Raw genomic sequence first — 56,212 nt, forward strand, 5'->3', positions numbered from 1 at the left:
CGCGCGCCCTTCCTGATGCTCTCCGACGAGACGAACGGCTCGATCTCGTCGCTGAAGTAACGCAGCCAGGAGGCGAGCCGTTCGGCGCAGGTCCGTGACGGCACTCCGGACCAGCTCAGAAAGATCTTCATATGACGCCCCCCGCATCACACCCCGCCCGTGAACACGCCCTGACACCGGTCGACTTGCCCCGTTGCGGGGCGAATGGTTCAGGAGGTCACCCCCAGAAACCATACTGGCACTGTCGGCTACATCAACAGGGATGAGCGGATCCCGGCGGGTGCGGGCGGCCGGGTGTGGGTGCCGTGAAACGGGATAGTCCGCAGCTGTGGACGCCTCTGTGCTGACCTTCGGGCACAGCACCGCCGGCCGGGAGCGGATCGGTGGGCTGTTGCGGGATGCCGGTGTGGCGGGTGTCGTGGACGTGCGGACCGCGCCCGGCAGCCGCCGGGACCCCGATCTGCTGCGGGAGCGGCTCGCCGAGTGGCTGCCGGACGCCGGCATCTCCTACCGGTGGGAGCCGGCCCTCGGCGGGTTCCGCCCCGTGCCCGCGGACAGCCCGGACGTCGTGTGGCGCAACGCGTCCTTCCGCGGGTACGCCGCCCACGCCCGCTCCCCCGAGTTCGTCCGCGCGATGGACCGCCTGCTGCGCGAGGCGGCGAACGCCCGCACGGCCGTGATGTGCAGCGAAGCGGTCTGGTGGCGCTGTCATCGCCGTCTGATCGCCGACTTCGCGGTCCTCGCCCGTGGTGCGACCGCCCTGCATCTCATGCACGACGGCCGTCTGAGCACCCACACGCCGACGCCGGGAGCCCGTCTGCGGGACGACGGGCTCCTCGTGTACGACGCCCCCACCGAGCGGCCCGGGGGCTGAGCCGTCAGTACAGCTTGTTCACCGCCGTGACGGTCGTGGCCTTGAAGTCGGCCACCTGGGCGTGCTGGAAGGTGCCCATCTGGCCCCACCGGACGATCGTGACGGTCGCGCCGTCGCGGCCGACCGAGAAGAGGTTGATGTCGGAGGAGCCCCAGGCGGAGGCGGTGTGGACGCCGTAGACGTCGGCGCCCTCCTCGACGTTCAGCTTGCCGTAGTACTTCTGCGTCGCGGTGACGTCGGGGTCTTGCTGCATCAGCTTCTTCGCGCAGCCGGCCAGGTCCTTGCGCAGCAGCGCGGCGAACTCCTTGGCCCACTGCTCGCTGCGCCCCTCGACGGTGAGCTGCTGGGCGCTGGTGTCGAACTCCGTCCAGTACTCCCGGTGCGTGGTGATGGACGGCAGCGCGTCGCCCACGCACATCGGCAGCGGGTCGGGCTGGCCGGCCGTGACGGCTCCGGCGTACCAGGGCGAGGACGGGTGCGGCGGCAGGTCGGCCGGCTCCAGGAACCGGGGTGTGTCGGAGGCCGGCGTGGCAGCGGCGGCGGCCGGGACGGCGGCTGCGGCGACACCGGCGACGGCGGCCAGCGCGGCCACGGTGGTACGGATGCCTCGGGCACGGATCTGCATGGTCTCCCCCATCGTTTTCCCGGGGCCCCCGGTTCGTGGTCGGGTGCCCCGGGCCGAATGCGCGGGCGTTTGCCCTTGCCCCCTGTACGACTCGCCGCCGGCCGCATCCGTTGCCCTGCGGGCCTGCTACGGGTCCGTCCCGAATGTCACCGCGCCGTCACCGCGGGTCGAGGCCCTCGCCGAGGGCGGCGACGGCGGCCGGGCCGTGGCCGGCGGCCAGGAGCGGGGCGCGGATGTCGTGCTCCAGGTCGGGCACGTAGCCGATCAGGACGTCGGCGGGGCCCTGGACGTGGACCTCGCCGAGGGCGGCGGGCAGGAGGAGGGTGCGGGCACGGTCCAGGCGGCCGGTCCAGGATCCGGAGGTCACGGTGACGGGGGCGCCCGCGTTGGTGAGGATCCGCACGGTGGAGAAGCGGTACGACAGGGGCGTCGTCGTGCCGGCGGACCAGCGTTCGAGCGCGAAGTGCGGGCCGGCGCAGAGCACGGTGCGTACGACGCCGTCGCCGGAGGCGATGCTCAGGCCGGGGTGGAACTCGGGCCGGTGCCCGGGGCGCCACTCGTCCAGCAGACGCCGGAGGTTGGCGTGCCACTCGTCGTCGGGGACGGGCGAGCCGTCCTCCATGCGGTGCCGCATGGCGTGCTGCTGGATGTCGGACGTCTGCTCGATCTCGTACACGAGGGTGTCCGGGCCGAAGCTGTGCAGGGTCCCGCCGGGGACGTGGACGGTCTGGCCCGCGCGGACCGGCAGGCGGCGCATGACCGCGTCGAAGTCCTGGGCGAGCAGCGCCCGGTGCAGGGTGTCGCGGTCCACGCCGGGGCGTACGCCGACCAGGGCGGTCGCGCCCGGAGCGGCGTCCAGGACGTGCCAGGCCTCCGTCTTGCCGTGGGGTTCGCCCTCCAGGCGCCGGGCGGTGGCGTCGTCGGCGTGCAGGTGCACGGGGAGCGCGCCACGGCCGTCGATGAACTTGGTGAGCAGCGGGAAACGCGGGCCGGGCGGGAGCCGGGGGCCGAGCAGTTCCTCGGGGTGTCCGGCCGTGATCTGCCGCAGGGTGCGCCCGGCGAGGGGGCCGTCCAGGACGGTCGAGGCGTCGCCCTCTACGTCGCTGACCTCCCATGTCTCGGCGACCGGCCCGTCGGGCAGGCCGGTGCGTCCCAGCCGCTCGGCGATGGCCCGGCCGCCGAAGACGTGCTGCTTGACGGGGGTGGTGAGCCGCAGCGGATGCCAGTCCACGTCCCTCCTCGGGCGGGTCGGTGCCGGTCTCCGGCCGGGGTACCCCGGGGCGCCGGGCGCATACGTGCGGCACGGGGCGGGTGGGCGACGGGCCGCGGGCCCCGGATGCCGCCGCCTCGCGCCCCGGCGCGCGCCCCGGCCCGGCCCGTGATCCGCTGCACCCCGCCGCACGGGGTCCTGTCACTAGGAGCGCCCGGGCCGGGCGCTCATGATGAAAGGACCCGGAAGGCCCGGGCCCGGGCCTTACCGGGCGTAAAGCGACCGAAGAATGGATAGGGGTCATACGGCGAAACGCGGGGAGTGTCCGACGTGCCCGGTTGCCGGGCGCTGCGGCTTCAGGAGGGGGAGCGCGCATGGACGGCCGGCCCTTGTACCTCGAACCGCGGCTGGAGCCGCGGCTGAGGTCGCTCATGGCGGCCCACGCCACGCTGCACGGCCTCGTCGACGCGCTCGGCTCACCTCTGCACGTCGTGGTGCCGGACCAGATCGCCGAGAACCTGGAGCGGTTCCGGTCGGTGTACCGGGCGCACCGGCTGCCGGGCCAGGTCTTCTACGCCCACAAGGCCAACCGGTCCAGTGCCCTGCTGAGACGGCTCGCCGCGACGGACGCGGGCGTGGACGTCGCGTCGCTGGGCGAGTTGCAGCACGCGCTGGGGGCCGGTTTCGACGCCGGCCGGATCATGGCCACGGGCCCGAAGAACCCCGAGTTCCTGTGGCTGGCGGCCCGGGCGGGGGTCACGGTCGGCGTGGACGCCGTCGCCGAGCTGGACCAGCTCGCGGCCCTGGTGCGCAAGCACGCGCTCGCGCCCGTGCGGGTGCTGCTGCGGCTGTCGGGCTTCGAGGCGTCGGGCGTGAAGGTGCTGAGCCGGCGCAGCCGGTTCGGCACGCCCGTCGGGGAGTCGGGGCCGCTGCTGGAGGCGGTCGAGCGGCACGCCGACGCGGTCGACGCGGTGGGGGTGGCGTTCCATCTGGACACGACGAGCGTCACGGAGAAGGCCACCGCGGTCGAAGGGTGCCTGGGCGTGCTGGAGTCGTGCCGGGCCCGGGGGTTACGGCCGCGGGCCGTGGACATCGGCGGCGGGTTCGGCGTCAGCTATCTGGCCGAGCGGGAGCAGTGGGAGGCGTACACGAGCGGGCTCACGGAGGCCGTTCTCGGCCGGCGCCCGCCGCTGACGTGGGGCGGGCACGGCTACGGGCTGCGCAACGAGTCCGGCACCGTGCGCGGCGCGCTGGGTGTGTACCCCGCCCACCGGCCCGTCGCCGGCGCCGCCTACCTGGACGAGCTGCTGGCCCGGCCCGCCGCCTCGATGGGCGGGCGCCCGCTGGCCGCGCTGCTGCTGGAGCACCTGTACGACCTGTACAGCGAACCCGGACGGGCACTGCTGGACCAGTGCGGGCTGTCGCTGGCGCGGGTCCTGGAGGTCCGTGACCCGCTGTCCGGCGGGCCGCTTCAGGTACGGCTGGCGGCGAAGTCGGACGACATCGCCCTGGAGGACCACGGGGTGCTGATGGACCCGGTCGTGGTCCCCGGCGGCCGGGCCGGGCCGGGCGGCGGGCCCGTCGCCGTGCACCTCTTCGGCAGCCTCTGCCTGGAGAGCGACCTGATCACCCGGCGCGCGGTGTTCCTGCCCCGCCGCCCGGAAGCCGGCGACCTGCTGGCCTTCGCCAACACCGCGGGCTACGCCATGGACTTCCACGCCACGCGCGCCCAGCACCAGCCCGCCGCCCGCAAGGTGGCCGCCTGGCAGGACGGCGACGCCTGGCGCTGGTGCCTCGACGACCAGTTCTGGCCGATCACGCCCTCGAGGGGAGCCCCGTGAGGTACGACAGCATCACCGAGGCGATAGGCAACACCCCGCTGGTGCGGATCGACCCGGCCGTGCACGGCCTGCGCACCATCGACCTGTACGCCAAGCTGGAGATGCTCAACCCCTTCGGTTCGGTCAAGGACCGGGCCGCCTGGAACATGGCGGGACCGCTGCTGCCGGAGGCGGTGGAACACGGCAGCCAGGTGGTCGAGTTGTCCAGCGGCAACACGGCCAAGGCCCTGGCGGTCATCGCGGGCATGCACGGCCTGGGTTTCCGGAGCGTCACCAACCGGATGCGGGTGCCGGAGATCAAGGACCTCCTGCTGCTGCTCGGCGCGGAGATCGAGGAGCTGCCGGGGCAGAGCGAGTGTCTCGACCCGACCGCCACGGACGATCCGCTGACCCTGTTCCACCGGACGCTGGCCGCGTCCGGCAGCGCCTTTGTGCACACCGACCAGTACTTCAACCCGCGCAACACGGAGGCCCATCTCACCGGTACCGGGCCGGAGATCGTCAAGGATCTGGACGGCCGGGTCCCGGACTGGTTCGTCGCGTGTGTGGGCACCGCCGGTTCCTCCACGGGCGTGGCCCGCGCCCTGCGCGAGGAGGATCCGTCGGTGCGGGTGGTCGGGCTGGTCTCGGCCAAGTCCGACTTCATCCCGGGGATCCGCACCATCGACGAGGTGCAGGAGGTCGGCCTGTTCGACCCGGAGACGTACGACACGATGGAGTCGGTCAGCTCCGACGAGGCGATCGAGGGGATGCTGACCCTGAACCGCCGCTGCGGCATCCTCGGCGGGCCCACCGGCGGGGCCGCCTACTTCGGCGCGGTCCGGCACTTGCGCACCGTCGACGAGGAGTCGGCCGAGCGGCGGACGGCGGTGTTCATCGTCTGCGACCGGGTGGAGAGCTATCTGAGTTACGTCCGGCAGCGGCGCCCCGATCTGCTGGGCCGGCCGCCCCGGGCGAACTCACCGGCCGACCTGTCCGACGCCGAGGTCCGCGGGGCGCCGTCGGTCACCGTGGCCGAGGCCCGGCGCTGGATCGACGCCGACGGGCCGCTCGTGGTGGATCTGCGCAGCCCGTACGCCTACGCGGCGCTGCACATCGACGGATCGGTGAACATCGTCGACGAGCTGTTCGCCGAACTCCTGCGAGGCGGGCTGCCGTTCAGCCGGCGCCGGCCGGTGCTGCTGGCGTGCCCGGTCGGCGAGCAGTCCGCGCGGTACGCGGCGCTGCTGACCCGGATGGGACACCCGGACGTGCGCAGCCTGGCCGGCGGCATCATCGCCTGGCGGGACGCGGGCGCGCCCCTGGTGCGGGACTGACCGGCATGACCGCGCCGAACTCCCCCACGGCCGGCCCCGCGTGGCAGCGGGCCCTGCGCGCCCAGTTCCCCATCGTCACCGGGCACCCCGAGCTGGCGTACCTCGACAGCGCGGCCACGGCGCAGAAGCCGCAGGCCGTGCTGGACGCCGTGCAGACGTACCTGACCACGTCCAACGCCAACTCCGCGCGCGGCACCTACACCTGGGCCAACCGGACCACGGAGCTGGTCGAGCGGACCCGTGAGCGTGTCGCGCGGTTCCTCGGCGACCCCCGGCCGGAGAGTTCCGCCGTCCACTTCACGGGCGGTACCACCGAGGGGCTGCGGACCGTCGCCCGTGACTGGCTGCCGGGCTTCCTGCGCGACGGGGACGAGATCGTCGTCCCGGACGCCGACCACCAGGCCAACATCGCGCCGTGGCGGGAGGCGCAGCGGCTGCTGGCCCGCGAGGGCGTGCGCATCCGGGTGCTGCCGATGCCGTACCAGAGCGGCTCGGGAGACTACGACCACCGGGTGCTGGCCGCACGGGCGAGCGCGCGCACCCGGTTCGTCGCCACCACCCATGTGCACCACGTGTACGGCGGTGACATGAACGTGCGGCGCATCCGGGAGGCCGTCGGACCGGAGGCGGTGATCTGCCTGGACGCGGCACAGAGCGTCGGCCATCTGCCCTTCTCGGTGGCGGAGTTGGACGTGGACTTCGTCGTGTTCTCCGGGCACAAGGCGCTGGCCCTGCCCGGTTCCGGGGCGGTGTGGGCCCGGCAGGCGCGGGGGCCCGCGTTCGTGCCCGGGGGGTGGAGCGGCACCCCGAACACAGTGGGCATCGCCTCGCTGGAGGCGGCGCTGGACTGGCTGGAGGCGGCGGGCCTCGACCGGATCGAGGGCTGGACGGCCGACCTCGCGACCCGGCTCACGGAGGGGCTGCGCCGGCTGGACGCCTACGAGATTCTCGGCTGCCCGCTCAGTCTGGCCGCCGGCACGGCCGTGCAGCGCCGCCTGGGCATCGTGACCCTGCGGCACCGCGCCATCGACTCGGGCGATCTGGGGTTCATCCTGTTCAGCCACGGGTTCATGGTCCGCTCCGACCATCACTGTCAGGGGGACGCGGGCGAGAAGACCGGTTCGGTGCGGGTGAGCCTGCATGTGTACAACACCGTTGAGGAGATCGACCGGCTGTTGTCGGTTCTCGCCTCACTTCCGTGACACCGCCCGCTACGCGTAATGGGAACCGTTTCCACCTGTAGGCTCGGTCCCGGCAGGAGTCAGGTGCGATACGGCGAGGTGACGCGACCGGATGGGGCTGAGTCTGGCGACGGCGGAGCGATGGGTGGAGCGCTGGGAGCTCCAGCAGCAGCGGTACGCCGTCGATCGCGAGGAGCGGTTCACGGTGATCGCCGATGTCGTCGAGCACGCCACGGCGGGGAGAGCCGCCCGCCCGCTCGTCGTGGACCTCGGTTGCGGGCCCGGCTCCCTCGCGGCCCGGCTGGTGCGGCGGCTGCCGGACGCGGAGATCGTGGCCGTGGACCGGGACCCCCTCCTGCTGGAGCTGGGCCGCACCCACCACCCGGACGCGGCCCGCTACGTCGACGCCGAGATCGGCGCGCCCGGCTGGACGTGGGCCCTGGGCCTGGACCGGCCCCTGGACGCGGCGGTCTCCACCACGGCCCTGCACTACCTCGACCGCGACACCCTGCTCGCCACCTACCGGCAGCTCGCCGTGCTGCTGCGCCCCGGGGGCGTGCTCGTCAACGGCGACCACCTCCCGCCGGGCGAGGCGGGCCCGGCCCGGATCACCGCCCACGTCGGGCGGTGCCGGGCCGGCCGCCAGCGCGTGTTCGCCCAGGAGGACTGGGGCTCCTGGTGGGCCGGGGTCGGCGAGGACCCGGAGCTGACCGACCTGCTCGCGGAGCGCCGCCGCCGCGCGGCACCCGACACCGGCCGCCCCGCCGACCTTCCCCTTCCGACCCACGTGGAGCTGCTCCGGCAGGCCGGGTTCGCCGAGGCAGGCCCGGTGTGGCAGTACGGCGACAGCTGCGTGGTCGTGGCGGTGCGCTAGCCGCGCGCGTCACTCGCACGCCCCCGCCCGGGGTGCGGCCAGGAGCGGGTGCCTCGACACTGCAGGTGAAGACCGCTCCACGTCGGCACAGAGCCCCGCCGGTCCCGGCGCGAGCCCCGCGAGCGGTCCCGCGCAGACGCGAGGAGCCCCCATGACCACCGCCGAGCACGCCACCCACGACAACCACGGGCACACCCACGGCGACGACTGCGGTCATCTCGCCTTCGCCCACGGCGACCACACCGACTACGCCCACGACGGCCACATCCACCGGATGCACGAGGGGCACGCCGACGAGTGCGCGCACGCCGGCCACACGGTGCACCGGAACCACGACCACGAGCACGGCGACACCTGTGGCCACCTGGCCGTGCGGCACGGCGACCACACGGACTACGTGCACGACGGCCACCGCCACGCGGCCCACGACGGCCACTGGGACGACCACTGACCCGCACGGCCACTGATGCGCACGGCCACTGACCGGCGAAGGTCCCGGACGGCCGTGGGGGTCCGCTGACGGACCCGCGCCCGGCCGGGCGGGCCGGTCTCAGGTCAGGGCGTCCCAGTGGACGGTGCGGTCGCACCAGCGCTCCAGCAGGGTGCGGTCATGACCCACGGCCAGCAGGGCGGCGCCGGTCGAGGCGCGGTAGTCCTCGACGGCCGCGACCAGGGCGGCGGCGGTGGAGGCGTCGAGCATCGCGGTCATCTCGTCGCACACCAGCAGGCGGGGACGCAGCACCAGGGCCCGGGCCAGGCAGGCGCGTTGCAGCTGACCGTCACTGACCTCGTGCGGCCGCCGGGTGAGCAGGTCGGGGGTGAGGCCGACGGCCGGGGCCAACTCGGCCACCCGGGCCGGGACTTCCTCCGCCCGGCCGGTGGCGCGCAGCGGCTCGGCGATCAGGTCGGTGAGCGGCAGCCGGGGATCCGCGGAGAGCCTGGCCTGCTGGAAGACGACCCCGAAGGCCGTGCGCAGGGCGCGTGGGGCGCGGTGGCGCCAGCGCCGTACGGGCGCGCCGTCGAGGAGCAGGGTGCCGGAGTCGGGGCGGTGCAGCAGGGCCGCGACCCGGGCGAGGGTGGACTTGCCGCAGCCGCTCGGGCCGAGCAGGCCGACGGACTCGCCCGGGGCGACGGTGAGGGAGACGTCCCGGACGACCGGGGTGTGCCGGGCGTACCCGGCCGTGACGGAGCGCAGTTCAAGCACGGACGTCCTCCGGCACGTGCGGGTGGTGGCAGGCGACCGGGCCGGGGGGCGGCGGGGCGGCGCAGGTGTCGGTGGCCCGGTCGCAGCGGGCGGCGAAGGCGCAGCCGGCCGGGAGGTCGCCCAGTTCGGGCGGCATGCCCGGAATGGGGACGAAGGCACGGTCGGGCAGGGCCCGCAGCAGGCCGCGACTGTAGGGGTGGCGGGGCCCGGGCGTGCCGAAGAAGGCGGGGGCGTCGGCGAGTTCGACGATCCGTCCCGCGTACATGACCGCGACCCGGTCGGCGATGCGCTCGGCGGCCGCCAGGTCGTGGGTGATCATCAGCAGGGCACGGCCGCCGCCGTGCTCGCCCGGCTCGTCGACGTGTCGCCGCAGTTCGTCGACCGTGCGGTCCACCAGGTCGCGGTCGAGTCCGGTGGTCGGTTCGTCGGCGAGCAGCAGGGGCGCGTCCCCGACCAGGGCGAGGGCGGTGGCGGCGCGCTGGGCGAGGCCGCCGGAGAGCTGGTGGGGGTGGCGGTCGAGGTGGTCGGCGGGGAACGCGGCCCGTTCGGCGGCGGCCTCGGCGGCGGCCCGCAGGGCGGCGCGGCCCCGGGTCGCGGTCAACGCGGCGACGGTCTCCTCCAGGTGGGAGCGGACGGTGCGCACCGGGGTGAGGTGGGCGGCCGGGCTCTGAGGTACGAGGCCGATGAGCCGTCCGCGCACGGTGCGGGCGAGGGTCCGTTCGCCGGCGCTGAGGAGGTCCAGGTCGCCGAGCCGGGCCGAGCCGGCGGTCTGCGCGTTGCCGGGGAGCAGCCCGAGCAGGGCGGAGGCCAGCACGGACTTGCCGCAGCCGCTCTCGCCGATCAGGGCCAGGCACTCGCCGGGGGCGACGTCGAACCGGGCGTCGGTGACGGCGGCGACGCGGCGCCCCCCGGGCAGGAGGAACCGCACGGACAGGCCCCGGACGGACAGCGCGGGGCGCGTGGACTCCGTACCGGCGCTCACAGCATCAGCTCCGATCGGTGACGGGGGTTGATCCGCTCCCGCCAGGCTCCGGCGAGTCCGGCGAGCGCGAGGGTCGGGACGACGAGGAAGAGACCGGGGAAGAGGGTCGGCCACCACTGCCCGGCGAGGAGGGAGCCGCGGGCGCTCTGGATCAGGGTGCCGAGGCTCGCCGTGTGGCTGGGCAGCCCGAGGCCGAGGAAGGACAGGGCCGACTCGTGCCACATGGCGTGCGGCACCATCAGCACGGCGGCGAGCGCGGCCTGGGGAAGGACGGCGGGCAGGAGGTGCCGTACGGCCACCCGCCACCGGGACGCCCCGCCGGAGACGGCCGCGTCGACGTACGGCCGCGACCGCAGCGACAGCACCTCGGCGCGCACGATGCGGGCCGTGGACAGCCAGTGGGTCAGCGCGACCGAGATCACCACCGGCCACACCCCGGGCCGGAACAGGGCGACGATGAAGATGCCGAGCAGCAGGTGCGGCACGGACGAGAAGGTGTCGACCAGCCGCATCAGGGCCCGGTCGGTCCAGCCGCCCAGCGCTCCGGCCGCGGCGCCCACGGCCGTGCCGACCACGGTCGCGGTCAGCGCCGCCGCCACTCCGACCAGCAGCGAGACGCGCAGGCCGTAGACGCAGCGCAGCAGCAGGTCGCGGCCGACGTCGTCGGTGCCGAACGGGTGCGTCCAGGAGGGTGGTTGGAGCTTGGCGGCGAGGTCGACGGCCTGCTGGTCGAGCTGGACCAGCGGCGGCACCAGCAGCACGGCGAGGACGGTGGCGGCCACCAGCGCGGCGGAGGTGCGCACGCGCAGGGCGCGGGTGGAGCGGCGCTTCGGTCCGTGCGCGCGCCACTCGGGCTCGGCGGGGGCGCCGGCGGGCGCCGGTGCGTCACATGTCACTGAGCTTCACCCTCGGGTCGGACAGTCCGTAGAGCAGGTCGGCGAGCAGGTTCCCGGCGAGCACGGCGGCGGTGGCCAGGGTCGTCAGGGCGGCGAGCAGCGGGAAGTCGACGGCGGTGGCCGCCTCGACGGTGGCGGCGGCGATCCCCGGCCAGCTGAAGACGCTCTCCACCAGCAGGGCCCCGGTGATGAGTTCGGGCACGCGGGAGCCGATGAGCGTGAGCACCGGCAGCAGCCCGGAGCGCAGGGCGTGCCCGAGCAGGACGGTGCGTTCGCTCAGGCCACGGGCCCGGGCGCCGCGCACGGGGTCCTCGGCCAGCGCGTCGCCGACGCCCTGCCGGACGTACAGGGTGAACCAGGGCAGTTGGGAGACGGCGAGGACCCCGGCGGGCAGGACGAGATGGCTCGTGACCTGGCCGGGGGTGACCTGTTCGCTGCCGGTGTCGGTCAGTCCGCCCGCCGGCAGGACGTCCCACTGGAGGGCGAACAGCCAGATGGCGAGCAGTGCGATCCAGAAGACCGGGGCCGCCTCCAGGGTGTAGGCGAGGGAGGTGACGGTCCGGTCGACGAGCGAGCCGGGCCGGCGGGCGGCGAGCACGCCGAGGGCCGTGCCCAGCAGCACGGCGGCGGCGAAGGCGACCGCGCAGAGCAGCGCGGACCAGACGAGCCGTTCGCCGATGACCTGGGTGACGGGCTGCCGCATGATGCTGGAGTGGCCGAGGTCGCCGGTGAGCGCGGAGGTCAGCCAGTGCCACCAGCGGGCGGCGAAGGGCTGGTCCACGCCGAGGTTCTCGCCCAGCCGGTCCAGGGTCTGCCGGTCGGCGCCGAGCGCGGCGGTGCCGGCGTAGGCCTTGACGGGGTCGAAGGGGGAGGCGGCGGCGACGGCGAAGACGCCGAACGTGACGACGAGCAGGACGGGGACGGCGGACAGGGCCCGCCGTCCCGTCAGTCGTGCCATCGCTCCCCAGGGCAGGCGGGTCACTTCTTGGGCTGCCAGTCCTCGATGTTCCACCAGGGGCCGCTGGCGAATCCGTGCTCGTGCGGCTCCAGTTGGGTGCTCAGGCCGGTCCAGCGGTCGGCCAGCACGTAGAGGTGGTCGATGTGGGTGAGGAAGGTGTAGCCGGGGTCCCGTACCAGGGCCCGCTGGAGCGTGTCGTAGGCGGCCGTGCGCTCGGCCGGGTCCTGGCTGCGGCGGCCCTTGTCCAGGGCCCGGTCGACGGCCGGGTTGTCGTAGCGCGCCATGTTGTTGAAGCCGTCGCCGGCGAGGGAGGAGTGCAGCAGGGTGTAGAGACCGAAGTCGGGGTCGCCGGTGCTGCCGAAGCCCGCGAGGACGGCGGTGTCCTTCATGCGCGGTTCGATGACCTCCCAGGTGGCGCTCTCCACCTTCACCTCGATGCCGGCCTTCTTGGCGTCGGAGGCGTACGCGAGGGCGTGGTCCTGGCGGACCTTGTCGCCGGAGGGGTAGAGCAGGATGAAGGACGCCCGCTGTCCGTCCTTTGCGCGGATGCCGTCCGCGCCGGGCTTCCAGCCGGCGTCGTCGAGGATCCTCCCGGCCTTGCCGAGGTCGCGGGGGCGCTCGATGCGCCTGCTGAAGGCGGGGTCGTCGACGGGCAGCGGGCCGTAGGCCGGGCGGCCTGCGCCGTCGAGGATCTTGTCGACCATGGCCTCGCGGTCCACGGCGGCGTCCAGGGCCCGGCGGATCGCCCGGTCGCCGGTGACCTTGTTCGCGGTGGGGAGGGTGACGGCCCGGAAGTCGTAGGAGCGGGCCTCGTAGGTGCGCCTGGCGTCGTCACCCTTGAACGTGGCGGCGAGGTTGGGCGGGAGGACCGCGCCGTCGAGGTCGCCGGAGCGCAGGCGGGTGGCGCGTACGTCGTCGTCGGCGATGACCGCCATGGTGAAGGTCTTCACCTTCGGCGCGCCGCCCCAGTAGCGGGGGTTGGCCTTGAAGGTGAGCTTCTCGCCCTTGCTCCAGCGGCTGAGGACGTACGGCCCGGTGCCGACCGGCTCGGTGTTGAAGGAGCCGGTGTTGGGGTCCTGCTTGCCCGCGATGTGCTCGGGGACGATGGGCAGCACCGTGCGGGCGGCGAACGGCGCGTAGGGGTACTTGAGGGTGAAGACGACCCGGTCGTCGCCGCTCGCCTTGACCTCCTTCACCGCGTCCAGCTCGCTCTTGAAGGTGTTGTTGGTCTTGGGGTCGAGGGCGGTCCGGTACGTGTAGACGACGTCGTCGGGTGTCAGCGGTTCGCCGTCGCTGAACTCGACGCCGTCGCGCAGGGTGTAGGTGTAGGTGCGGCCGCCGTCGGTGATCTTCGGCAGTGCGGACGCCAGCGCGGGCTTCAGTTTCAGGTCGGCGTCGCGGGCGAGGAGCCCGTCGAAGATCTTGGAGTTGCCGTCCTTGCCGTAGCCCAGCAGCGGGCTGAGGGTGTCGGGTTCGGAGGCCACCCCGAGTACGACCGACCCCGCGGACGTGCCGTCGTCCGGGCCGCCGCCACCGGGGGCCGAACATGCGGTGACCGCCGCGGCCAGCGCCGCCGTGACGGCGGCCCCTCGTATCCGACGGGTCGACATGTGACCTCACACCCCTTGTTGCCGCACTCCTGCTGTTGCAAAGACTTCGCAATTAAACAGGATCGGCGGGCGTCCCGGCACCGGGGCGCCCGCCGAGGGGGCACGTCGGCGCGCTCAGGCCTGGGTGAGGGTGATGTCCTGGCCCTGGACCGCGTGGAAGGTGGGCAGCGGCAGCCCGCTGAAGGTGCGCAGTTCCATCACGCCGGCCTCGACGTGGGCCGCCCCGGCCACCAGCGCGCCGGGCGTGGTCCGGCCCGTGTTCACCCAGCGGTGCTCGGCGCCGTCGCACACCGCGCGGGTGCCGCCGATGCCGTGACGGGCCGTGGACACGCCCTGGCGCACGGAGGAACTGACGAAGACCGGGCCGCTGGAGCCGCTGCAGCGGTAGGTGCCGGACAGGGTGACGGTGCCGTCGGCGGTGATCCGGCCCACGGCGTCGACCGTGACGGAGCCGGTGGGGGCGAGGACGGACGCGGTGGCGGGCGCCGCACCGGCGCCTGTGAGCAGGAGCAGCGCGGCCCCGGCCGCCGCGCCGAGAAGAGGTCGTACACGCATGAGGGAAACCTCCCGAAAGGGGTGGAATTGCGGCTTCCACTCGTACCGGCCCGGTGGGCCGGCACCCGTCATCCTCACCCCTTCGGTGGCGAGTCCGCACCGGCCGTCGTGGAACCGTCCCGGGAAGGTCCGGGGCGTGTCACGCTTCCCTCCGGGCCGTTCCGATCAGCGAGGGACGGCGGGATGGTCGGTCCGTACGCGTCATACGAATCCTTCGGATGGCCCTACCGACGTGGAGGTGCGCCATGTGTGCCCACCAGCCCCAGTGCCCCGCGACCGACTCCCCCGCCGCACACGTCGTCGCGGCCCACCCCGAGCAGGGCTGGAACCTGCTGTGCGACGGGACGGTCCTGTTCGACGACACCGGCGAACTGCTGCCGGACGGACGCGTGGTGCAGCCCCGCCGGGTGACGGCGGGACTGGCCGTCGCGGCCTGAACTCAGCGGCGCCCCGAGCGGTGGCACGGGCATCGCGCTACGGCAGGACCGCGAAGCCGTCCAGTTCCACCATCGCCTCGGTGTCCCACAGCCGGACGACCTGGACGACCGCCATGGCGGGGTAGTCCCGGCCGGCCAACTCCCGCCAGATACGGCCCAGTTCACGCGCATGCGTGCGGTATGCCTCGACATCCGTGGCGTAGACGGTGACGCGGGCCAGGTCGGACGGGGTGCCGCCGGCCGCCGCGAGGGCGGTCAGCAGGTTGGAGAGGGCCTTCCCGAACTGTTCGGGCAGGGTGCCGCCGGCCACCTTGCCGTCGGCGTCGAGGGCGGCCTGGCCGGCCAGGAACACCACGCGCGCCCCGGAGGCCACCACGGCGTGGGAGAAGCCGGCCGGCGGGGACAGCTCGGGCGGGTTGACGCGCTCGGTGCTCAACGGGCCTCCTGACGGGCGTACAACTCCTTGGCGATGATGCCGCGTTGCACCTCGCTGGCCCCTTCGTAGATACGCGGGGCGCGCACCTCCCGGTAGAGGTGTTCGAGCAGATGGCCGCGCTGCAGGGCCCGGGCGCCGTGCAGCTGGACCGCCGAGTCCACGACGTACTGGGCGGTTTCGGTGGCGAGGAGTTTCGCCATGGCGGAGCGCCGGGGCACGTCCGGGTCGCCCGCGTCGTACGCCGACGCCGCCGCGTGGACCATCAGCCGGGCCGCCTCCGTGCGCAGGGCCATCTCGGCGACCTGGTGCGCGACGGCCTGCAGGTCCTTGAGCTTGCCCCCGAAGGCGTCCCGTCCGGCGGTGTGGGCGAGGGTGGCGTCCAGGGCCGCCTGTGCCATGCCGACCGCGAACGCGCCGACGCTGGGCCGGAACAGGTTGAGCGTGCCCATGGCGACCCGGAAGCCCCGGTCGGTCTCACCGAGCACGTCGTCGGCCGTCACCGGTACGGCGTCGAAGTCCAGGGCTCCGATCGGGTGCGGCGAGAGCATGTCGAGAGCGCGGCCCGTCAGGCCCGGACGGTCGGCGGGCACGAGGAAGGCGGTGACGCCCCGGGCTCCGGCGCCCGGGGTGGTACGGGCGAAGACGGTGTAGAAGTCGGCCTCGGGGGCGTTGGAGATCCAGCACTTCTCCCCGCTGAGCCGCCAGCGCGCGGTGCCGTCGGGGGCGGCGGTGAGGGCCGGATCCGCGGTGGGTGGCGGGACTGCGGCGGTGAGGGCCGCTTCGGCCGTGGGCGGGGCGGGTGACGCCCGGTCCTCCCGTGCGGCGGTGAGGGCAGGATCGGCGGTGGGTGGAGGGGCGGGCGATGGCCGGTCCTCCCGTACGGCGGTGTCCGCCGCCGCGCGAAGCTCCAGTGCCGCCGCGTCCGAGCCCGCGCCCGGCTCGCTCAGGGCGAAGGCCGCGATCGCCGTACCCGCGACCACCCGGGGGAGCCACCGCTCGCGCTGGGCCCGGGTGCCGTGGGCGTGGACCGGGTGCGCGCCGAGGCCCTGGAGGGCCAGGGCCGTCTCGGCCTCCGTGCAGGCGTGGGCCAGGGACTCACGCATCAGGCACAGGTCGAGCGCGCCCGAGGTGAACAGGCGTCCGAGCAGTCCGAGGCGGCCGAGTTCGGCGACGAGCGCGCGGTTCACCCGCCCGGGTTCACCCTTGTCGGCCAGCGGGCGGAGCCGTTCCGCGGCCAGGGCGCGCAGTTCCGCACACCAGGCGAGTTGTGCCGGTTCGAGCGAGAATGCGGTCATCGCCGGTCCCTTCTCCGCCACCCTGCGTTCCGGCTGGGCCACTCCGAGGCTATCGCGGACCGTTGACTGTCGTCACCAACACGATACGCTCCAGGGGCGAGCCCACCACGCCACAGGGGGCGAACCGTATGAATCCACGGGGCACGGCCCACGTCGACACCTTCGCCCGGGACCATCTCCCACCCCCGGACCAATGGCCCGAGCTCCGCTTCGACTTGCCGGAGCTGCACTACCCCGAACGGCTCAACTGCGCCGCCGAACTGCTGAACGGGCCGCCCGACGAACGCCCGGCGTTCCTCACCGGCACCGGCGAGACGTGGACGTACGGCGACCTGCGTGCCCGGGTGGACCGCGTCGCCCATCTGCTCACCGGCGAACTCGGCGTCGTGCCCGGCAACCGGGTGCTGCTGCGCGGCCCCACCACCCCCTGGCTCGCGGCCTGCTGGCTGGCGGTGCTGAAGGCGGGGGCCGTGGCGGTCACGGTGCTCGCCCAGCAGCGCCCGCACGAGCTGAGCACGATGTGCGAGATCGCCCGGGTGCGGCACGCCCTGTGCGACATCCGGGCCGTCGACGACCTGGCCAAGGCCGAGGTCCCCGGCCTGCTGATCACCACCTACGGCGGAGACGCCCCGGACGACCTGCTCAACCGCCCGGCGCCCACGACCCCGTACGAGCCGGTCGCGACGGCGGCCGACGACGTGGCGCTGATCGCCTTCACCTCGGGCACCACCGGCCGTCCCAAGGGCTGCATGCACGTCCACCGGGACGTCCTGGCGATCGCCGACACCTTCTCGCGGCACATCCTGAAGCCCGTCCCCGACGACGTGTTCACGGGCAGTCCCCCACTGGGCTTCACCTTCGGCCTCGGCGGGCTGGTGGTCTTCCCGCTGCGGGCCGGGGCGAGCGCCCTGCTCCTCGAACAGGCAGGCCCCCGGCAGCTGCTGCCCGCCATCGCCCGGCACCGGGTGTCCGTGCTGTTCACCGCCCCGACGGCGTACCGCGCGATGCTCGACGAGCTCGACGGGCACGACCTCTCCTCCCTGCGCCGCTGCGTCTCGGCCGGTGAGAACCTGCCCGCGGCGACCTGGCAGGCCTGGCAGGAGCGCACGGGCCTGCGCGTCATCAACGGCATCGGCGCCACCGAACTGCTGCACATCTTCATCTCCGCGGCCGACGAGCGGATCCGGCCCGGGACCACGGGCGTTCCGGTGCCGGGCTGGCACGCGCGCGTGCAGGACGAGGACGGCGAACCCGTACCCGACGGTCAGCCGGGGCTGCTCGCCGTGCGCGGACCGGTCGGCTGCCGGTACCTCGCCGACCCGCGGCAGCGGGACTACGTGCGCGGCGGCTGGAACGTCACCGGCGACACCTACGTCCGCGACCCCGACGGCTACTTCCGCTACGTCGCCCGCGCCGACGACATGATCATCTCGGCCGGGTACAACATCGCCGGCCCCGAGGTGGAGGACGCGCTGCTGCGGCACCCCGACGTGGTGGAGGCGGCGGTCGTGGGCCGGCCCGACGAGGCCCGCGGCCAGGTCGTGCTGGCCTTCGCCGTCCTCAAGGAGGGCGCGCCGCGCGACGCCGAGGCGCTGCGGGCCTTCGTGAAGAGCGAGCTGGCGCCGTACAAGTGCCCGCGGGAGATCGTCTTCCTGGACGCGCTGCCGCGCACGGCCACCGGCAAGCTCCAGCGGTTCAGACTGCGTGCACCGGAGGTACCGGAACGCGACCGCGAATGATCCGTACGACCTAAGATGATCAACGTGTCCGACCAGCATGCACCACGGTCTCTCATCGTCACGCTCTACGGCGCGTACGGCCGCTTCGTGCCGGGCCCCGTGCCAGTGGCCGAACTGATCCGGCTCCTGGCCGCGGCCGGCGTGGACGCCCCGTCCGTACGCTCCTCGGTGTCGCGGCTGAAGAGACGCGGACTGCTCGTACCGGCCCGCACCGCACAGGGCGCGGCCGGTTACGAACTGTCCCCGGACGCGCGCCAGTTGCTCGACGACGGTGACCGCCGTATCTACGCCGCCGCTCCGCCCGAGGACGAGGGCTGGGTGCTCGCGGTGTTCTCGGTGCCGGAGTCGGAGCGGCAGAAGCGGCACGTACTGCGCTCCCGGCTGGCCGGGCTCGGTTTCGGCACGGCCGCTCCGGGGGTGTGGATCGCGCCCGCGCGGCTGTACGAGGAGACCCGGCACACCTTGCAGCGGCTGCGGCTGGACGGGTACGTCGACTTCTTCCGCGGTGACCACCTGGGCTTCGCCCCGACCGCGGAGGCGGTCGCCCGGTGGTGGGACCTGGCGGCCATCGCCAAGGAGCACGAGGCGTTCCTCGACCGCCACGCGCGCGTCCTGCACGCCTGGGAGAAGCGCGAGGACACCCCGGCCGAGGAGGCCTACCGGGACTACCTGCTGGCCCTGGACTCCTGGCGCCACCTCCCCTACACCGACCCGGGCCTGCCGTCCGAGCTGCTTCCCGCGGACTGGCCGGGGGTCCGCTCGTCGGCGGTGTTCCGGGGGCTGCACGAGCGGCTGCGGGACGCGGGGGCGGAGTTCGTGGGGCTCTGACCCGGCGGGCGCCGCTCTCGCCGCACGGCGGGCGCCGCCCGGTTTGCCGCGTTTGCCCCGCCGCCGAACGGTCAACGATGTCCGCGAGCGGACCGAGCACGGAGCGGGAGGCGGGCCGAGTCATGACCGTCACCACACCACCGACGGCGGCGGGCACCCGCGCGGGCCGGCTGCCGTGAGGCGGCTGGGGCGTTCGGTGCACGGCGGATGGGAGCGGGCCGGGGCGCACACCCTCGTCCGGCGGGGCCGTGAGGTGGAGTTGATGCACCGGGCCACCGGGTTCGCCACGCTCGCGCTGGTCACACTGGCGCCGCTGCTGATCGTGGTCGCCGCGGCCGACCCCCTGGCACGGGGCGGTTTCGCCTCGTGGCTGGCCGACGGCATGGGGCTGTCGGGGCGGTCCGCGCGGGTGCTCACGGACATCATCAGCCCGCCGCGCAAGGTCATCGGCACCACGAGCGTGCTCGGCGGGGTGGCGCTGGCCGTCTTCGGCATCGCCTTCGGCGGCAGTGTGCAGAACGGGTACGAGCGCATCTGGGGCCTGCCCTCGGGGCCGTGGCACCGCGTCTGGCGGCAGGCGGTGTGGATGATCGCGATGACGGCGTACCTGTACCAGGAGGTGCAGACGCGCAGCCTCGTCTCGGGGCCGCAGCGGATCGCGCTGAGCTCGGCGTCCGGTGTGCTGTTCTTCTGGTGGGGTCAGCGCTTCCTGCTGGGCGGGCAGGTCCGCTGGCGTGATCTGCTCCCGGGCGCGGCGGCCACCATGCTCGGGCTGGGCGGGCTGCGCATGTTCTCCTACTTCGTCTTCACCCCCCTCATCGTCACCAACGCGATCAGCTACGGGGCGATGGGCGTCGTCCTGGTGGTGGAGTCCTGGCTCATCGGCGTGGGCTACGTCGTCTACGGCGGGGCGCTTCTCGGCCGCTGGGTTCTCGAACACCACGGACGGCGCGACCGCACCGAGTAGGCGTCCCGATGGGCCCCTCCAGCACCGCCCGGCGCGTCCCCCCCGTACGAACGCACATGCCACCTCTGGAGATCTTAACCCCGGCTCATGCGAACCCACAGGGTACTTTCCCCTCGCATCTGCGGCATTATCATCGGCACATGCCCAGCCGAGGGAGAAGATCCGTGCCGACCTCCACCGCGCGCCCGACCCGCCGCCCCCTCCAGGTGGCCGCGGTGGGAGCCGCCGCCCTGCTGACCCTGAGTGCCTGCTCGTCGTCCGACTCGGGTTCCTCGGCGAAGCCGGGCTCCTCGGGGTCGGGCAAGCTGTCCGGCGAGGTGACCGTGTTCGCCGCGGCCTCGCTGAAGGAGAGCTTCACGACGCTGGGCCGGCAGTTCGAGAAGGAGCACCCCGGTACCAAGGTCACCTTCAGCTTCGGAGGCAGCGACGCCCTCGCGGCGAGCATCACCGGCGGCGCCCCGGCCGACGTCTTCGCCGCGGCCAGCCCCAAGACGATGAAGATCGTCACCAGTGCCGGTGACGCCTCGGGGACGCCCGCGACCTTCGTCCGCAACAAGCTGGAGATCGCCACCCTGCCGGGCAACCCGCACAAGGTCGGCAGCCTCGAGGACCTCACCGGCCCGGACCTGAAGGTCGTGGTCTGCGACGAGGAGGTGCCGTGCGGAGCCGCCGCCCGGAAGGCGCTGGACGCGAGCGGACTGAAGCTCACGCCCGTCTCCTACGAGCAGGACGTCAAGGCCGCGCTGACGAAGGTCGAACTGAAGGAGGCCGACGCCGCCGTCGTCTACCGGACGGACGTGCGCGCGGCGGGTGACAAGGTGGAGGGCGTGGAGTTCCCCGAGTCGGCCGGCGCCGTCAACGACTACCCGATCGCCCTGCTCAAGGACGCGCACAACGCCGAGGCCGCCAAGGCGTTCATCGCGCTGGTGCGGTCCGCGGAGGGCCAGAAGGTCCTGAGCCGAGCGGGATTCCTCACGCCGTGACGTCCCCGCTCGACAAGCCCCCCGCCGCGGCCGACACCCTCCGGGGCGGTCCGCGGCGCCGGGGTGTCCGGACGGGCGTCCCGCTTCCCCTGCTGGTCCCCGCACTGCTCGGCCTGGCCTTCCTGATCGTGCCGCCGGCCGCCCTGCTCGCCCGGGCCCCGTGGCAGAGCCTGCCCGAGCAGCTGACCAGTCCGGAGGTGTGGCAGGCCCTCAGGCTGTCCCTGCTGTGCGCCACGGCGGCGACCGCGGTGAGCCTGGTCCTCGGCGTGCCGCTGGCGTGGCTGCTGGCCCGTGTGGACTTCCCCGGCCGCGGTCTGGTGCGCGCCCTGGTCACCCTGCCGCTCGTCCTGCCGCCGGTCGTCGGCGGTGTCGCGCTGCTGATGGCGCTCGGCCGCAACGGCATCGCCGGGCGGTGGCTGGACGCGTGGTTCGGGATCACCCTGCCCTTCACCACGACCGGCGTCGTGATCGCGGAGGCGTTCGTGGCGATGCCGTTCCTCGTCATCAGTGTCGAGGGCACCCTGCGGGCCGCCGACCCGCGCTACGAGGAGGCGGCCACCACGCTGGGCGCGTCCCGCTTCACGGCGTTCCGCCGGGTCACACTGCCGCTGATCGCTCCGGGCATCGCGGCGGGCGCGGTCCTCGCCTGGGCGCGGGCGCTCGGCGAGTTCGGCGCGACGATCACCTTCGCCGGCAACTTCCCGGGCCGTACCCAGACGATGCCCCTGGCCGTCTACCTGGCCCTGCAGAGCGACCCGGAGGCCGCGATCGCCCTCAGCCTGGTGCTGCTGGCCGTGTCGATCGCGGTGCTGGCGGGATTGCGCGACCGCTGGATGCGTGCCGGATGACCGAGACCCACGAGCAGGACGCGCACACCGGTGGCACCGGGGCCGGACTCGACGCCCGCCTCGTCGTGGACCGCGGTGGCTTCCGCCTGGAGGTGGCGCTGCGCGTCGCACCCGGCGAGGTCGTCGCCCTGCTCGGGCCGAACGGCGCCGGCAAGACCACGGCGTTGCGGGCGCTGGCCGGTCTGACCCCGCTCACCGACGGACATCTGCGGCTGGACGGCGCGGCGCTGGAGCGGACGCCGCCGGAGGCCCGGCCCGTCGGGGTCGTCTTCCAGGACTACCTGCTCTTCCCTCACCTCACGGCCCTCGACAACGTCGCCTTCGGCCCCCGCTGCCAGGGCGCCACCAAGGCGGAGGCCCGGGCGCGGGCCGCGCAGTGGCTCGACCGGCTGGGCCTCGCGGAGCACGCCGGCGCCAAGCCGCGCAGGCTCTCCGGCGGTCAGGCCCAGCGCGTCGCCCTCGCCCGCGCGCTGGCGACCCGGCCCCGGCTGCTGCTGCTCGACGAGCCGCTGGCGGCCCTGGACGCGCGTACCCGGCTGGAGGTGCGCGCCCGGCTCCGGCGGCATCTGGCCGACTTCGAGGCGGTGGCCGTGCTCGTCACCCACGATCCGCTCGACGCCATGGTGCTGGCCGACCGGCTGGTGGTCGTGGAGCACGGCCGGGTCGTCCAGGAGGGCACCCCGGCCGACATCGCCCGCCACCCCCGCACGGACTACATCGCCCGGCTGGTCGGTCTGAACCTCTACCGGGGCGAGGCCGACGGCCACACCGTGCGGCTCGCCGACGGCCCGGCCCTCACCACCACCGAAGTCCTGTCGGGTCCGGTCTTCGTGGCGTTCCCGCCCAGCGCGGTCACCCTGCACCGCGAGCGGCCCACCGGCTCCAGCGCCCGCAACCTGTGGCGTTGCGAGGTGGCCGGTCTGGAGACCCACGGCGACCAGATCCGGGCCGACCTCACCGGTGAACTGCCCGTCGCCGCCGACCTCACGACGGTCGCCGCGGCCGAACTCGGCCTGCACCCGGGCGCGGAGGTCTGGGCCACCGTGAAGGCGGCGCAGACCCACGCCTACCCGGTCTGAGACGGCCGGTGCCCCCACGGGTCAGGCCGCCGTCCTGACCGGCGCGCCCTCCGTGACGAGGGCGGGCTCCCGCACGACGCGGCGGCGCCGCACCGGCAGGATCGTCGGGTGGGCGACGCCCCAGGCCGCGCCCTTGCAGATGATCTCCTTGTAGAACGCGGCGAGCCGGCCGGTGAGGGCCGCGGGCTTCGCGCGGTCGTCGGCGGTGACGTACTGGATCAGGCCGTCCTTGCGGCCCAGCGAGATGCACTGGTTGAAGTAGCGCACCGGCACGGTCGGGACCTTCGCGCCGGTCAGCCGGGCCGCGATGGCGTCGGCGGCCTGCCAGGCGGTGGGGACGCCCGAGGCGCACGACATCCGCAGCGGCTTGTCCCCGGGGCCCATCGCCAGGGCCGCGTCGCCGATGGCGTACACGTCCGGGTGGGACACCGAGCGCATGGTCCGGTCGACCACGATCTGGCCGGTGCCGGCGACCTCCAGGGTGGTGGCCCGTGCGATCGGGTGGACGGCGAAGCCCGTGGTCCACACGGTGACCGCGGCGGGGAGCACCGTGCCGTCGGCGGTGGTGACGCGGTCGGCGTCGACGGCGGTGACGTCGGTGTGCTCGTGGACGGTGATGCCGAGCCGGTCGAAGGTCTTGCGCAGGTGCGCGCCGCCCTTGGGCGAGAGCCAGTCGCCGAATCCGCCGCGGACGGCGAGGGCGACGTCCAGCTCCGGCCGGGCCTCGGCGATCTCGGTCGCCGCCTCCACTCCGGTGAGGCCGCCGCCGACCACGACCACGGCTTCCCCCGCGGTCAGGCCGGCCAGGCGCTCGCGCAGCCGGAGCGCTCCGGGGCGGCCGGAGATGTCGTGGGCGTGCTCGGCGGTACCGGGCACGCCCTGGTCGTTCCAGCCGCTGCCGAGGGCGTACACGAGCGTGTCGTACGGCAGGACCTCGTCCTCGCGCTGCCCGGCGCCTTCCGGGGCGGCGACGGTGACGGTCCTGCCGTCCACGTCGACGGCGGTGACCGTGCCCTGCTTGAGCGCGACACCGGTGCCCTCGAACATCGCGTCGAAGGGCCGGGGTGCGAGGTCCTGGCCGACGGCGAGCTGGTGCATCCGGACACGCTCGACGAGGTCGGCCTCGGCGTTGACCAGGGTGATGGCGACGTCTTCTCGGTGCAGGCGCCGGGCGAGGCGTCCGGCGGCGGTGGCTCCGGTGTAGCCGGCTCCGAGGACGACGATGCGGTGCTGCATGGCGTGGCTCCTGTCATGACGGCTGTCTTCAGCGGTTCGCCACTTGAACCGGGCAGCCCGCCGTTCCCTGACAGGAAGGCGATGTGATCCATGTCACACCGCCGGAGGGCGGGTCAGAAGAGCCTGAGCAGGGGCTCTCCATGGTCGCCGGCGGCCCACAGCCGGGTCGCGCGTTCGAGCTTGTCGGGGTTGACCTGGTTGCGGAACGCGGCGATGCCGTCCGCGGCGACCTCCAGGCACATGACGCCGATGACCCGGCCGTCGACGAGCACCACGAGGGCGGGGTCGCCGTTGGCGGTCCAGGCGTAGACCTCGGGCGAGCCGCCGACCAGGGCGCGCTTGGCCGCGCTGGGCTTGAACAGGCCCCGCATGAACGTGGCGACCGCGAGGGCGCCCTCGAACGCCCTGGCGCGGGCCGGGACCTTCCCGCCGCCGTCGCCGACCGCGACGGCGTCCCCGGTGAGCAGCTGCACGAGCGGCTCGGTCCTGCCGCTGGCGGCGGCCGCGAGGAACTCGTCGATGATCCGCCGGGCGGCGGCCTCGTCGATCTCGGTGCGGCTACGGGCCCTGCCGTCGGTGACGTGCTTCTTCGCCCGGTGGAAGATCTGCTGGCTGGAGGCCTCGGTGATGTCGAGGATCTCCGCGATCTCCCGGTGCGGATAGTCGAAGGCCTCGCGCAGGACGTAGACGGCCCGCTCGTTCGGGGAGAGGCGCTCCAGCAGGACGAGCACCGCGTACGAGACCGACTCGCGCTGCTCGGCGGTGTCGGCCGGACCCAGCATCGGATCCCCGGCGAGCAGCGGCTCGGGCAGCCACTGCCCCACGTAGGTCTCCCGCCGGGCCCGGGCCGAGGTGAGCTGGTTGAGGCACAGGTTGGTGAGCACCTTCGTCAGCCAGGCCTCGGGGACCTCGATACGGCCGGTGTCGGCGGCCTGCCAGCGCAGGAACGTCTCCTGGACGGCGTCCTCGGCCTCACTCGCCGACCCGAGCATCCGGTAGGCCACGGCCTCCAGTCGCGGTCGGGAGGCTTCGAACCGGTCCACGTCGTCCAGCGTCAGGGGCATGCCAGGGATCCTAACGTCCGCGGGCGTCACCGCATCCGAGATCCAGTCGCGGTTTCGGGGCGTCCAGGCGGCCCGTCTGGGGGCGCCGGCTCCCCGCGCGGTAGGGGGCCGGCCAGGGCGCGCCCGGGCCCGTGTAGCCCTGTTCGGCCGCCGCGTGCAGGGTCCAGTGGGGGTCGTAGAGGTGGGGCCGGGCCAGGGCGCAGAGGTCGGTGCGGCCCGCCAGGATCAGGGAGTTGACGTCGTCCCAGGAGGAGATCGCGCCGACCGCGATCACCGGGACGCCGGTGCTGTGGCGGATCCGGTCGGCGAGCGGCGTCTGGTACGACCGCCCGTACTCGGGCCGCTCGTCGCCCACGACCTGGCCCGTCGACACGTCGATCGCGTCCGCCCCGTGCGCGGCGAACGCCCGGGCGATCTCGACGGCCTCCTCGGCGGTCGTCCCGCCCTCGGCCCAGTCGGTGGCGGAGATACGGACGGTCATGGGCCGCTCCCCCGGCCACACCTTGCGTACGGCGTCGAAGACCTCCAGCGGGAAGCGCAGCCGCTTCTCCAGGGAGCCGCCGTAGGCGTCGGTGCGCCGGTTCGTCAGCGGGGAGAGGAACCCGGACAGCAGGTAGCCGTGGGCGCAGTGCAGTTCGAGCAGGTCGAAGCCGGCCCGGGCGGCGCGGACCGCGGACGCCGTGAACTGCTCGCGGATGTCGGTGAGCTGGGCGCGGGACAGCTCACGCGGCGTCTGGCTGAACTCCTTGTACGGCAGCGCCGAGGGGGCCACGAGCGGCCAGTTGCCCTCCTCCAGCGGCTCGTCCATGCCCTCCCACATCAGTTTCGTGGAACCCTTGCGGCCGCTGTGGCCGAGCTGCACGCCGACGGCGGTGCCGGGTGCCCGGTCGTGCACGAAGTTCGTGATCCGCTTCCAGGCCTCGGCCTGCCGGCCGGTGTAGAGACCGGCGCAGCCGGGCGTGATCCGGCCCTGCTCGCTGACGCACACCATCTCGGTCATCACGAGCCCGGCTCCGCCCAGCGCCCGGGCGCCCAGGTGGACGAGGTGGAAGTCGCCCGGGACGCCGTCGACGGCCGAGTACATGTCCATGGGCGAGACGACGACCCGGTTGCGCAGGGTCAGTCCGCGCAGCCGGAACGGCGTGAACATCGGCGGCGTGCCGGGCGGGCAGCCGAACTCGCGCTCCACCCGCTGTGTGAAGTGGGCGTCGCGCAGCCGCAGATTGTCGTGCGTGACGCGGCGGCTGCGGGTGAGCAGGTTGAAGGCGAACTGGCGGGGCGGCTGGTCCACGTACAGGGGGAGGTTCTCGAACCACTCCAGGCTGGCCCGGGCCGCGCGCTGCGTGGAGGCGACGACGGGGCGCCGCTCCGCCTCGTAGGCGGCCAGGGCGTCGGGCAGCGAGCCCTGCTCCTCCAGGCAGGCGGCCAGGGCGAGCGCGTCCTCCACGGCGAGCTTGGTGCCGGAGCCGATGGAGAAGTGGGCGGTGTGGGCGGCGTCCCCGAGGAGGACGACATTGCCGTGCGACCAGCGGTCGTTGACCACCGTGCGGAACGTCGTCCACGTGGAGTTGTTCGACTGCAGGGGGCGGCCGTGGAGCGCCTCGGCGAAGATCTTGGCGCAGCGCTCGATCGACTCCGCCGTGCCGAGTTCGTCGAGACCGGCGGCGTGCCAGACCTCTTCGCGCATCTCGATGATGACCGTCGAGGCGTCCGGGGCGTAGGGGTAGCCGTGGAGCTGCATGACGCCGTGTTCGGTCTCGGCGATCTCGAAGCGGAAGGAGCCGAACGGGAAGTCGGCGGCGAGCCAGATGTAGCGGCAGCGGTGGGACGTCACGCGGGGGCGGAAGACGTCCGCGTGACGCTCGCGGGTGGTGCTGTGGACGCCGTCGGCGGCGACGACCAGGTCATGGGTGCGCGGGAGGTCGTCCGGGGCCTCGGTGCGGAAGCGGAGGTCGACGCCGAGGTCGCGGCAGCGGGCGTGGAGGATCTCGAGCAGCCGCTTGCGGCCCAGGGCCGCGAAACCGTGTCCTGAGGAGGTGTGCCGGTGGCCGCGGTGGACGATGTCGATGTCGTCCCAGCGGGTGAAGTGCCGCTGGAGGGCCTGGTAGACCTCCGGGTCGGCGTGTTCGATGCCGCCGAGCGTCTCGTCGGAGAGGACGACGCCGAAACCGAAGGTGTCGTCGGGGGCGTTGCGTTCCCAGACGGTGATCTGCCGTTCCGGGTCGAGGCGTTTGAGGAGGGCGGCGGCGTAGAGGCCTCCGGGGCCGCCGCCGATCACCGCGACGCGCAGGGGGCGGTTCTCGCCGTCGCGCGAGTGCGGGCGCGTCGGGGCCGGTCGCGCAGTTCCCCGCACCCCTTCAGGTGCGTCCACTATCGTCCGCTCCACTTCGGGGGGCGCTTCTCCGTGAACGCCGCGTGGAACTCCGCGTAGTCCTCCCCCGTCATCAGAAGGGCCTGGGTCGAGGCGTCGAGTTCGATCGAGGCCGCCAGGGGCATGTCGAGTTCCGCCGTGAGCAGGGCCTTGGTCTGGGCGTACGCCAGGGCCGGGCCCTCGGCCAGGCGGTGGGCCAGTCGCTGTGCGGCCTCGTCGGCGGCGCCCTCCTCCGTCAGTTCGCTGATCAGGCCGATGCGCTCGGCCTCCAGGGCGCGGACGGGGTCGCCCAGCATCAGCAGACGGGTCGCGTGGCCCAGGCCGACGACCCGGGGCAGGAGGTAGGCCGCGCCCATGTCGCCGCCGGAGAGGCCGACACGGGTGAAGAGGAAGGCGAAGCGGGCGGTCGGGTCGGCGACACGGAAGTCCGCGGCCAGGGCGAGGACCGCTCCGGCGCCCGCCGCCACACCGTGCAGCGCCGCGATCACCGGGAACGGGCACTCGCGGACGGCGCGGACCACCTGGCCGGTCATCCGGTTGAAGTCGAGGAGCTGGGCGGTGTCCATGCCGAGGGTGGCGCCGATGATCTCGTCGACGTCGCCGCCGGAGCAGAAGCCACGGCCCTCGCCGGCCAGCACCAGGGCCCGTACGGACCGCTCCCGGGACAGCTCCGCGAGCAGATCGCGCAGGTCGGCGTAGGCGCCGAAGGTGAGCGCGTTGAGCTTCTCGGGGCGGGCGAGGGTGACGGTCGCGACGCCGTCGGCGATCTCGACGCGCAGATGCTCCCAGCCTGGGGTGCGGGCGGCGGAGCCGGTGAAGGGACTCATGACGTGCGGCCTCCTCGGGCGGGCACTGCCTCACTGAGCTCTACCCCTCGAAGCTATCACTCATCCGTGACTGTCGTCATGAGTGCGCGATAGACCGTCCGGGTAGGACTTCGGTGAGGGCCCGGCGCGACCCGGCCCGGTCACATCCGTCACAGATCGTCCACACCGGCGTAACGGTGGGAGCAGCGGTGCGCGGCGACGCGTCCACCTGGGTAAGCCGTCCGGCATGGAGGCAAGGGCGCCTCCGACGGTGCCCCTCGGACGTCTGCGAAGAGCGGCGCCGTACCATTCATCAGGTTGACAGCAGGATCTCCTGCGCCATGAACGGACCCGCCTTGTACGAACTCCCCTCAGCCCCCGCCTCCTGGCGCATCGCGCTGCCGCACACCACGGCGGCGGTGCCCGTGGCCCGCGCCCTGGTCCGTACGGCGCTGACCGAGCTGGACCACGGGGCGGACTGCGACACCGCGGAGCTGCTGACGGCCGAGCTGGTGGCGAACGCCGTGGAGCACACCACGGGCGAGACGCCCATAGAGCTGGTCGTGGAGCTGATGCCGTCGGGCTGCCAGGTGGAGGTGCACGACACCGACCCCTCCCCGCCCGGTGACCTCACCTGTCCGCTCGGCGGCCCGCCCGACCCCTGGCAGGAGCACGGGCGGGGGCTGCTGCTGATCCGCACCCTGAGCTCCTCGTGCGGCCACCGGCCGACCGAGTCCGGCAAGGCGGTCTGGTTCCGGCTGCACGCGGTACCGGCACAGCGGCGCCGGACGGCGTGAGCGCCGGCCCGGGAGCCGTTCGGGCCCGGCACCGGCCGGGGTGACCGCGGGTGCGGGGTCCGTTCGGGCCCGGCACCGGCCGGGGTGACCGCGGGCGTGGGGTCCGTTCAGGCCCGGCGCCGGCCGGGGTGACCGCGGGTGCGGGGTCCGTTCAGGCCAGGGTCGCCACCATGACCGCCTTGATGGTGTGCATCCGGTTCTCCGCCTCGTCGAAGACGACCGAGTGGGCCGACTCGAAGACCTCGTCGGAGACCTCCAGGTACTCCAGGCCGTAGGCCGCGTGGATCTCCTGGCCGACCCGGGTGCCGAGGTCGTGGAAGGCCGGGAGGCAGTGCAGGAACTTCACGTCCGGGTTGCCGGTGGCGCGCAGGACGTCCATGGTCACCGCGTACGGCGTGAGGGCCGTGATGCGCTCGGCCCAGACCTCCTTCGGCTCACCCATGGAGACCCAGACGTCCGTGGCGACGAAATCGGCGCCGCGGACGCCCTCGTCCACGGTCTCGGTGAGCGTGATGCGGGCCCCGCTGACCCCGGCGAGCGCACGCGCCCGGTCGACGATCTCCTCGGCCGGCCAGTACTCCTTCGGCGCGACGAGCCGCACGTCCATGCCGAGCAGGGCACCGGTGACCAGGTAGGAGTTGCCCATGTTGAAGCGGGCGTCGCCGAGGTAGGCGAAGGAGACCTCGCTCAGCGGCTTGGCGCAGTGCTCGGTCATGGTCAGCACGTCGGCGAGCATCTGGGTGGGGTGCCAGTCGTCGGTGAGCCCGTTGTAGACGGGGACCCCCGCGTGCGCCGCCAGCTCCTCCACCTTCTGCTGACTGTCACCCCGGTACTCGATGGCGTCGTACATCCGGCCCAGCACCCGCGCGGTGTCCTTGACCGACTCCTTGTGCCCGATCTGGGAGCCGAAGGGGTCGAGGTACGTGGTCGAGGCGCCCTGGTCGGCGGCCGCGACCTCGAACGCGCAGCGGGTGCGGGTGGAGGTCTTCTCGAAGATCAGCGCGATGTTCCGGCCCTGGAGGTACCGGGGCTCGATCCCGCCCTTCTTGGCGGCCTTGAGGTCGGCGGCCAGCTCGACCAGGCCGCGGAACTCCTCCGCGGTGAAGTCCAGCTCTTTGAGCAGATGGCGGCCCGCGAGGGCGGTCGGGACAGTCGCCATGGGGGCGCTCCAGGGATACGGGGGACACAGACTGCTGGAATACTATACGAAAGGCAGCATGCCTATACGAGGGCTTCCCGGGGCGGGGCCGCCTCCTACACCGGATCACGTTCGACCGGGCAGCTCATGCACCGCGGCCCGCCCCGGCCGCGGCCCAGCTCGCTCCCCGGGATCTCTATCACCTCGATGCCCTGTTTGCGCAGGTGGGTGTTGGTGGTGGAGTTCCGCTCGTAGGCGACGACGACTCCCGGTTCGACGGCGAGGACGTTGCAGCCGTCGTCCCACTGCTCGCGCTCGGCCGCGTGCACGTCCTGGGTGGCGGTCAGCACGCGGATCTTGTTCAGGCCGAGGGCGGCGGCGATCGCGCGGTGCATGTGCTCCGGCGGATGGTCGGTGACCTTCAGCTCCTTCTCGCCGACGCCCGGCTCGATGGTGTACGAGCGGAGCATGCCGAGGCCCGCGTACTGGGTGAAGGTGTCGCCGTCGACCATCGTCATCACGGTGTCGAGGTGCATGAAGGCACGCCGCTTGGGCATGTCGAGGGCCACGATCGTCTCGGCCGAACCGGCGGCGAACAGCTTGTGCGCGAGCATCTCCACGGCCTGCGGGGTGGTGCGCTCGCTCATGCCGATGAGCACCGCCCCGTTGCCGATGACCAGCACGTCCCCGCCCTCGATGGTCGACGGGTAGTCGGCCTGCCCCTCGGACCACTCGTGGAAGGTCTCGTCGCGGAACAGCGGGTGGTGCCGGTAGATCGCCTCGAAGTGCACGGTCTCGCGCTGCCGGGCGGGCCAGCGCATGGCGTTGATGGACACGCCGTCGTAGATCCAGGCGGAGGTGTCGCGGGTGAAGAGGTGGTTGGGCAGCGGGCCCAGCAGGAAGTCGTCCAGCTCCATGACGTGGAAGCGCACCGAGGAGGGCTCGGGGTTCACGTCGAGGAACTCGCGTTTGGTCATGCCGCCGACCAGGACCTCGGCCAGTTCCCGCGCGGGGAGGTTCTCGAAGGCGGCTCTGAGCGGGTCGGTGGCCAGCGGGCCGTACTCCTTCTCGTCGAAGACCCGGTCCAGGACGAGGGATCTGGCCGCCGGGACCTCGAGCGTCTCGGCCAGCAGATCACCGAAGAGGTGGACGGCGACACCGCGGTCGCGCAGCACGTCGGCGAACCCGTCGTGCTCGGCGCGGGCCCTACGCACCCACAGCACGTCGTCGAAGAGCAGCGAGGTCTTGTTGCTGGGGGTGAGCCTTTTGAGCTCGAGATCGGGCCGGTGCAGGATGACTCGGCGCAGGCGCCCGGCCTCGGAGTGGACGTGGTATGCCATGCATCCATCCTGACCGCCGGGGCCCGAGTTGACGCACGTCCCGCAGGTTTCGACGCGCTTCTGTTCGCGTCGGGGTGACGACAAGGGGGGCGCGGGGGGTGCGGCGCGGCGGCACCGCAGGGGGCGCCGGGGGAAGGGCCGCGCTCCTCCCCCGCCCCGCCCGGCCGGGCATCCGGTCACCGGGTGCCCGGCCGGGCCCTCGCTACAGCCGCGGGTCCACCGGCTCCGACTCCAGTGCCAGCACCCCGAACACCGCCTCGTGCACCCGCCACAGCGGTTCGCCCCCGGCCAGCCGGTCCAGGGCCTCCAGGCCCAGGGCGTACTCGCGGATCGCCAGGGACCGCTTGTGGTTGAGGAAGCGCGAGCGCAGCCGGGCGAGGTTCTCCGGGCGCGTGTACTCGGGACCGTAGATGATCCGCAGGTACTCGCGGCCCCGGCACTTGATGCCGGGCTGCACCAGGCGGCCCTGGCCGTCGCGGACCACCGCGCCGACCGGCTTGACGACCATGCCCTCACCGCCGCGGCCGGTCATCTCCAGCCACCAGTCGACGCCGGCCCGGACCGACTCCGGGTCAGCGGTGTCGACGTAGAGGCGCCGGGTGGTCTGGAGCAGGCCGCTGCCGTCGTGCTCGACGAGCCGGTCGAGCAGGGCGAGCTGCTCGTCGTGCGGCAGGCCGGCGAGACTGCGCCCCTGGACCGCGAGGATCTGGAACGGCGCCAGGCGCACGCCCTCCAGACCGTCGGTGGTCCAGCAGTAGCGGCGGTACGCCTCGGTGAACGCGGCGGCGTCCGTGGCGCGTTCACCGGTGCGGGTCAGCAGCCCGGCCACGTCCACGCCGCGTGCCGCCGCCCCCCGGAGGGCGGCCAGCGCCCGCGGGAGCACCGCGCCGGACGCGGCGCCCACGGCGGCGTACTGCGACCGCAGCAGCCCGGAGGCCTTGAGCGACCACGGCATCAGCTCGGCGTCCAGGAGCAGCCAGTCCGTCTCCAGTTCGTCCCAGAGACCGGCCTCGCCGATCGCCGTGCGCAGTCGGTCCAGGATCTCCTCGGTGAGGGCCTCGTCGTCGAGGAAGGGGCGGCCGGTGCGGGTGTAGAGGGAACCGGTGGGGCCTCCCCCGCTCTCGGCTGCGCTCGAGCGGGAGGTACCCCCGACGCCGAAGCGCGTGCGGGCGGCCTCCGCGTCGCGGCACACCAGGGCCACCGCCCGCGACCCCATGTGCTTCTCCTCGCACACGACCCGGGCGACACCGTCGTCCCTGTACTGGGCGAAGGCCTCCTCAGGGTGCTCCAGGTAGCCCTCGACCTGACTCGTGGCCGTCGGGGCCATGGTCGGCGGGAGGTACGGCAGCAGCCGCGGGTCCACCGCGAAGCGGCTCATGACCTCCAGGGCGGCCGCCGCGTTCTCCTCACGGATCGCTATGCGGCCCTGGTGCCGGGTCTCCACGACCCTGCGGCCCCGCACGTCCGCCAGGTCCAGCGGGCGGCCGTCCTGGCCGCCGGGCGCCTCGGAGCGCAGCGGCTTCGTCGGCTCGTACCAGACCTGCTCCGCCGGGACGTCGGGCAGCTCGCGCTCCGGCCAGCGCAGCGCGGTGAGCTTGCCGCCGAAGACCGCGCCGGTGTCCAGGCAGATGGTGTTGTTGAGCCAGGTCGCCTCGGGAACCGGGGTGTGGCCGTAGACGACCGCGGCCCGGCCCCGGTAGTCCTCGGCCCACGGGTAGCGCACCGGCAGGCCGAACTCGTCGGTCTCCCCGGTGGTGTCGCCGTACAGGGCGTGGCTGCGGACCCGGCCGGAGGTGCGGCCGTGGTACTTCTCGGGCAGACCGGCGTGGCAGACGACCAGCCGGCCCCCGTCGAGGACGTAGTGGCTGACGAGGCCGTCGAGGAACTCCCGCACCTCGGCGACGAACTCCTCGCTCTCGCCCGCCATCTGCTCGATGGTCTCGGCGAGGCCGTGGGTGTGCTGGACCTTGCGGCCGCGCAGGTACCGGCCGTACTTGTTCTCGTGGTTGCCGGGCACGCACAGGGCGTTGCCGGACTTCACCATCGCCATGACGCGACGCAGCACGCCGGGGCTGTCCGGGCCGCGGTCGACCAGGTCGCCGACGAAGACGGCCGTACGGCCCTCCGGGTGGACCCCGTCGACGTAGCCCAGCTTGCCGAGCAGGGCCTCCAGTTCGGCGGCGCAGCCGTGGATGTCGCCGATGATGTCGAACGGGCCGGTGAGGTGGGTCAGGTCGTTGAAGCGCTTCTCGGTGACGACGGTGGCGTGCTCGACCTCCTCGACGCCGCGCAGGACGTGCACCTTGCGGAAGCCCTCGCGCTCCAGGTGCCGGAGGGAACGACGCAGTTCGCGGGTGTGGCGGTGGATGACCCGGCGGGGCATGTCGGCCCGGTCGGTGCGGGCCGCGTTGCGCTCGGCACACACCTCCTCGGGCACGTCGAGCACGATCGCGATGGGCAGCACGTCGTAACGCTTGGCCAGGTCGACCAGCTGACGGCGGGCGTCGGACTGCACGCTGGTGGCGTCCACGACCGTGCGGCGGCCGGCGGCCAGGCGCTTGCCCGCGATGTAGTGCAGGACGTCGAAGGCGTCCTTGGTGGCGCCCTGGTCGTTCTCGTCGTCCGAGACGAGGCCGCGGCAGAAGTCGGAGGAGATGACCTCGGTGGGCTTGAAGTGCCTGCGGGCGAAGGTGGACTTGCCGGAGCCGGACGCCCCGATCAGCACCACCAGGGACAGGTCGGTGACGGGCAGCACGCGCCCCTGCTTCTCGTCGGTCATGCCGCCTTCGCCTCCTTCGGGGTGGTCATCGTGAACACGGCCATCTGGGTGGGCGGTCCCACCTCGGGGTCGTCGGGACCCACGGCGACGAACTCCACCGCGTAGCCGTGCCGTTCGGCCACCGCCTCGGCCCAGGCGCGGAACTCCGCCCGGGTCCACTCGAAACGGTGGTCGCCGTGCCGGACGTGCCCGGCCGGGAGGGACTCCCAGCGCACGTTGTACTCGACGTTCGGGGTGGTCACGAGGACCGTCCTCGGACGCGCCGAGCCGAACACCGCGTACTCCAGGGCGGGCAGCCGGGGCAGGTCGAGGTGCTCGATCACCTCGCTGAGCACGGCGGCGTCGTAGCCCTTGAGCCGGACGTCGGTGTAGGCGAGCGAGCCCTGGAAGAGCTGGACGCGGGAGGCCTGCCGCTCGCCCATGCGGTCCAGCTTGAGCCGCCGTGAGGCGATGGTGAGCGCCCGCATGGACACGTCCACGCCGACGATCTCGGTGAACGCCGGGTCCTTGAGCAGGGTCTGCACCAACTGGCCCTGGCCGCAGCCGAGATCGAGGACCCGGGCGGCCCCGGCCTGCCGCAGTGCCGTGACGATCGCCTCCCGGCGCTGCACGGCGAGCGGGGTCGGCTTCTCCTCGGCCTCGGTCTCCGCCTCGACGGCGTTGTCGATCTCCTCGACCTCGCTGTCGTCGGACTCGGCGAGCCGCACCAGCTCCAGGCGCTCGGTGGCCTGCCGGGTCAGCGACCAGCGGCGCGAGAGGTAGCGGCTGGTGATCAGCCGCTGCTCCGGGTGGCCGGGCAGCCAGCCCTCACCGACGCGCAGCAGCTTGTCGACCTCGTCGGGGGCGACCCAGTAGTGCTTGGCGTCGTCGAGGACGGGGAGCAGGACGTAGAGGTGGCGCAGGGCCTCGGCGAGGGTGAGCGTGTCCGCCTCCAGGACGAGGCCGACGTACCGGGAGTCACCCCACGCGGGGAACTCGGCGTCCAGGGCCACCGGTTCGGCGGTGACGGTCCAGCCGAGCGGCTCGAAGAGCTTGCGTACGAGGTCGGCGCCGCCGCGGGCGGGCAGCGCGGGCACCTCGACGCGCAGCGGCCTGGCCTGGCCGGGCAGCTCCGGACGGGCGTTGCAGACACCCTTCATCGCGCTGGAGAAGACGCTGCTCAGCGCCACGGCGAGCAGGGACGAGGCCGCGTAGGGGCGGTCGTTGACGTACTGCGCGAGGACCGCGTCCGGGGCTCCGCCGCGTCCCTTGCCCTTGCCGCGCCTGACCAGTGCCACCGCGTCGACCTCCAGCAGCAGCGCCGCCGTGCAGCGCCCGGCTTCGGCCTCGGGGTAGAGGACGTGGGCGGTGCCGTAGGAGGTGGAGAACGCCTGCGCCTTGTCGGGATGCTTGTGCAGCAGGTAGCCGAGGTCGGTGGCGGGGCGTTCCGGCGTGCCGGTGGTGGTGATCGTCAGGAACATGCGGAGGGCCTCTCCGGCTGGGTGGATGTGTTCGGTGCCGTACGTGCGAGAGCCCCCAGGAATGGTGATCCTGGGGGCTCGGCAGGACGACGCCCACAGCTTCGCACACCTGTGCCCACCAGCGCCTTCGGATATCGAGGGCGCCCGGGTGGGACCGGTTACGACAGCTGCGACTGCACCTGCGCGGAGATCAGTTCCAGGTGGTCGAGGTCGTCCAGATCGAGGACCTGAAGGTAGACGCGGCTCGAACCGGCCTCGGCGTAGCGGCCGATCTTGTCGACGACCTCGGCCGGGGAACCGGCCAGGCCGTTGAGCCTCAGCTCGTCCACCTCGCGGCCGATCGCGGCGGCCCGGCGGGCGACCTCCGCCTCGTCCCGGCCGACGCAGACGACGAGGGCGTTGGAGTACGTCAGGTCGTCGCCGCCGCGGCCGGCCTCCTCGGCGGCGGCGCGGACCCGGCCGAACTGGCGCTCGCTGTCCTCGACGGAGGCGAAGGGCATGTTGAACTCGTCGGCGTACTTCGCGGCCAGCCGCGGCGTGCGGGACGGGCCGTGGCCGCCGACGAGCACGGGGATCTTCCGCTGGACCGGCTTGGGCAGGGCGGGAGAGTCCGTGAGCTCGTAGTAGGTGCCGTGGAAGTCGAAGGTCTTGCCGGACTCCGTCGCCCACAGGCCGGTGACGATCTCCAGCTGCTCTTCGAGGCGCGCGAACTTCTCCTTGGGGAAGGGGATGCCGTAGGCCTTGTGCTCCTCCTCGAACCAGCCCGCGCCGAGGCCGAGTTCGACGCGGCCGCCGGACATCTGGTCGACCTGGGCGACCTGGATGGCGAGCACGCCGGGCAGCCGGAAGGTGCCGGCGGTCATGAGGGTGCCGAGCCGGATGCGCTTGGTCTCGCGGGCGAGTCCGGCGAGGGTGATCCAGGCGTCGGTGGGGCCGGGCAGGCCGTCCACGGCGCCCATGCGCAGGTAGTGGTCGGAACGGAAGAAGGCGTCGAAGCCGAGGTCCTCGGTGGCCTTGGCGACGGTGAGCAGAGTGTCGTAGGTGGCCCCCTGCTGGGGCTCGGTGAAGATGCGAAGATCCATGCCCTCCATCCTGCCCCGCCGGGACGGACGATCACGGGATCGGTCCCCCGTCCACGCCGGTCCCCGGTCGGGTGAAATTACGTCAATACCGCAGCCGCCGCCCGGCCGGGCCAGTGACCGGCTCCGACGATGATCGTTGGCTCGGGCGGAGCCGGAGCCCCCGGCTTCCGCGCCGGGGGGTGGACCGCCGGGGCGTCACCCGCGCCGGCCTCACCGGGCCGGGGGCCGAGGAGGCCGTCAATGTCCGAAGAGACCGTGCCGCAGCAGGGCGGGACCGGGCAGCCGAAAGGGCTGTTGCAGCAGATGGAGGAGCTGATGGCGGCGTTGAACGCGGACCTGTCGGTGTTGGAAGCTGATCTTCAGGCGTCGGGAGACGCGGACGTGCAGACGGCGGGGGGCGTGGACCTGCAGACGGCGGGGGACGTGGGCGCCCGGGCGGTGGGAGACACCGAGCGCGCGGCGCTGGAGGAGGGGCGCGCGGGCTAGGCCACCTCGTGTTCATGGCCTGACACCGCCCCAAGGCCCGACACTGCGCTCCCGGCAGCCCTACCCCGCTTCCCGCTCCGGCAGGGCCTGTTCCCGGTCGGCGAGTCTGCGGAGCATTTCCCGGACACGGTCGCGGGACTCGTCCGCCGCGTCGATGGCCTCCATGCACTGCCAGTAGGTGCCCTCGTCGTCCGCGGCGCTGGCCAGGGCGACCAGGGCGATTCCGACCTCGCCCAGGAGGCCGCCGAGGTACATCAGGGTGTGGTGGGCGTCGCCCAATTCCGTGAGCTGACTCGCCCGCAGCTCTCCGGGGGCGAGCTCCGGCGGGTCGAGGACACCGCAGCCCCGGCCCGCCAGCTCCGTCAACCCCAGGGCCTCACCGCGCAGTTCGGGTGGTCCGGCGACCGCCAGGCGGCTGCCTATCGCCTGCGCGAGGGCCTGCGCCTGCCACACCTCGGCCAGGGTCTCCCGCGCGTCGCCGCCCGCCGCCAGGGACCGCCTGCTCGTCACGATGAGCCGCACCGCGTCCATGCGCTGCCCCCGTCTTGTCCGACGCGCTGCGCGCGTCCGTCTGCCCGCACTCCCTTGTTCACTACCCAGCGTGAGGTGGTGTGAGACGAAAAGCCAGAGGAAGGCGGAAAATTGCGGACAACAATTCGGATTCAAGCGGCGACACGGCTACGCAGAGTACAAGTGGACTTTGCTGTTCCAGGCAGCGGGCCGGTACCGCTAGATCGGGAACCTCCGCTCGTTGCGGTCGATCTTCGCCTCCAGTGCGGCCAGCGGGTCGATGCCGAGCACCTCGCACAGCTGGAGCAGATACGCGAGCACGTCGGCGACCTCGTCCCTGACGCGGTGCGCGGTGTCCGGGTCGGCCATCACCCGCGCCGACTCCTCGGGCGTCAACCACTGGAAGATCTCGACCAGTTCCGACGCCTCGACGCTGAGGGCCGAGGCCAGGTTCTTGGGCGTGTGGTACGGCTGCCACTTCCGGGCGGCGGCGAACTCGGCCAGCCGTCGCTGCAGGGTCGCCACGTCCGGGGGTGCGCCGCTGGGGCCGGGCTGCGATGCGTCCAGTGGATCAGTCACGGTCCAGGTGTACCACCGTGACCCCCTCCGTCCCCGCGGCACACGAACCGTCGCCGACCGCGCCGACGAGCCGGATGTGCCCGCGCTCGCACATCCGGGCCGCGAGGCCGAGCAACTGCCGCTGCTGGCAGGGATCCAGGCCACGGTCGAAGCCGTCGGCGAGGATCGTGAGCGTCTGGAGTGCGGCGGGCACCTCGCCGGCCGGATCGACCTCCAGCACACCGGGCCCGGTGAGAAGGACCAACGCGAAGGCGAGGTAGCGGAGTTCACCGTGCCCGAGTCGCCCCAGGTCCGTGTGGAGGCCGTCGCCCCGGTCGACCGCGGCGGCGACCGTCCCGTCGCCGTGCAGCCGGGCGAGCACGTCCGTCACCGGCCCGGTGCAGCCGGCCCGGGCCGCCGCCACGAACTGCGCGTGCCGTCGCCCGCACTCGGCGCGAGTGCGCCACAGCACGTCCGCGAGATTGCCGCAGCCTCCCAGGAGACGGCCGGACCCGGCCGTGACGGGGCCGCGCATCAGGGCGGGCTGGGGGTCGCAGGCGAAGGCGGAGCGCAGGGCCACCACCATCTGCTCGGCGGCCGCCAGCACCCTGCGCTGCCCGGGCGTCTTGCCGGCGACCCGCAGGGGCAGCAGGGCGGTGCCGAGCCGGTCGTCCGGGAGCGGGCCGCGGGTCACGGGCGTCGGCCCGGCCGTGTGCCAGGCGGCCTGCACGGCGCGCTTGCCCGGGTCGCGCAGGGCGGTCTCCAGCAGGATCAGGCCATCGGCCGTCAACCGCTCCCCCACGACGCGCAGTTCGGGTTCGGCCTGGACGGCCACGTCGAGGCGGACCGGGCCGGCGGGGCCGTCGGCCGTGCAGCCGATGCGGAAGCCGCGCCGGCGCTGCGCGTCGGGCCGGGCCCGCTCCGGTACGCAGGCCACGGGGTCGGGGAAGGCCGCACCGAGTTCGGCGCCGCCCCCGAGGCGGGCGAGTGCCTCGTACGCCCGCAGCGCGCTGGTCTTGCCGCAGCCGCTCCGACCGGCGAGGAGGGTGAGGGGCCCGAGCGGGAACACGGCCCGGCGGTGGGTGGTGAAGGCGGCCAGGCGCAGTTCGGTGACACAGGGGCGGTCAGGGCGGTCAGGGCGGTCGGGGCGGTCAGGGCGGTCGGGGCGGTCAGGGCGGTCGGGGCGGTCAGGGCGGTCGGAGGGTACGGGCGCGGTGGGGGGAGCGGGCTGGGTCATGTCGGGACCGTAGGGTTCCGCGCGGGGGACGAACCGTTCCGTCGTCGAGGGCTTCCTACGATCGGGTTACCGCCTACACCCCGGGCAGCCCGGCCCCTTCCATCAGCCCCGTCACCTCGGTCCCCGCCGGCGTCAGCAGGAACACGTTGCGGTCCACCCGGTGCATTCCGCTGGCCAGGCCGAAGACCACGCCCGTACTGAAGTCGAGGACCCGCTTGGCGACCTCCGTCTCCGCGCCCGTGAGGTCGAGGAGGACGGGGACGCCCGCCATCAGCCGCTCGGCGACGTCCCGGGCGTCGGCGAAGACGTTCACACGCAGGACGACGAAGCGGCGGCGGGTCTGCGTCTCGGCCTCGGGTATGGACCGGTGGCCGACGGCGGACGGCCAGGCGTCCCGGCCCCGCAGTGGAACGACCTGGGCGAGCCCCTCCCACTGTTCGTCGGTGACATCGTGGCTGTTCACCGGCATGCTCCGTCCTGGCTCGCGCTCGCTGTCTGCATCGGGCAATTCTTGCGCAGAGTCACCCGTTCGGCCCAATGTGACACGCTCCGCGACCTCATTGCACCTCACAACGGCCTGAAGGCGGCTGTGTGACGGGCGTAACCCTCGATGATCAAGCGGTGTGACAGTGGCGTAACGGGCGATTCGTACCGTCGGGGCATGACCACGACCCCCGGAGACCGGCCGGACACGCGGCAGGTGCGCACCGTCTGCGCGTACTGCGGTGTCGGCTGCGGTCTCGTGCTCGACGTGGCGACGGGCCCGGACGGGCGGCGCACGGTGCTGAAGGCGTCCGGCGACAAGGCGCACCCGGCGAACGCGGGGCGGCTGTGCACCAAGGGCGCGACCACGGCCGACCTGCTCGCCGCGCCCGGGCGGCTGACCGGCGCGCTGGTGCGGGACGGCCGCGGCGAGGAGGGGGTGCCGGTGCCGGTGGCCGACGCGATCGCCGAGACGGCGGCGCGGCTGCGGGCGATCGCCGACGAGCACGGGCCGGACGCGGTCGCCTTCTACGTGTCCGGGCAGATGAGCCTGGAGGCGCAGTACCTGGCGAACAAACTGGCCAAGGGGTTCGTGGGCACGAACCGGATCGAGTCGAACTCGCGGCTGTGCATGGCGAGCGCGGGCACCGGCTACAAGCTGTCCCTGGGCGCGGACGGGCCGCCCGGGTCGTACGAGGACTTCGACCGGGCGGACGCTTTCCTGGTCATCGGGTCGAACATGGCCGACTGCCATCCGATCCTCTTCCTGCGGATGATGGAGCGGGTCAAGGCGGGCGCCGAACTGATCGTCGTCGACCCCCGGCGGACCGCGACCGCCGCCAAGGCCGGTCTGTTCCTCCAGATCCGGCCGGGCACGGACCTCGCGTTGCTGAACGGTCTGCTGCACCTGCTGCACGAGGACGGGCAGACCGACCCGGAGTTCGTCGAGGCCCACACCGAGGGCTGGGAGGCCCTCCCCGGGTTCCTCGCCGACTACCACCCGGCCGCCGTCGCCGGGATCACCGGCCTGGCCGAGGACGACCTGCGCGCGGCGGCCCGGATCATCGGCTCGGCGGGCAGGCGGTGGATGAGCTGCTGGACCATGGGCCTGAACCAGTCGACGCACGGCACCTGGAACACCAACGCGCTGGTCAACCTGCATCTGGCGACGGGAGCGATCTGCCGTCCGGGGGCCGGGCCGTTCTCCCTGACCGGGCAGCCCAACGCCATGGGCGGGCGCGAGATGGGCTACATGGGGCCGGGGCTGCCGGGGCAGCGGTCGGTGCTCGTCGAGGAGGAGCGGGCGTTCACCGAGGAGGTGTGGGGCCTGCCGCCCGGGACGCTGCGGGCCGACGGGTCCGGGCAGGGCACCGTCGACATGTTCCGGCGGATGGCCGACGGGGAGATCAAGGCCTGCTGGATCATCTGCACCAACCCGGTCGCCTCGGTCGCCAACCGCCGTACGGTCATCGAGGGTCTCGAGGCCGCCGAGTTCGTCGTGACGCAGGACGTGTTCACGGACACCGAGACGAACGCGTACGCCGACGTCGTCCTGCCCGGCGCGATGTGGACCGAGGCCGAGGGGGTGTTCGTCAACAGCGAGCGCACCCTCACGCTGACCCGGCAGGCGGCGGACCCGCCCGGGGAGGCGATGGCCGACTGGCGGATCATCGCCGAGGTGGCGTGCGCGATGGGGTACGAGAAGGGCTTCTCGTACGACAGCGCCGAGCAGGTCTTCGAGGAGATCCGGCGGTTCCGGAACCCGAAGACCGGCTGGGACCTGCGCGGAGTCTCCTACGAGCGGCTGCGGCAGACGCCCGTGCAGTGGCCGGCCGCGCGGGAGGACGGGCCGGAGCGCAACCCCGTCCGTTACGTGGGTGAGGAGGGGCTGCGTTTCCCCACGGCTTCCGGGCGGGCCGTGTTCTTCGCGCGGCCGCACCTGCCCGCCGCCGAACTGCCGGACGACGACTACCCGTTCGTGCTGAACACCGGGCGGGTGCAGCATCAGTGGCACACGCTCACCAAGACCGGGAAGGTCGCCAGGCTCAACAAGCTGAATCCCGGGCCGTTCGTGGAGCTGCATCCCGAGGACGCCGCGGCGCTCGGTGCCGGCGAGGGTGACCTCGTCGAGGTGGCCTCGCGGCGCGGGCGGGCCGTGCTGCCGGCCGTCGTGACGGACCGGGTGCGGCCGGGCTGCTGCTTCGCGCCGTTCCACTGGAACGACCTGTTCGGGGAGTACCTGAGCATCAACGCCGTGACGAGCGACGCGGTCGACCCGCTGTCGTTCCAGCCGGAGTTCAAGGCGTGCGCGGTGTCCCTGACGAGGGTGGCGGCACCCGCACCGCAGGCGGGCGGGCCCGCAGGTCAGGCGCGAGCGGTGGCGCCCGCACCCCAGGCAGCGGCGCCCGCGCCGGAGGCGCCGGCCCCGCTGCCCACGACGGTGGCGCCGGGCCCCGCGAACCCCTTCGGCCTCGAACCCTCCCCTCCCCCGGTGCTCTCCGCCCAGGAGCGCCGCTACCTCACCGGCTTCCTCGCCGGGCTCGGCTCGGGCGCCCCCGGGGTGCCGGTGCTGCCGCCCGACGCTCCCTTCTCCCCCGAGCACGCGCTGTGGGTGAACGGTGTCCTGGCCGGCATGTACTCACGGACCGGGGCGGACGCGCCGCAGGAGGAGCGGCCCGGGCGTGAGGTCGTGGTGCTGTGGGCCTCGCAGACCGGCACCGCCGAGGAGTTCGCCACGGCCACCGCCGAACGGCTGGCCTCGACGGGGCACCGTACGACCCTGGTCGGCATGGACGACGCCGACATCGGGACGCTCGCCCGCACGGCCGATCTGCTGTTCGTCACCAGCACGTTCGGGGACGGCGACGCTCCCGACAACGGCTCCGGCTTCTGGGACGCGCTCCGCGGGGAGCGGGCCCCGCGGCTGGACGGGGTGCGGTACGCCGTACTGGCCTTCGGCGATTCGTCGTACGACGACTTCTGCGGGCACGGGCGGCGGCTGGACGCGCGGCTCCACGAGCTGGGCGGGGTGCGGCTGGCCCCGCGCACGGACTGCGAGCCGGACTTCGAACCGTCCGCCGGGCAGTGGCTCGACCAGGTGCTGTCGGCGCTGGGCGGCCCGGCCACCGCCCCCGTCGCCGCGTCCCGGACGAGGACGAAACCCGTCACCACGGCACGGCTCGTCGGCAACCGGCTGCTCAGCGGGCCCGGAGCGGCCAAGGAGGTCCGGCGGTTCACCTTCGACACGAGCGGGACGGACCTGGCGTACGAGGCCGGGGACGCGCTGGGGGTCCGACCGGTCAACGCGCCCTCGCTGGTGGCGGAGTGGCTCGCGGTGACGGGGGTGGACGCCGAGGCGGCCGTGACGGTCGACGGGGTCGGCGACGTGCCGTTCGGCGAGGCGCTGCACCGGCATCTCGACATCACCCGGATCAGTCCCGACCTGCTCCGCTTCGTCGCCGAACGCGCCCGCGACAGGCATGAGCTGCGGCGGTTGCTGCGGCCGGACAACAAGGACGGTCTGGCGCGTTGGAGTTGGGGGCGGCAGGCCGTCGACGTGCTCGCCGAGTACGCGGTGCGGGCGAGCGCCGAGGAGTGGGCCGGGGTGCTGCGCCGGCTCCAGCCGCGGCTGTACTCCATATCCTCCAGCCCGCTGGTCGATCCCCGCCGGGTGGCGCTGACGGTGTCCGTGGTGCGCTACGAGAACCTGCACGGCCGGGCACGCGGCGGGGTCTGCTCGCCGTATCTCGCGGACGCCGGAGCGGACACGGAGGTATCAGTGTTCGTGCAGCGCTCCGCGCACTTCCGGCCGCCCGCCGACGCCTCGACCCCGATGATCATGGTCGGGCCGGGCACCGGCGTGGCGCCCTTCGTCGGGTTCCTCCAGGAGCGGCGGGCGCTCGGTCACCGGGCCCCCAACTGGCTGTTCTTCGGGGAGCAGCACCGGGCGACGGACTTCTACTACGAGGACGACCTGACGGCGCTGCTCGACGAGGGCACGCTCACCCGGCTGGACACCGCCTTCTCGCGGGACCAGCGCAACAAGGTGTACGTGCAGGACCGGATGCGCGAGCACGGGCCGGAGCTGTGGCACTGGCTGCGCGACGGGGCCCGCTTCTACGTCTGCGGCGACGCCTCGCGGATGGCGAAGGACGTGGACCGGGCGCTGCGGGACATCGCGGTGGCGCACGGGGGGCTGGGCGAGGCCGAGGCCGCCGCGTACGTGAAACAGCTGGCGGCGGACAAGCGGTACGTGCGGGACGTGTACTGATCCGGCTGGGCGCACCGGGCCCGCACCCCCGGGCGGCTGGATCCACACGGTCGTAGAAGCCGGGAACACCGGGGCGACGCCGAGCGTTCCACCGGAGACACACCACCCGTCCGAGGAGCACATTCTTGTCCGCCAGACCGACGGACCCCCCGGGGCACAGTCCCCGACCATCCCGCCACGGCACCAGGCATCGCGGCACACGGCGGGGTGGTGTCGGATGAGTGCCGCACAAGCCCTGCCGGGCCTGCTCGCCGTGTTCGTGCTGACCGCCGGCACCGGCTACTTCGTCGCCCAGGAGTTCGCCTACGTCTCCGCCGACCGGCTCACCCTCGCGCGTGAGGCCGAGGCCGGGGACCGCGGGGCCGCCCGCGCCCTCACGGTGCTGGAGCGGCTGTCGTTCATGCTGTCCGGCGCGCAGCTCGGCATCACGGTCACCGGTTTGGTGGTCGGCTTCATCGCCGAGCCGTCGGTGTCCGCGCTGCTCAGGCCCGCCCTCTCGGGCCTCGGCCTGCCCGACGCGGCCATCGGCACCGTCGCCGTGGTGCTCGCCTTCGTGCTCGCCACGGTCGTGCAGATGGTCCTCGGTGAACTCGCCCCGAAGAACCTCGCGATCGCCGTGCCCGAGCGGCTGGCGAAGGCGCTGGCTCCGTCGACCCTGGCGTATCTGAAGGTCGTCGGTCCCGTCGTGCGGATCTTCGACGGCGCCGCCGACCGGCTGCTGCGCAAGGCCGGGATCGAGCCGGTCGAGGAGCTGCACCACGGCGCCACGCTGGAGGAGCTCGGTCATCTGATCGGCGAGTCCCACGAGCGGGGCGAGCTGCCCGGGGAGACGGCCGCGCTGCTGGACCACGCGCTGGAGTTCTCCGAGCGCACCCTGCACGAGGTGATGGTGCCGCGCGCCGACGCCGTGTTCGTCCGCAAGGACGCCGGCGCCGAGGAGGCGGTCGGGCTGATCGCCCGGCACGGCCATTCCAACTACCCGGTGCTCGGCGACCACCCCGACGACATCGTGGGTGTGCTGGGTGTGCGCGAGCTGATGGCGCTGCCCGCCGGCCGGTCCGCCGGGACGCGTGCCGGTGCGGTGGCCCGGCGGCCGCTGCTGCTGCCGGACACGCTCGCGCTGCCCGACGCGGTGGCGCGGATGCGGGAGCACGACGACGAGTTCGCGGTCGTCCTGGACGAGCACGGCGGTGTCGCGGGCGTCGTCACGTACGAGGACATCGCCGAGGAGCTCGTCGGTGACATCGCCGACGAGTCCGACCAGGTCACGGTGCTCGCCGTCGCGGACGGCGACGGCTGGCTGGTGGACGCCGGCCGCCGGGTGGACGAGGTGGCCGAGGCCACCGGTGTCCGGCTGCCCGAGGACGACGATTACGACACCGTGGCCGGCCTGGTCGTGGACCGGCTGGGCCGCTTCCCGACGGTCGGCGACCGCGTCACGGTCGAGCTGCCCGAGGGCGGCCGGGCCGTGATCGACGTCCGCACGCTGGACCGACACGTGGCCGACCGCGTCCGGATCGGCCTGCTCGTGGGGGCCGCGGAAGCCGAGGAGATGGCGTGAGTTTCCCGATGGCGGTCTTCGTGACCGTCCTGCTGCTGATCGGCAGCGGGTTCTTCGTCGCGGCCGAGTTCGCCCTCGTCGCCGCCAAACGGCACCGGATGGAGAAGGCGGCGGCCGAGGGCCGGCGCGGTGCGGGGGCGGCTCTGGCCGGAATGCGCGAGCTGTCGCTGATGCTGGCCGGCGCCCAGCTGGGCATCACGGTGTGCACGCTGGGCCTGGGCTCGGTGTCCAAGCCGGCGATCTCGCACGAACTCGACCCGCTGCTGCACGCCCTGGGCCTGCCCGGCGCCGTGAGCTACGGCGTGGCCTTCGCCGTGGCGATGGTCGTGGTGGTGTTCCTGCACATGGTCGTCGGCGAGATGGCACCCAAGTCGTGGGCGATCGCCCACCCCGAGCGGTCGGCGATGCTGCTGTCGCCGCCGTTCCGGGCGGTGGTGCGGACCGTGCGTCCGCTGATCCGGCTGCTCAACCGGGTGAGCAACGCGCTGGTACGGCTGTGCCGGGTGACCCCGCGCGACGAGCTGGCCTCGGTGCACAACCGGGAGCAGCTCACCCGTCTGGTGGAGGAGTCGGAGCGGCTGGGCCTGATCAGCGCGGCCGACTCGGAGCTGCTGACCCGTTCCCTGACCGAGCCGGAGACACCGGTCGGCGCGCTGCGCATCCCGGCCGCCGAGATCAGCTGGGTCGAGGGCGCGGCGGACCTCGACGCGCTGCTGCGTTCCGCCGCCGAGCACGACCGCACCCGGCTGCTGGTCCGGGAGCACGGCACCGTCCTCGGCTCGGTGCACGCCCGGGACGCCCTGGTGGCCCGGGCCCGCGGCGACCGGGCCACCACCGCGCGGGACCTCGCCCGGCCGGTGCCCGAGCTGACGGAGACCACCACGGTCGCCGAGGCGATCGAGGTGCTGCGCCGCCGCCGATCGTCCCTGGCCGTGGTCCACGACACCTCCGGCCGTCTGTCCGGCCTGGTCACCCTGGACGACCTGCTGGCCCGCCTGCTCCAGCCGACGACAGCGGGCTGAGGCGCAGGGCCGAGCCCGGTCGGGCGACACGCAAGCCCGACGGGGCGGGGCCGTCGGGCGGCGCAAGCTTGGCGGGGCGGGGCCGTCGACCCGTGCGCGCCTGGCGGTGCGGGCCTGTCGGGCGGCGCAGGTCTCGCGCTGCAAGCTCCTCGGGCGGTGCGGAAGCCGACGGGCCGGGGCCTCCGCGTCAGCCGGGGCCTCCGCGTCGGCCGGGGCCGAACATCCCGCACATCTGCACACCGCGTAGCGGGAAGCGGAGCGGCGGTGAGGCCGTTGCCAAGTCGCCGTCGCGGCCTGGGGCTTTGGCGGTGAAGTGCCCGCTTCGTCAACCGGAGCGCAATACTCGCGCGCCCGGAGAGACGACGGGCTGTGTGAAGGAGTGGGCGCATCGCGTGACCCCGCGGTCACAGTGATGAAGGCGGTGGCCACGAGGAGACGCACGGCGTCGCCCGGCGGTTGGATCTCCCCTTCGCCGGGTGCTTTGATCCTGCGCACGGCGGGAGCGACCGGGGAGGGATCCCGGTCCCGGATCTCCTGCGATCACCCCTGCTCACCGCCACTGCGAGACATTCACGCGAAGGGAAACACCCCCATGAACCTCACTCCTCGGGTCGACACCGCCGAGCTCAACGACGCCGACCTGGACGCCGTCGCAGGCGGCAACGCGGGCGGCGTCGATGTCTCCGCGGGCCTCGTCGGCGGTCTCTCCGCCGGCCTGGTCGGCCCCCTGGCCGGCGAGGCCTGCGCCGCCGTGCAGGCGGTCGTCACGCCGGAGGGCGCGGCCGCGGGCGCGAGCGCGGGCCTGCACACCACGTCGCTCTGACGCACTGCGCGCGAAAGGGCCCCGGGAAGCGGTTCCCGGGGCCCTTTCGCATGCCGTCGGCGCGGAAGCCCGCACACAGGCCACCGCACGGCAAACGTGAGGAATTTGCAAAGCACGTGGCGGAAATCTGGACACACCGGGGGTGGGTAACGCGGTGGGAGGGCGTGACGCAGACTTACTCGGACCCCTCAGATCCCACCTGCAAAGCGATAGGAACACCACTGTGACGACCGACTCGATCTCGACCGGAGAGCTGCCGATCTACGAGAGCCTCATACGCGAACGCGGTGACGTCGTGGAGGAGGCCCGTGCGGTGGCCGAGGAGACCCAGCACCAGATGACCCAGGCACTGAACGGCGTCGCCGCGGCCCCGCGGGAGACCGCCGCGCAGTGATCCCGGGCCGCGTCGAGCCGCCCGGGATCCTCGCGGGCGCCGCGTCCCGCCGGGCCGTCACCCGCCGAGCGGGTCGTGGCCCCAGTTCATCAGTGAGTACCGCCACCGGGACTCCGTCACGTTCCCGGAGGGCCGCTGGGCCAGGTGGCGGCGGACGTAGCCGACGACCTTGCGCATGTGCCGGTAGTCGTCGTCCGAGAGATCGCCCTTTCTGGCCCGCAGGATCGTCACGATCCGACGGCCGGAGGCGTGTCCGGTGGACTCGCCCCCGTCCTGGTGCTGCCCGGCGTTCCGCGATGCGTCGGACTCCAGCCACTTCTCCAGCTCCGCCGGTGTCATGTTCACCAGCTCACGGAAGTCGTTCCAGGTCTCCTCACGCTCCCCGTCGTCCACGCCGCCTCACTTCTTCTTCTTGAGCGCGGACGGCTTGTGCACCGCGGTCCTGCCGGACTTGTCGCTGCGCACCTCGTACTGCGGGTCGTCCGGCGAGGCGTCGACCGTACGGCCGGACGCCTCGGTCCGTTCGGTGATCTTCCGCTCCACCTCTCCCTCGGTGCGGCTGCCGTGACTGCTCCAGGTGACCTTGTCGCCCTTCTTCGGCTTCCCGCCCTCGCTGCGGCCCTTTGCCATGCCGGTGCTCCCTCGCCGAGACGTGTGATGCCCCTCCAGCCTGTGGCCTGGGTGGTCAGGGCGCAGCTCGGCGGGTACAGGCGGGGGCGCCTCTTCCGGCGGGGAGGGAAGGAGTGAGGGGTGCGCGCGACATCGCCCGCACCTCATCACAGGGCCGGTCCTCAGGTCTCCGGCCACACCAGCACGGTCAGGACGGCGCCGGCGACGGTGACCGGCTCGGTGGCCTGGTTCAGCAGCCGCACCCGCATGCTCCGCCCGGACGCGAGGCGTTTGGCGAGGGGCAGGACCGCGAAGGTACCGCCGCCGGTCCCGACGATCTCGTGGATGGGGTGGTCCACCTGGTGCTGGTCGCCCTCGTACTCCGACATGCGCACCTGGACGATCCCGCCGGCCGGCAGTCCTTCGAGGTGGAGGCTGATGGTTCCGGTGAAGCGGGCCGGGCCGCGGGCGAAGACGCTTCCGCCGGTGGCGTGGTCGCCGGTCTCGTCGGTCCACTCCTCGGTGAGCTCGACCGAGTTCCAGGCGCCGGGCGTGAGGGGGTACTGCGCGGCGACACCGAGGTTGACGTACTGGGGCATGGGGTCCTCTCCTTCCCACCGGCCCGCCGGGAGGGCCAGGGCGTCGGCGACGTCACGGCGGAAGCCGGCCATGTCGAATCCGCGCGGGTCGACCTTCCAGTCGCTCCATTCCAGGTGGCCGATGGCGCTCTTGTGGCCCCAGCCGTGCGCGCGGCAGATCGCGGCGGTGGCCCTGACCATCGCGAGGTACTGGGCGGGCGGCCACGGATCCCTGCCGTCGCCCTTGTTCTCGCACTCCCAGCCGTAGAAGCGGGCGTTGCCGTCGACCGCACCGGCGGAGCCGTCGTGCTCGTGCGTCGCGGGCGGATACGTGCCGTACGACTCGCCGATGACGGCGTCGAGCACGTCGCCGTCCCCGCCGCCGGCGTGGTTGGCCCGGCCGTTCCCGGTGAGGTGGACGACGCCGTCCTTGGTGATGCACCCGGTGGCGAGCGGGCCGGGCAGGGCGCTGTGGCCGTGGAAGATGAGACCGACGACGTCCGTGCCGGGGCCGGTGACGGTGTGGTGGATGACCACGCCGTGCACCGGGCCCCAAGGCCCTTTGTGGTTACGGTTGTTGGTGCGCCAGCCGGAGACTTCGCGAACGGAGCAGCCCTCGGCCTTCAACGCGGCGACGAGCCGGGCGGCGGTGAGTGGGGTGGCCATGAGTCAGTCCTCCGTTCCGGCGCGTCCGCGCCGGTCTGAAGACGGTCCGATCACATGTGCATGTGGGGGGTGTGCTTGATCTCGGAGCGTGCCTGATCTCGGAGCGTGCTGATGTTCAGAACGTGCAGATGCTCAGAACATGCAGATGTTCAGAGCGTGCTGATGCTCAGAACGTGCTGGGAGTGTGCCCGGTCCCGGGGCATGCCGAATCGTGTAAGTTCGCCCGATCCGCTGTTCCGCTGTCAGGCCCTCACCATTCTCGCGCCGCTCGCCCGTCGCTCACCCGGCCGTGCACCACGTGGGCAAAATCGGCGCGATTACGACGCCGCAGGTCGGCGGTATGCCGTCACGACACTGGCGTAGCTGTTCTCCGCGTGCCCCCGCGCGATCACACCTTCCATCAAAGCCTTGGAATACCTGGGCAGTTGGCTGTCGACGCCGAGGGCCTCGCTTTCCTCGACGAGGTGTTCGAGCGCGCCCAGATGCGTCGCCAGGGTGGCGTCGTTGGCCGGGAACCTCTCGTCACCGGCGTCGATCTGAGCGGCGTAGTCGGCCGTGAACATCTTGATGGCGTCGAGCCACATGTGCGCCCAGGGCAGGAACTCCTGGGCCTTGACGCCGCCGGTCTCCACGATGGCGACTCCGTGCAGGAAGCTGTTGAGGGCGCCCCACATCAGGCCGAGCAGCGACACGTCGAACAGAGCGGGCTTGCCGTGGTCGGCGCCGAGGTAGGTGGTGCCGCCGCCGAGGAGCGCGAGCACGGGCTCATGGGCGTCGAAGACGGCCTGCTCACCGGCGTAGAAGACGACGGAGGTCGCGGCGCCGATGCCGGGCGGCGTGATCATGATGGCGCCGTCGAGGTACCGCACGCCGTTCTTCCCGGCCCATGCCGCGGCCTGCCGGGCCTGCTCGGAGGAGCCCGTGGTCAGGTTGACGACGGTCCTGCCGCGCAGGGCGTCGCCGAGCGGGCCGAGGATGTCGTGCACCACGTCGTACGTCGACACGCACACGATCACGAGGTCGCTCGCCGTCACGGCGTCGGCGGGGTTCGCGGCGAGGACCGCGCCCTCCGCGACGAGTGCGTCGGCCTTGTCCGCCGAGCGGTTCCACACGGTGGTGGCGTGTCCCGCTCTCAGGAAGGCGGCGGCCAGGGCCTGCCCCATCAGGCCGAGGCCCAGCACCGACACCGAGGTGTGGTTGTCACCCATGGATCTGTTCCTCCAGTACGCAGTTCTGTGCTGTACGCGCACCGGCACGCGGGAACACGCGCCGGGCGGGGGGCGGCGGCGCGCGCACCCCCCGGGGAACCCTGGCAAGGGCCCCTTCGGATGCGCTTCGGACCGCTTCGGAAACGCTTCGGGCGCGCCTCGGGCACGCTTCGGGCAGGTCCGCGCAAGGCCCTCGGGCCGGTGGCCGGGCCCGCTCCGCCGCCGGTGGCACCGGTCGTCACCCGGTTACGCTGAGATCATGGAATTCGGGGTGCTGGGGCCGCTGGAGGTGCGTACGGACGGCGGTCGTGGCGTGCGGGTCCCCGAAGCCAAGGTGCGCCTGCTCCTCGCCGGCCTGCTCGCCCGTCACGGGCAGGTCGTCCCGGCGGCGCGGCTCGTCGAGGACCTCTGGGGCGGCTCGACGTTCACGGCACGGCCGACGGCGTCGCTCCAGGCGAAAGTGAGCCAGTTGCGACGTGTGTTGGAGGACGCGGAGGCGGGGGGCCGCGCCCTCGTCACGCATCGGCCACCCGGTTACGTCCTGGACGTCCCGGCCCGGGCACTGGACGCCGAGCGCTTCCGCGAACTGGTCGCACGGGCCCGCTCCGCCGGGGCTCCCGCGGCCGGGACGGCCCTGTACAGCGAGGCGCTGGCGCTGTGGCGCGGTCCGGCCTTCGCCGAGTTCGCGGACCGGCAGTCGGTGCGGCCGACGGCGGCGGGGCTGGAGGAGGAGCGCCTGACGGCACTGGAGGAACAGGCCGCCCTGCGCCTGGAGCTGGGCGAACACGCTGTGCTCGTCGGTGAGTTGACGGAGCTGGTGGAACAGCATCCGCTGCGCGAGGGGCTGCGGGGCGTGCTGATGCGGGCGCTGTACCGGGCTGGGCGTACCGCCGACGCGCTCGACTGCTTCACCGACCTGCGGCACCGTCTCGACGAGGAACTGGGCCTGACCCCCGGGCCGTCGCTGGCGGCCCTGCAGCAGGCCATCCTGCGCCACGACCCGGCCCTGACGTGGCCCGGGCATCCGGCGCCGGCGGTGGCGGAAGTGCGGCATCGGGCACCGGCGCCGGCGGTGGCGGAAGTGCGGCATCCGGCGCCGGCGGTGGCGGCAGTGCGGCGGACGCAGCCGGGTTTGGCCGGTCCGGTCTCACCCCTGGTGGGCCGTGAGCAGGATGTCCGGGCGGTGCGGGCCCTGCTCGTCCGGCACCGCCTGGTGACGCTCACCGGCCCGGGAGGCGTCGGCAAGACCCGCCTCGCCCGGGCCGCGGCGGCGGGTGGGGCGGGCGACTTCGGTGAGGGCGTCCGCCTGGTGGAGCTCGCCGACGCCGGAGGTCTGGAGCGGTTCGCCGGGCCGGAGGTGCTGGCCGAGCGGCTGATGGCGGCGCTGGACATCCGGGAGGACACCGCGGGCGACGGTGCCGGGGGACCGGCGGACCGTCTGGCGCACGCGCTGGCCGGCCGGCGGCTGCTGCTGGTGCTGGACAACTGCGAGCACGTCGTGGAGGCCGTCGCACAGCTGGCCGGACCACTGCTGCGGCGGGCCGCCGGGCTGCGCATTCTGGCGACCAGTCAGGAGCCCCTGCGGATCAGGGACGAGACGGTGTACCCGGTGGCGCCCCTGTCGTTGCCCCCGGAGGGCGGACCGGGCCTCGACGCGGTGACGGGCGCGGGCGCCGTACGGCTGTTCCTGGACCGGGCCCGGGCGGCGGACCCGGGGTTCGTGCTCGACGCCGCCACCGCCCCCCTGGTCGCCGAGGTGTGCCGGCGCCTCGACGGCATCCCGCTCGCCCTGGAACTGGCCGCGACGCGGGTGCGGTCACTCGGCATCAGGGAACTGCACGACCGGCTCGACGACCGTTTCCAGGTGCTCACCGGCGGTTACCGGGACGCCCCCGCACGCCACCGGACCCTGCAGGCCACACTCGACTGGAGCTGGAGCCTGCTCGACGAGCGTGAACGGACCGTGCTGCGCAGGCTGTCGGTGTTCGCCGAGGGGTGCGGGCTGCGGGCCGCCGAGGACGTGTGCTCCGGCAGCGGTGCGACCGCCGCCGACGTCGTCGACGCGCTGGGCCTGCTCGTGGAACGCTCCCTGGTCGTGCGGGCCGAAGGACCCCTGGGGCCGCGCTACCGGCTGCCCGAGTCCGTCGCCCTCTACGCACGCGCGAGGCTCGACGCGTCCGGTGAGCGCGCCGGTACGGCCGCCCGCCACCTGCGCCACTGCGTGGCCCTCGCCGAGCGGGCCCGCCCGCATCTGCACGGCCGGGACCAGTCCCGCTGGTCGCGGATCCTGGACGGGGAGGCGGCGAACCTGCAGCGCGCGCTGGCGGAGGCCGCCCGCTCCGGAGCGGCGCGGTCAGCACTGCGCCTGGTCAACTCGCTGACCTGGTACTGGTACCTGCGCGGCCGGCTGGGCGAGGCCCGCAGGGCGCTGGCGACGGCCCTGGACACACCCGGCGAGACGGCGCCCGGGGAACGCGGGGAGGCGGCGTCCTGGTACGCGGGAATCCGTCTGCTGCTCGGCGAGCACGCCCCGGAGTGCGACACCCCTCGGGACCACCCGGCCGACGCCACCCCGGAGGCGGTCAGGGCCCGGTGGTTCCTGGCGCACGCGCAGTGGACGGTGGGGACGCTGGCGGAGGGCGAGCAGCGGGTCGAGAGCGTGCTGCTCCGCTTCCGTGCCCTGCGGGACGCCTGGGGCACGGCTGCCGCGCTGACCACGCGCGCCTGCTTCGCCCTGGCCCGCGGAGACCTGGAGTCGCTGCGCGAGGACGCCGAGGACGCCCACGCCCGCTTCACCGAACTGGGCGACCCGTGGGGCCGGTTGAGGACGGGCGACCTGCTCGGCCGGCTCGCCGAGATCAACGGCGCCTACGACCGGGCGGTCCGGCTGCACCGGGAGAGCCTCCGGATCGCCCAGACGCTTCAGACATGGCCGGAGATGTCCGCGAAGCTGTCCGGTCTCGGCCGGATCGCCCTGCTCACCGGGCGCTACGACGAGGCCGACGACCTGCACACGCGCGCGCTGCGGATCGCGGTGGAGCAGGGCAACCGGCCTGCCGAGCAGTTCGCCGCGCTGGGACTGGCCCTGAGCGCCCGCCGCCGGGGCCGTCTCGATGACGCCGAGGAGTGGCTGCGGCCCTGGCTCGCCTGGAACCGCCGGCGCGGTGACGGGCCGGGCCTCGCGCTGGTCCTGGCCGAACTGGGCTTCGTCGCCGAGCAACGCGGCGACGTGGAGCGGGCCCTGGCCCGTCACCGGGACGGCCTGGCGGCCGCCGCGGCGACCGGGGACCCCCGCTCCGTCGCCCTGGCCCTCGAAGGCCTGGCCGGCGCGTACGGTCTGGCCGGCGATCCGGAACGGGCGGCCCGCCTCCTCGGAACGGCCGCGGCCGCCCGGGAACGGGCGGGCGCCCCGCAGCCCCCGGCGGAACGGGGCGACGTGGACCGCATCGCGGCCCGCCTGCGCGCCGCGCTGGACGAGGAGAGGTACCGGGCCGCGTTCGCCGTCGGCACCCGGCGCGCCCATGAGACGGCAGCCGCGGCGGAGGCACCCGCGCAAACGCCGTGAGCCGGACGCCCGGGGGCGCTGCCCGGCGTCTCAGCGGGGAGTGCCGGGCACCTGGTCGTGGCGGGGCGCGAGGTGGAAGTCGAAGGCCAGCGTTCCCGGGTCCAGGGCCGTCGCCCCGCCGTCGACGGTGAGCACGGCACCGTTCACGTAGGACGCCGCCGGGGACAGCAGCCAGCTGATGGTCTCCGCGACCTCACGCGGCTCACCCGGACGACCCAGGGGAAGGAAGCCGGTCACCTCCGCGTAGGCGCCGTCCACACCCTCGCCCCGCAGGTCCGCTTCTTCGGCGAAGCGCGCCATGCGGCGGTCGGCCATCTCGCTTCGCACCCAGCTCGGGCAGACGATGTTGGCCCGCACTCCCCGGCGCCCGTAGTCGACGGCGACGGAGCGGCACAGCTGGAGCAGGGCCGCCTTCGACGTGGCGTAGGGGGCGTTGCTCGTACCGTTGCGCAGGGCGGACACCGAGGCGACGGCCACCACCGCCCCTTGTGACTCCAGCAGGTGCGGGATCGCCGCGCGCAGCAGCAGCAGCGGGCCGGTGACGTTGGTGCGCATCACCTCGTCCCAGTCCTCCAGCGACAGGTCGCCCACGGCCCCGCCGCGTCCGATGCCCGCGTTGAGCACGAGTCCGTCGAGGCGTCCGTAGGCGGTCAGGGCCGCCTGGACGAGGCCGTCCGCGGCCTCGGGGTCGCGCACGTCGCAGGGGTGCGCGAGCGCCCCGGTCTCCTGCTCCAGACGTCTCAGCGGTTCGCTGCGCCGGCCCGAGACGATCACATGGTGACCGGCTTCGCACAACAGCCGGGCGGTGGCCTCCCCGATGCCGGAACCGCCACCGGTCACGACGACAACTCGCTTGTCCGTCACAGTACGTTCCGGCTCCTTCCCGAACGATGACCTGCCCGAGCCTAGGACCCGCCGATCCCTCGCCGATGACTTCGAGACAGGAGGCCCCCGGGCGCACACCGGCGGTGCGACACTGGACAGCGTGGCGGAGACGGAGCGGCAGCTCGCTCAGCGGCTGGAGCGGGTCATCATGGACCTGCTGGACCGGCGTGCGCCCACGGCCTCGATCTGTCCGTCCGACGCCGCACGCGAGGCCTACGAAGGCGACGACGACGGCTGGCGGGCCCTGATGGAGCCGACCCGCCGGGCCGCGTGGCGCCTGGTGGAGGCCGGCGAGGTCGAGGTGACCCGGGCCGGCCGGCCCGTCACACGGGCCGAGGCCCGCGGCCCCCTCCGCATCCGCCGCCCGGACCGGTAGCGGCTCTTCGCCGGACGCACCGGATGTGACGATCACGGCGGACGCAGCCGAGTACTTCGGCCTCTCCCGCGACCGCACGGGCATCATGGGTTCCCCCATCCTGATCCGGCCGCCGCACCGCGTCATGTTCGCCCTCGACGACATCGAGGACACCGTCGCCCGCCTGCGCG

At 73.4% G+C, this 56,212-nt stretch carries 51 protein-coding genes and 1 pseudogene (2 of these 52 only partly in view); 23 read left to right on the forward strand and 29 right to left on the reverse strand.

The genetic code is table 11. The features are described 5' to 3' along the window. A protein-coding gene (locus ACFV20_RS18455; RefSeq protein ID WP_385657839.1) for a TIR domain-containing protein crosses the window boundary here: on the reverse strand, positions 1–131 show its 5' portion. Its footprint begins 622 nt before the window's first position; only the first 131 of its 753 coding nucleotides appear in the window; its start codon is at positions 129–131; its stop codon lies beyond the left edge, outside the window. Between the two features lie 197 nt (positions 132–328). On the opposite strand from ACFV20_RS18455, the gene ACFV20_RS18460 reads away from it, so the two are divergent. Then, entirely contained in the window at positions 329–874 is a 546-nt protein-coding gene (locus ACFV20_RS18460; RefSeq protein ID WP_385657841.1) for a DUF488 family protein, read from the forward strand. 4 nt (positions 875–878) lie between these two features. On the opposite strand, the gene ACFV20_RS18465 is transcribed toward ACFV20_RS18460, so the two are convergent. Then, a complete protein-coding gene (locus ACFV20_RS18465) occupies positions 879–1,511 on the reverse strand; it encodes a hypothetical protein (RefSeq protein ID WP_385657843.1) in 633 nt (210 codons plus the stop codon). Positions 1,512–1,656: 145 nt separating this feature from the next. Beyond that, on the reverse strand, positions 1,657–2,730 hold the full coding sequence (locus ACFV20_RS18470; protein WP_385657845.1) for a type I phosphomannose isomerase catalytic subunit: 1,074 nt from the start codon (positions 2,728–2,730) through the stop codon (positions 1,657–1,659). Between the two features lie 353 nt (positions 2,731–3,083). On the opposite strand from ACFV20_RS18470, the gene ACFV20_RS18475 reads away from it, so the two are divergent. The 5 genes from ACFV20_RS18475 (at position 3,084) to ACFV20_RS18495 (ending at position 8,372) form a co-directional block, all read left to right on the forward strand. Beyond that, entirely contained in the window at positions 3,084–4,550 is a 1,467-nt protein-coding gene (locus ACFV20_RS18475; RefSeq protein ID WP_385657846.1) for an alanine racemase, read from the forward strand. Continuing rightward, complete coding sequence (locus ACFV20_RS18480) at positions 4,547–5,866, forward strand: pyridoxal-phosphate dependent enzyme (protein WP_385657848.1); 1,320 nt, start codon at positions 4,547–4,549, stop codon at positions 5,864–5,866. The genes ACFV20_RS18475 and ACFV20_RS18480 overlap by 4 nt, the downstream gene beginning before the upstream one ends. 5 nt (positions 5,867–5,871) lie before the next feature. After that, complete coding sequence (locus ACFV20_RS18485) at positions 5,872–7,068, forward strand: aminotransferase class V-fold PLP-dependent enzyme (RefSeq protein WP_385657849.1); 1,197 nt, start codon at positions 5,872–5,874, stop codon at positions 7,066–7,068. Between the two features lie 91 nt (positions 7,069–7,159). Then, positions 7,160–7,921 carry a class I SAM-dependent methyltransferase gene (locus ACFV20_RS18490; RefSeq protein WP_385657851.1) on the forward strand — a complete coding sequence of 254 codons (762 nt, stop codon included), beginning with the start codon at positions 7,160–7,162 and terminating at the stop codon, positions 7,919–7,921. Between the two features lie 151 nt (positions 7,922–8,072). Next, entirely contained in the window at positions 8,073–8,372 is a 300-nt protein-coding gene (locus ACFV20_RS18495; protein WP_385657852.1) for a hypothetical protein, read from the forward strand. 99 nt (positions 8,373–8,471) lie between these two features. Here the strand turns inward: ACFV20_RS18495 and ACFV20_RS18500 are convergent, their stop codons facing one another. The 6 genes from ACFV20_RS18500 to ACFV20_RS18525 form a co-directional block, all read right to left on the reverse strand. After that, positions 8,472–9,125, reverse strand: a complete 654-nt coding sequence (locus tag ACFV20_RS18500; protein WP_385657854.1) for an ABC transporter ATP-binding protein — start codon at positions 9,123–9,125, stop codon at positions 8,472–8,474. Further along, positions 9,118–10,107 (reverse strand): ABC transporter ATP-binding protein, encoded by a 990-nt coding sequence (locus ACFV20_RS18505; RefSeq protein ID WP_385657856.1) that lies wholly within the window; start codon positions 10,105–10,107, stop codon positions 9,118–9,120. Before ACFV20_RS18505 ends, ACFV20_RS18500 begins: the two co-directional genes overlap by 8 nt. Continuing rightward, positions 10,104–11,003, reverse strand: coding sequence for an ABC transporter permease (locus tag ACFV20_RS18510; protein WP_385657857.1), 900 nt, complete (start codon positions 11,001–11,003; stop codon positions 10,104–10,106). Before ACFV20_RS18510 ends, ACFV20_RS18505 begins: the two co-directional genes overlap by 4 nt. After that, positions 10,993–11,961 carry an ABC transporter permease gene (locus ACFV20_RS18515; protein ID WP_385657859.1) on the reverse strand — a complete coding sequence of 323 codons (969 nt, stop codon included), beginning with the start codon at positions 11,959–11,961 and terminating at the stop codon, positions 10,993–10,995. The genes ACFV20_RS18510 and ACFV20_RS18515 overlap by 11 nt, the downstream gene beginning before the upstream one ends. A 20-nt stretch (positions 11,962–11,981) precedes the next feature. Further along, entirely contained in the window at positions 11,982–13,571 is a 1,590-nt protein-coding gene (locus tag ACFV20_RS18520) for an ABC transporter substrate-binding protein (RefSeq protein ID WP_385657860.1), read from the reverse strand. A 114-nt stretch (positions 13,572–13,685) separates the two neighbouring features. Beyond that, positions 13,686–14,126 (reverse strand): DUF6299 family protein, encoded by a 441-nt coding sequence (locus tag ACFV20_RS18525; RefSeq protein ID WP_385657861.1) that lies wholly within the window; start codon positions 14,124–14,126, stop codon positions 13,686–13,688. A gap of 245 nt (positions 14,127–14,371) precedes the next feature. Between ACFV20_RS18525 and ACFV20_RS18530 the strand changes: the two genes are divergently transcribed. Continuing rightward, entirely contained in the window at positions 14,372–14,563 is a 192-nt protein-coding gene (locus ACFV20_RS18530) for a DUF5999 family protein (RefSeq protein WP_385657863.1), read from the forward strand. A 37-nt stretch (positions 14,564–14,600) separates the two neighbouring features. On the opposite strand, the gene ACFV20_RS18535 is transcribed toward ACFV20_RS18530, so the two are convergent. Further along, on the reverse strand, positions 14,601–14,999 hold the full coding sequence (locus tag ACFV20_RS18535) for a RidA family protein (protein WP_385657864.1): 399 nt from the start codon (positions 14,997–14,999) through the stop codon (positions 14,601–14,603). Further along, positions 14,996–16,294 carry an acyl-CoA dehydrogenase family protein gene (locus ACFV20_RS18540; protein WP_385657866.1) on the reverse strand — a complete coding sequence of 433 codons (1,299 nt, stop codon included), beginning with the start codon at positions 16,292–16,294 and terminating at the stop codon, positions 14,996–14,998. The genes ACFV20_RS18535 and ACFV20_RS18540 overlap by 4 nt, the downstream gene beginning before the upstream one ends. A gap of 128 nt (positions 16,295–16,422) precedes the next feature. On the opposite strand from ACFV20_RS18540, the gene ACFV20_RS18545 reads away from it, so the two are divergent. From ACFV20_RS18545 to ACFV20_RS18570, 6 genes are all read left to right on the forward strand, one after another. Next, on the forward strand, positions 16,423–18,033 hold the full coding sequence (locus tag ACFV20_RS18545; protein ID WP_385657868.1) for an AMP-binding protein: 1,611 nt from the start codon (positions 16,423–16,425) through the stop codon (positions 18,031–18,033). A 15-nt stretch (positions 18,034–18,048) separates the two neighbouring features. Further along, complete coding sequence (locus ACFV20_RS18550) at positions 18,049–18,861, forward strand: PaaX family transcriptional regulator C-terminal domain-containing protein (RefSeq protein WP_385657869.1); 813 nt, start codon at positions 18,049–18,051, stop codon at positions 18,859–18,861. A 175-nt stretch (positions 18,862–19,036) separates the two neighbouring features. Further along, entirely contained in the window at positions 19,037–19,828 is a 792-nt protein-coding gene (locus ACFV20_RS18555) for a ribonuclease BN (RefSeq protein ID WP_385657872.1), read from the forward strand. 140 nt (positions 19,829–19,968) lie between these two features. Further along, positions 19,969–20,811, forward strand: coding sequence for a molybdate ABC transporter substrate-binding protein (modA, locus tag ACFV20_RS18560; protein WP_385657874.1), 843 nt, complete (start codon positions 19,969–19,971; stop codon positions 20,809–20,811). Continuing rightward, positions 20,808–21,659 (forward strand): molybdate ABC transporter permease subunit, encoded by an 852-nt coding sequence (gene modB / locus ACFV20_RS18565; RefSeq protein ID WP_385657876.1) that lies wholly within the window; start codon positions 20,808–20,810, stop codon positions 21,657–21,659. The genes modA and modB overlap by 4 nt, the downstream gene beginning before the upstream one ends. Then, the gene (locus tag ACFV20_RS18570; RefSeq protein WP_385657878.1) at positions 21,656–22,738 is read left to right on the forward strand and encodes an ABC transporter ATP-binding protein; all 1,083 of its coding nucleotides are present in this window, start codon (positions 21,656–21,658) and stop codon (positions 22,736–22,738) included. Before modB ends, ACFV20_RS18570 begins: the two co-directional genes overlap by 4 nt. Before the next feature lie 21 nt (positions 22,739–22,759). On the opposite strand, the gene ACFV20_RS18575 is transcribed toward ACFV20_RS18570, so the two are convergent. The 4 genes from ACFV20_RS18575 to ACFV20_RS18590 all read right to left on the reverse strand — a co-directional run bounded on the left by ACFV20_RS18575 (position 22,760) and on the right by ACFV20_RS18590 (position 28,236). Beyond that, complete coding sequence (locus ACFV20_RS18575; protein WP_385657880.1) at positions 22,760–23,974, reverse strand: NAD(P)/FAD-dependent oxidoreductase; 1,215 nt, start codon at positions 23,972–23,974, stop codon at positions 22,760–22,762. Between the two features lie 113 nt (positions 23,975–24,087). Next, positions 24,088–25,038 (reverse strand): RNA polymerase sigma factor SigJ, encoded by a 951-nt coding sequence (gene sigJ, locus ACFV20_RS18580; protein ID WP_385657882.1) that lies wholly within the window; start codon positions 25,036–25,038, stop codon positions 24,088–24,090. Between the two features lie 10 nt (positions 25,039–25,048). Next, entirely contained in the window at positions 25,049–27,409 is a 2,361-nt protein-coding gene (locus tag ACFV20_RS18585) for a bifunctional salicylyl-CoA 5-hydroxylase/oxidoreductase (RefSeq protein WP_385657884.1), read from the reverse strand. Further along, positions 27,409–28,236 (reverse strand): enoyl-CoA hydratase family protein, encoded by an 828-nt coding sequence (locus ACFV20_RS18590; protein WP_385657886.1) that lies wholly within the window; start codon positions 28,234–28,236, stop codon positions 27,409–27,411. Before ACFV20_RS18590 ends, ACFV20_RS18585 begins: the two co-directional genes overlap by 1 nt. Positions 28,237–28,556: 320 nt before the next feature. Between ACFV20_RS18590 and ACFV20_RS18595 the strand changes: the two genes are divergently transcribed. Beyond that, entirely contained in the window at positions 28,557–29,012 is a 456-nt protein-coding gene (locus ACFV20_RS18595) for an ATP-binding protein (RefSeq protein WP_385657888.1), read from the forward strand. Between the two features lie 151 nt (positions 29,013–29,163). On the opposite strand, the gene argF is transcribed toward ACFV20_RS18595, so the two are convergent. The 5 genes from argF to ACFV20_RS18620 all read right to left on the reverse strand — a co-directional run bounded on the left by argF (position 29,164) and on the right by ACFV20_RS18620 (position 36,811). Then, a complete protein-coding gene (gene argF / locus ACFV20_RS18600; protein ID WP_385657890.1) occupies positions 29,164–30,171 on the reverse strand; it encodes an ornithine carbamoyltransferase in 1,008 nt (335 codons plus the stop codon). 95 nt (positions 30,172–30,266) lie between these two features. After that, positions 30,267–31,490 (reverse strand): arginine deiminase, encoded by a 1,224-nt coding sequence (locus ACFV20_RS18605; RefSeq protein ID WP_385657892.1) that lies wholly within the window; start codon positions 31,488–31,490, stop codon positions 30,267–30,269. A gap of 202 nt (positions 31,491–31,692) precedes the next feature. After that, positions 31,693–34,269 (reverse strand): polynucleotide kinase-phosphatase, encoded by a 2,577-nt coding sequence (locus ACFV20_RS18610; protein ID WP_385657894.1) that lies wholly within the window; start codon positions 34,267–34,269, stop codon positions 31,693–31,695. Further along, positions 34,266–35,729: a 3' terminal RNA ribose 2'-O-methyltransferase Hen1 gene (locus ACFV20_RS18615; RefSeq protein WP_385657896.1), complete on the reverse strand. Its 1,464-nt coding sequence runs from the start codon at positions 35,727–35,729 to the stop codon at positions 34,266–34,268. The genes ACFV20_RS18610 and ACFV20_RS18615 overlap by 4 nt, the downstream gene beginning before the upstream one ends. A gap of 158 nt (positions 35,730–35,887) precedes the next feature. Next, positions 35,888–36,811, reverse strand: coding sequence for an LLM class F420-dependent oxidoreductase (locus ACFV20_RS18620; protein ID WP_385657898.1), 924 nt, complete (start codon positions 36,809–36,811; stop codon positions 35,888–35,890). 240 nt (positions 36,812–37,051) lie between these two features. Here ACFV20_RS18620 and ACFV20_RS18625 point away from each other — a divergent pair, with 240 nt between their 5' ends. After that, complete coding sequence (locus ACFV20_RS18625) at positions 37,052–37,297, forward strand: hypothetical protein (protein ID WP_385657945.1); 246 nt, start codon at positions 37,052–37,054, stop codon at positions 37,295–37,297. A gap of 60 nt (positions 37,298–37,357) precedes the next feature. Here ACFV20_RS18625 and ACFV20_RS18630 read toward each other — a convergent pair whose 3' ends face one another. From ACFV20_RS18630 to ACFV20_RS18645, 4 genes are all read right to left on the reverse strand, one after another. Further along, positions 37,358–37,828: a DUF6099 family protein gene (locus ACFV20_RS18630; RefSeq protein WP_385657900.1), complete on the reverse strand. Its 471-nt coding sequence runs from the start codon at positions 37,826–37,828 to the stop codon at positions 37,358–37,360. A 198-nt stretch (positions 37,829–38,026) separates the two neighbouring features. Next, complete coding sequence (locus tag ACFV20_RS18635) at positions 38,027–38,386, reverse strand: nucleotide pyrophosphohydrolase (protein ID WP_385657901.1); 360 nt, start codon at positions 38,384–38,386, stop codon at positions 38,027–38,029. Further along, positions 38,379–39,602, reverse strand: a complete 1,224-nt coding sequence (locus ACFV20_RS18640) for an ATP-binding protein (protein ID WP_385657903.1) — start codon at positions 39,600–39,602, stop codon at positions 38,379–38,381. The genes ACFV20_RS18635 and ACFV20_RS18640 overlap by 8 nt, the downstream gene beginning before the upstream one ends. Positions 39,603–39,675: 73 nt before the next feature. Then, the gene (locus ACFV20_RS18645; protein WP_385657904.1) at positions 39,676–40,071 is read right to left on the reverse strand and encodes a cell division protein SepF; all 396 of its coding nucleotides are present in this window, start codon (positions 40,069–40,071) and stop codon (positions 39,676–39,678) included. 192 nt (positions 40,072–40,263) lie between these two features. On the opposite strand from ACFV20_RS18645, the gene ACFV20_RS18650 reads away from it, so the two are divergent. From ACFV20_RS18650 to ACFV20_RS18670, 5 genes are all read left to right on the forward strand, one after another. Next, positions 40,264–44,355, forward strand: a complete 4,092-nt coding sequence (locus ACFV20_RS18650; RefSeq protein WP_385657906.1) for a molybdopterin-dependent oxidoreductase — start codon at positions 40,264–40,266, stop codon at positions 44,353–44,355. A gap of 217 nt (positions 44,356–44,572) precedes the next feature. Then, on the forward strand, positions 44,573–45,916 hold the full coding sequence (locus tag ACFV20_RS18655) for a hemolysin family protein (RefSeq protein ID WP_385657908.1): 1,344 nt from the start codon (positions 44,573–44,575) through the stop codon (positions 45,914–45,916). Continuing rightward, complete coding sequence (locus ACFV20_RS18660; RefSeq protein WP_385657910.1) at positions 45,913–46,938, forward strand: hemolysin family protein; 1,026 nt, start codon at positions 45,913–45,915, stop codon at positions 46,936–46,938. The genes ACFV20_RS18655 and ACFV20_RS18660 overlap by 4 nt, the downstream gene beginning before the upstream one ends. Before the next feature lie 592 nt (positions 46,939–47,530). After that, a complete protein-coding gene (locus ACFV20_RS18665) occupies positions 47,531–47,761 on the forward strand; it encodes a hypothetical protein (protein ID WP_385657912.1) in 231 nt (76 codons plus the stop codon). A 223-nt stretch (positions 47,762–47,984) separates the two neighbouring features. Further along, a complete protein-coding gene (locus tag ACFV20_RS18670) occupies positions 47,985–48,155 on the forward strand; it encodes a hypothetical protein (RefSeq protein ID WP_385657914.1) in 171 nt (56 codons plus the stop codon). 57 nt (positions 48,156–48,212) lie between these two features. On the opposite strand, the gene ACFV20_RS18675 is transcribed toward ACFV20_RS18670, so the two are convergent. The 4 genes from ACFV20_RS18675 to ACFV20_RS18690 form a co-directional block, all read right to left on the reverse strand. Beyond that, entirely contained in the window at positions 48,213–48,548 is a 336-nt protein-coding gene (locus ACFV20_RS18675) for a DUF3140 domain-containing protein (RefSeq protein ID WP_385657916.1), read from the reverse strand. A gap of 6 nt (positions 48,549–48,554) precedes the next feature. Continuing rightward, positions 48,555–48,785 (reverse strand): DUF2945 domain-containing protein, encoded by a 231-nt coding sequence (locus ACFV20_RS18680; protein ID WP_234849584.1) that lies wholly within the window; start codon positions 48,783–48,785, stop codon positions 48,555–48,557. A gap of 161 nt (positions 48,786–48,946) precedes the next feature. After that, on the reverse strand, positions 48,947–50,008 hold the full coding sequence (locus ACFV20_RS18685; RefSeq protein ID WP_385657918.1) for an N-acetylmuramoyl-L-alanine amidase: 1,062 nt from the start codon (positions 50,006–50,008) through the stop codon (positions 48,947–48,949). Positions 50,009–50,325: 317 nt separating this feature from the next. Continuing rightward, complete coding sequence (locus ACFV20_RS18690; RefSeq protein WP_385657920.1) at positions 50,326–51,216, reverse strand: NAD(P)-dependent oxidoreductase; 891 nt, start codon at positions 51,214–51,216, stop codon at positions 50,326–50,328. 259 nt (positions 51,217–51,475) lie between these two features. On the opposite strand from ACFV20_RS18690, the gene ACFV20_RS18695 reads away from it, so the two are divergent. Beyond that, on the forward strand, positions 51,476–54,781 hold the full coding sequence (locus tag ACFV20_RS18695; protein ID WP_385657922.1) for a BTAD domain-containing putative transcriptional regulator: 3,306 nt from the start codon (positions 51,476–51,478) through the stop codon (positions 54,779–54,781). 30 nt (positions 54,782–54,811) lie between these two features. Here ACFV20_RS18695 and ACFV20_RS18700 read toward each other — a convergent pair whose 3' ends face one another. After that, positions 54,812–55,645, reverse strand: a complete 834-nt coding sequence (locus ACFV20_RS18700; protein ID WP_385657924.1) for an SDR family NAD(P)-dependent oxidoreductase — start codon at positions 55,643–55,645, stop codon at positions 54,812–54,814. A 121-nt stretch (positions 55,646–55,766) separates the two neighbouring features. On the opposite strand from ACFV20_RS18700, the gene ACFV20_RS18705 reads away from it, so the two are divergent. Together ACFV20_RS18705 and ACFV20_RS18710 are read left to right on the forward strand one after the other, a co-directional pair. Beyond that, positions 55,767–56,042 (forward strand): DUF3253 domain-containing protein, encoded by a 276-nt coding sequence (locus tag ACFV20_RS18705; protein WP_385657925.1) that lies wholly within the window; start codon positions 55,767–55,769, stop codon positions 56,040–56,042. Positions 56,043–56,151: 109 nt separating this feature from the next. Further along, a pseudogene (locus ACFV20_RS18710) lies at positions 56,152–56,212 on the forward strand (VOC family protein) (its annotated part continues 125 nt past the right edge of the window); the annotation flags it as partial.

The sequence above is a fragment of the Streptomyces sp. NPDC059696 genome (assembly GCF_042733745.1).
GTDB lineage: Bacteria > Actinomycetota > Actinomycetes > Streptomycetales > Streptomycetaceae > Streptomyces.

Bases quoted from the DNA above. Each gene is read 5' to 3' on its own strand.
- ACFV20_RS18465 (WP_385657843.1), bottom strand. From the start codon at position 1,511: ATGGGGGAGACCATGCAGATCCGTGCCCGAGGCATCCGTACCACCGTG.
- ACFV20_RS18475 (WP_385657846.1), top strand. From the start codon at position 3,084: ATGGACGGCCGGCCCTTGTACCTCGAACCGCGGCTGGAGCCGCGGCTG.
- ACFV20_RS18485 (WP_385657849.1), top strand. From the start codon at position 5,872: ATGACCGCGCCGAACTCCCCCACGGCCGGCCCCGCGTGGCAGCGGGCC.
- ACFV20_RS18490 (WP_385657851.1), top strand. From the start codon at position 7,160: ATGGGGCTGAGTCTGGCGACGGCGGAGCGATGGGTGGAGCGCTGGGAG.
- ACFV20_RS18495 (WP_385657852.1), top strand. From the start codon at position 8,073: ATGACCACCGCCGAGCACGCCACCCACGACAACCACGGGCACACCCAC.
- ACFV20_RS18515 (WP_385657859.1), bottom strand. From the start codon at position 11,961: ATGGCACGACTGACGGGACGGCGGGCCCTGTCCGCCGTCCCCGTCCTG.
- ACFV20_RS18520 (WP_385657860.1), bottom strand. From the start codon at position 13,571: ATGTCGACCCGTCGGATACGAGGGGCCGCCGTCACGGCGGCGCTGGCC.
- ACFV20_RS18525 (WP_385657861.1), bottom strand. From the start codon at position 14,126: ATGCGTGTACGACCTCTTCTCGGCGCGGCGGCCGGGGCCGCGCTGCTC.
- ACFV20_RS18530 (WP_385657863.1), top strand. From the start codon at position 14,372: ATGTGTGCCCACCAGCCCCAGTGCCCCGCGACCGACTCCCCCGCCGCA.
- ACFV20_RS18540 (WP_385657866.1), bottom strand. From the start codon at position 16,294: ATGACCGCATTCTCGCTCGAACCGGCACAACTCGCCTGGTGTGCGGAA.
- ACFV20_RS18545 (WP_385657868.1), top strand. From the start codon at position 16,423: ATGAATCCACGGGGCACGGCCCACGTCGACACCTTCGCCCGGGACCAT.
- ACFV20_RS18550 (WP_385657869.1), top strand. From the start codon at position 18,049: ATGATCAACGTGTCCGACCAGCATGCACCACGGTCTCTCATCGTCACG.
- modA (WP_385657874.1), top strand. From the start codon at position 19,969: ATGCCCAGCCGAGGGAGAAGATCCGTGCCGACCTCCACCGCGCGCCCG.
- ACFV20_RS18570 (WP_385657878.1), top strand. From the start codon at position 21,656: ATGACCGAGACCCACGAGCAGGACGCGCACACCGGTGGCACCGGGGCC.
- ACFV20_RS18575 (WP_385657880.1), bottom strand. From the start codon at position 23,974: ATGCAGCACCGCATCGTCGTCCTCGGAGCCGGCTACACCGGAGCCACC.
- sigJ (WP_385657882.1), bottom strand. From the start codon at position 25,038: ATGCCCCTGACGCTGGACGACGTGGACCGGTTCGAAGCCTCCCGACCG.
- ACFV20_RS18590 (WP_385657886.1), bottom strand. From the start codon at position 28,236: ATGAGTCCCTTCACCGGCTCCGCCGCCCGCACCCCAGGCTGGGAGCAT.
- ACFV20_RS18595 (WP_385657888.1), top strand. From the start codon at position 28,557: ATGAACGGACCCGCCTTGTACGAACTCCCCTCAGCCCCCGCCTCCTGG.
- argF (WP_385657890.1), bottom strand. From the start codon at position 30,171: ATGGCGACTGTCCCGACCGCCCTCGCGGGCCGCCATCTGCTCAAAGAG.
- ACFV20_RS18605 (WP_385657892.1), bottom strand. From the start codon at position 31,490: ATGGCATACCACGTCCACTCCGAGGCCGGGCGCCTGCGCCGAGTCATC.
- ACFV20_RS18610 (WP_385657894.1), bottom strand. From the start codon at position 34,269: ATGACCGACGAGAAGCAGGGGCGCGTGCTGCCCGTCACCGACCTGTCC.
- ACFV20_RS18615 (WP_385657896.1), bottom strand. From the start codon at position 35,729: ATGTTCCTGACGATCACCACCACCGGCACGCCGGAACGCCCCGCCACC.
- ACFV20_RS18620 (WP_385657898.1), bottom strand. From the start codon at position 36,811: ATGGATCTTCGCATCTTCACCGAGCCCCAGCAGGGGGCCACCTACGAC.
- ACFV20_RS18625 (WP_385657945.1), top strand. From the start codon at position 37,052: ATGTCCGAAGAGACCGTGCCGCAGCAGGGCGGGACCGGGCAGCCGAAA.
- ACFV20_RS18630 (WP_385657900.1), bottom strand. From the start codon at position 37,828: ATGGACGCGGTGCGGCTCATCGTGACGAGCAGGCGGTCCCTGGCGGCG.
- ACFV20_RS18640 (WP_385657903.1), bottom strand. From the start codon at position 39,602: ATGACCCAGCCCGCTCCCCCCACCGCGCCCGTACCCTCCGACCGCCCT.
- ACFV20_RS18645 (WP_385657904.1), bottom strand. From the start codon at position 40,071: ATGCCGGTGAACAGCCACGATGTCACCGACGAACAGTGGGAGGGGCTC.
- ACFV20_RS18650 (WP_385657906.1), top strand. From the start codon at position 40,264: ATGACCACGACCCCCGGAGACCGGCCGGACACGCGGCAGGTGCGCACC.
- ACFV20_RS18655 (WP_385657908.1), top strand. From the start codon at position 44,573: ATGAGTGCCGCACAAGCCCTGCCGGGCCTGCTCGCCGTGTTCGTGCTG.
- ACFV20_RS18665 (WP_385657912.1), top strand. From the start codon at position 47,531: ATGAACCTCACTCCTCGGGTCGACACCGCCGAGCTCAACGACGCCGAC.
- ACFV20_RS18680 (WP_234849584.1), bottom strand. From the start codon at position 48,785: ATGGCAAAGGGCCGCAGCGAGGGCGGGAAGCCGAAGAAGGGCGACAAG.
- ACFV20_RS18685 (WP_385657918.1), bottom strand. From the start codon at position 50,008: ATGGCCACCCCACTCACCGCCGCCCGGCTCGTCGCCGCGTTGAAGGCC.
- ACFV20_RS18690 (WP_385657920.1), bottom strand. From the start codon at position 51,216: ATGGGTGACAACCACACCTCGGTGTCGGTGCTGGGCCTCGGCCTGATG.
- ACFV20_RS18695 (WP_385657922.1), top strand. From the start codon at position 51,476: ATGGAATTCGGGGTGCTGGGGCCGCTGGAGGTGCGTACGGACGGCGGT.